47 protein-coding genes, 2 tRNA genes, 2 other RNA genes, 2 pseudogenes and 1 other annotated feature (1 of these 54 running past the window's edge) are annotated in these 57,671 nt (G+C 56.0%); of the genes and pseudogenes, 27 read left to right on the forward strand and 26 right to left on the reverse strand.

Annotation, left to right across the window (positions count from 1 at the left end):
• The 6 genes and pseudogenes from KW828_RS15035 to KW828_RS15060 form a co-directional block, all read left to right on the forward strand.
• Positions 1-195 (forward strand): annotated as a pseudogene (locus KW828_RS15035) (IS4 family transposase); the annotation flags it as partial.
• A 293-nt stretch (positions 196-488) separates the two neighbouring features.
• Positions 489-1,748 carry a CmpA/NrtA family ABC transporter substrate-binding protein gene (locus KW828_RS15040; RefSeq protein WP_218337085.1) on the forward strand — a complete coding sequence of 420 codons (1,260 nt, stop codon included), beginning with the start codon at positions 489-491 and terminating at the stop codon, positions 1,746-1,748.
• 1 nt (position 1,749) lies between these two features.
• On the forward strand, positions 1,750-2,631 hold the full coding sequence (ntrB, locus tag KW828_RS15045; protein WP_218337086.1) for a nitrate ABC transporter permease: 882 nt from the start codon (positions 1,750-1,752) through the stop codon (positions 2,629-2,631).
• Between the two features lie 10 nt (positions 2,632-2,641).
• Positions 2,642-3,430, forward strand: a complete 789-nt coding sequence (locus KW828_RS15050; RefSeq protein ID WP_218337087.1) for an ABC transporter ATP-binding protein — start codon at positions 2,642-2,644, stop codon at positions 3,428-3,430.
• A gap of 9 nt (positions 3,431-3,439) precedes the next feature.
• Complete coding sequence (gene nirB, locus KW828_RS15055) at positions 3,440-7,432, forward strand: nitrite reductase large subunit NirB (protein WP_218337088.1); 3,993 nt, start codon at positions 3,440-3,442, stop codon at positions 7,430-7,432.
• Positions 7,429-10,023 (forward strand): nitrate reductase, encoded by a 2,595-nt coding sequence (locus tag KW828_RS15060; RefSeq protein WP_218337089.1) that lies wholly within the window; start codon positions 7,429-7,431, stop codon positions 10,021-10,023. The genes nirB and KW828_RS15060 overlap by 4 nt, the downstream gene beginning before the upstream one ends.
• Here the strand turns inward: KW828_RS15060 and KW828_RS15065 are convergent.
• Positions 10,000-10,551, reverse strand: a complete 552-nt coding sequence (locus KW828_RS15065) for a YbhB/YbcL family Raf kinase inhibitor-like protein (protein ID WP_218337090.1) — start codon at positions 10,549-10,551, stop codon at positions 10,000-10,002. The genes KW828_RS15060 and KW828_RS15065 overlap by 24 nt on opposite strands.
• 177 nt (positions 10,552-10,728) lie before the next feature.
• Between KW828_RS15065 and KW828_RS15070 the strand changes: the two genes are divergently transcribed.
• Positions 10,729-12,135, forward strand: a complete 1,407-nt coding sequence (locus KW828_RS15070; RefSeq protein ID WP_218337091.1) for a YchO/YchP family invasin — start codon at positions 10,729-10,731, stop codon at positions 12,133-12,135.
• Here KW828_RS15070 and narL read toward each other — a convergent pair whose 3' ends face one another.
• A complete protein-coding gene (gene narL / locus KW828_RS15075) occupies positions 12,136-12,786 on the reverse strand; it encodes a two-component system response regulator NarL (protein WP_218337092.1) in 651 nt (216 codons plus the stop codon).
• Positions 12,779-14,575 (reverse strand): nitrate/nitrite two-component system sensor histidine kinase NarX, encoded by a 1,797-nt coding sequence (gene narX / locus KW828_RS15080; protein WP_218337093.1) that lies wholly within the window; start codon positions 14,573-14,575, stop codon positions 12,779-12,781. Before narX ends, narL begins: the two co-directional genes overlap by 8 nt.
• Positions 14,576-14,884: 309 nt before the next feature.
• Between narX and KW828_RS15085 the strand changes: the two genes are divergently transcribed.
• From KW828_RS15085 to narI, 5 genes are all read left to right on the forward strand, one after another.
• Positions 14,885-16,279, forward strand: coding sequence for a NarK family nitrate/nitrite MFS transporter (locus tag KW828_RS15085; protein WP_218337094.1), 1,395 nt, complete (start codon positions 14,885-14,887; stop codon positions 16,277-16,279).
• 387 nt (positions 16,280-16,666) lie between these two features.
• Complete coding sequence (locus KW828_RS15090; RefSeq protein ID WP_218337095.1) at positions 16,667-20,410, forward strand: nitrate reductase subunit alpha; 3,744 nt, start codon at positions 16,667-16,669, stop codon at positions 20,408-20,410.
• Entirely contained in the window at positions 20,407-21,942 is a 1,536-nt protein-coding gene (gene narH / locus KW828_RS15095; RefSeq protein WP_218337096.1) for a nitrate reductase subunit beta, read from the forward strand. The genes KW828_RS15090 and narH overlap by 4 nt, the downstream gene beginning before the upstream one ends.
• Positions 21,939-22,649: a nitrate reductase molybdenum cofactor assembly chaperone gene (narJ, locus tag KW828_RS15100; RefSeq protein WP_218337097.1), complete on the forward strand. Its 711-nt coding sequence runs from the start codon at positions 21,939-21,941 to the stop codon at positions 22,647-22,649. The genes narH and narJ overlap by 4 nt, the downstream gene beginning before the upstream one ends.
• Positions 22,649-23,326: a respiratory nitrate reductase subunit gamma gene (gene narI / locus KW828_RS15105; protein ID WP_218337098.1), complete on the forward strand. Its 678-nt coding sequence runs from the start codon at positions 22,649-22,651 to the stop codon at positions 23,324-23,326. The genes narJ and narI overlap by 1 nt, the downstream gene beginning before the upstream one ends.
• 186 nt (positions 23,327-23,512) lie before the next feature.
• Here narI and KW828_RS15110 read toward each other — a convergent pair.
• From KW828_RS15110 to KW828_RS15135, 6 genes are all read right to left on the reverse strand, one after another.
• A non-coding RNA gene (locus KW828_RS15110) (RtT sRNA) lies at positions 23,513-23,647 on the reverse strand.
• Between the two features lie 43 nt (positions 23,648-23,690).
• Positions 23,691-23,823, reverse strand: a non-coding RNA gene (locus tag KW828_RS15115) — RtT sRNA.
• Positions 23,824-23,866: 43 nt separating this feature from the next.
• Positions 23,867-23,951, reverse strand: a tRNA-Tyr gene (locus KW828_RS15120).
• Positions 23,952-23,988: 37 nt separating this feature from the next.
• Positions 23,989-24,073 (reverse strand) — tRNA-Tyr (locus KW828_RS15125).
• Positions 24,074-24,230: 157 nt separating this feature from the next.
• Positions 24,231-25,073 (reverse strand): formyltetrahydrofolate deformylase, encoded by an 843-nt coding sequence (purU, locus tag KW828_RS15130; protein ID WP_218337100.1) that lies wholly within the window; start codon positions 25,071-25,073, stop codon positions 24,231-24,233.
• 44 nt (positions 25,074-25,117) lie between these two features.
• Entirely contained in the window at positions 25,118-25,576 is a 459-nt protein-coding gene (locus tag KW828_RS15135; RefSeq protein ID WP_218337101.1) for a YchJ family protein, read from the reverse strand.
• 530 nt (positions 25,577-26,106) lie between these two features.
• Here KW828_RS15135 and rssB point away from each other — a divergent pair.
• Together rssB and galU are read left to right on the forward strand one after the other, a co-directional pair.
• Positions 26,107-27,120 carry a two-component system response regulator RssB gene (rssB, locus tag KW828_RS15140; RefSeq protein ID WP_218337103.1) on the forward strand — a complete coding sequence of 338 codons (1,014 nt, stop codon included), beginning with the start codon at positions 26,107-26,109 and terminating at the stop codon, positions 27,118-27,120.
• Positions 27,121-27,320: 200 nt separating this feature from the next.
• A complete protein-coding gene (gene galU / locus KW828_RS15145) occupies positions 27,321-28,229 on the forward strand; it encodes a UTP--glucose-1-phosphate uridylyltransferase GalU (RefSeq protein ID WP_218337105.1) in 909 nt (302 codons plus the stop codon).
• 280 nt (positions 28,230-28,509) lie between these two features.
• On the opposite strand, the gene hns is transcribed toward galU, so the two are convergent.
• Positions 28,510-28,923, reverse strand: coding sequence for a histone-like nucleoid-structuring protein H-NS (gene hns / locus KW828_RS15150; protein WP_072568647.1), 414 nt, complete (start codon positions 28,921-28,923; stop codon positions 28,510-28,512).
• Between the two features lie 547 nt (positions 28,924-29,470).
• On the opposite strand from hns, the gene tdk reads away from it, so the two are divergent.
• The gene (tdk, locus tag KW828_RS15155) at positions 29,471-30,085 is read left to right on the forward strand and encodes a thymidine kinase (RefSeq protein WP_218337107.1); all 615 of its coding nucleotides are present in this window, start codon (positions 29,471-29,473) and stop codon (positions 30,083-30,085) included.
• 88 nt (positions 30,086-30,173) lie between these two features.
• Here tdk and adhE read toward each other — a convergent pair whose 3' ends face one another.
• The gene (gene adhE / locus KW828_RS15160) at positions 30,174-32,852 is read right to left on the reverse strand and encodes a bifunctional acetaldehyde-CoA/alcohol dehydrogenase (protein WP_218337108.1); all 2,679 of its coding nucleotides are present in this window, start codon (positions 32,850-32,852) and stop codon (positions 30,174-30,176) included.
• A 470-nt stretch (positions 32,853-33,322) separates the two neighbouring features.
• On the opposite strand from adhE, the gene KW828_RS15165 reads away from it, so the two are divergent.
• The 6 genes from KW828_RS15165 to oppF all read left to right on the forward strand — a co-directional run bounded on the left by KW828_RS15165 (position 33,323) and on the right by oppF (position 40,342).
• The gene (locus tag KW828_RS15165) at positions 33,323-33,970 is read left to right on the forward strand and encodes a YchE family NAAT transporter (RefSeq protein WP_218337110.1); all 648 of its coding nucleotides are present in this window, start codon (positions 33,323-33,325) and stop codon (positions 33,968-33,970) included.
• 761 nt (positions 33,971-34,731) lie between these two features.
• Positions 34,732-36,366, forward strand: a complete 1,635-nt coding sequence (oppA, locus tag KW828_RS15170; protein ID WP_218337111.1) for an oligopeptide ABC transporter substrate-binding protein OppA — start codon at positions 34,732-34,734, stop codon at positions 36,364-36,366.
• A gap of 106 nt (positions 36,367-36,472) precedes the next feature.
• Positions 36,473-37,393 carry an oligopeptide ABC transporter permease OppB gene (gene oppB / locus KW828_RS15175; RefSeq protein WP_218337113.1) on the forward strand — a complete coding sequence of 307 codons (921 nt, stop codon included), beginning with the start codon at positions 36,473-36,475 and terminating at the stop codon, positions 37,391-37,393.
• Positions 37,394-37,407: 14 nt separating this feature from the next.
• Positions 37,408-38,316, forward strand: coding sequence for an oligopeptide ABC transporter permease OppC (gene oppC, locus KW828_RS15180; protein WP_072568642.1), 909 nt, complete (start codon positions 37,408-37,410; stop codon positions 38,314-38,316).
• 11 nt (positions 38,317-38,327) lie between these two features.
• Entirely contained in the window at positions 38,328-39,341 is a 1,014-nt protein-coding gene (locus KW828_RS15185; RefSeq protein ID WP_218337114.1) for an ABC transporter ATP-binding protein, read from the forward strand.
• Positions 39,338-40,342 (forward strand): murein tripeptide/oligopeptide ABC transporter ATP-binding protein OppF, encoded by a 1,005-nt coding sequence (gene oppF / locus KW828_RS15190; RefSeq protein ID WP_088218646.1) that lies wholly within the window; start codon positions 39,338-39,340, stop codon positions 40,340-40,342. Before KW828_RS15185 ends, oppF begins: the two co-directional genes overlap by 4 nt.
• 115 nt (positions 40,343-40,457) lie before the next feature.
• On the opposite strand, the gene KW828_RS15195 is transcribed toward oppF, so the two are convergent.
• Together KW828_RS15195 and cls are read right to left on the reverse strand one after the other, a co-directional pair.
• Positions 40,458-40,787 (reverse strand): HI1450 family dsDNA-mimic protein, encoded by a 330-nt coding sequence (locus KW828_RS15195; protein ID WP_072568639.1) that lies wholly within the window; start codon positions 40,785-40,787, stop codon positions 40,458-40,460.
• A 34-nt stretch (positions 40,788-40,821) separates the two neighbouring features.
• Complete coding sequence (gene cls, locus KW828_RS15200) at positions 40,822-42,282, reverse strand: cardiolipin synthase (protein WP_218337115.1); 1,461 nt, start codon at positions 42,280-42,282, stop codon at positions 40,822-40,824.
• Positions 42,283-42,421: 139 nt separating this feature from the next.
• Here cls and KW828_RS15205 point away from each other — a divergent pair, with 139 nt between their 5' ends.
• A complete protein-coding gene (locus KW828_RS15205) occupies positions 42,422-42,595 on the forward strand; it encodes a YciY family protein (RefSeq protein ID WP_218337117.1) in 174 nt (57 codons plus the stop codon).
• A gap of 42 nt (positions 42,596-42,637) precedes the next feature.
• Here KW828_RS15205 and KW828_RS15210 read toward each other — a convergent pair whose 3' ends face one another.
• Positions 42,638-42,934, reverse strand: coding sequence for a YciI family protein (locus KW828_RS15210; protein WP_218337119.1), 297 nt, complete (start codon positions 42,932-42,934; stop codon positions 42,638-42,640).
• Between the two features lie 222 nt (positions 42,935-43,156).
• Between KW828_RS15210 and tonB the strand changes: the two genes are divergently transcribed.
• On the forward strand, positions 43,157-43,876 hold the full coding sequence (gene tonB / locus KW828_RS15215; RefSeq protein WP_218337234.1) for a TonB system transport protein TonB: 720 nt from the start codon (positions 43,157-43,159) through the stop codon (positions 43,874-43,876).
• Positions 43,877-43,937: 61 nt separating this feature from the next.
• On the opposite strand, the gene yciA is transcribed toward tonB, so the two are convergent.
• The 4 genes and pseudogenes from yciA to KW828_RS22150 form a co-directional block, all read right to left on the reverse strand.
• Positions 43,938-44,339 (reverse strand): acyl-CoA thioester hydrolase YciA, encoded by a 402-nt coding sequence (gene yciA, locus KW828_RS15220; protein WP_218337120.1) that lies wholly within the window; start codon positions 44,337-44,339, stop codon positions 43,938-43,940.
• Positions 44,340-44,360: 21 nt separating this feature from the next.
• Positions 44,361-44,900 (reverse strand): septation protein A, encoded by a 540-nt coding sequence (locus KW828_RS15225; protein WP_218337121.1) that lies wholly within the window; start codon positions 44,898-44,900, stop codon positions 44,361-44,363.
• Positions 44,901-44,951: 51 nt separating this feature from the next.
• A complete protein-coding gene (locus tag KW828_RS15230; RefSeq protein ID WP_218337122.1) occupies positions 44,952-45,695 on the reverse strand; it encodes a YciC family protein in 744 nt (247 codons plus the stop codon).
• A 30-nt stretch (positions 45,696-45,725) separates the two neighbouring features.
• Positions 45,726-45,827, reverse strand: a pseudogene (locus KW828_RS22150) (YkgJ family cysteine cluster protein); the annotation flags it as partial.
• A gap of 178 nt (positions 45,828-46,005) precedes the next feature.
• Here KW828_RS22150 and ompW point away from each other — a divergent pair.
• Positions 46,006-46,641, forward strand: a complete 636-nt coding sequence (ompW, locus tag KW828_RS15235) for an outer membrane protein OmpW (RefSeq protein WP_218337123.1) — start codon at positions 46,006-46,008, stop codon at positions 46,639-46,641.
• Positions 46,642-46,684: 43 nt separating this feature from the next.
• Here the strand turns inward: ompW and trpA are convergent, their stop codons facing one another.
• From trpA to KW828_RS15260, 5 genes are read right to left on the reverse strand one after another with little or no spacing between them, the layout of a single operon-like run.
• A complete protein-coding gene (gene trpA / locus KW828_RS15240) occupies positions 46,685-47,494 on the reverse strand; it encodes a tryptophan synthase subunit alpha (protein ID WP_218337124.1) in 810 nt (269 codons plus the stop codon).
• Positions 47,494-48,687, reverse strand: a complete 1,194-nt coding sequence (trpB, locus tag KW828_RS15245) for a tryptophan synthase subunit beta (protein ID WP_218337125.1) — start codon at positions 48,685-48,687, stop codon at positions 47,494-47,496. The genes trpA and trpB overlap by 1 nt, the downstream gene beginning before the upstream one ends.
• A 10-nt stretch (positions 48,688-48,697) precedes the next feature.
• A complete protein-coding gene (trpCF, locus tag KW828_RS15250; protein ID WP_218337126.1) occupies positions 48,698-50,062 on the reverse strand; it encodes a bifunctional indole-3-glycerol-phosphate synthase TrpC/phosphoribosylanthranilate isomerase TrpF in 1,365 nt (454 codons plus the stop codon).
• A complete protein-coding gene (gene trpD, locus KW828_RS15255) occupies positions 50,063-51,658 on the reverse strand; it encodes a bifunctional anthranilate synthase glutamate amidotransferase component TrpG/anthranilate phosphoribosyltransferase TrpD (RefSeq protein WP_218337128.1) in 1,596 nt (531 codons plus the stop codon).
• Positions 51,658-53,220 (reverse strand): anthranilate synthase component 1, encoded by a 1,563-nt coding sequence (locus KW828_RS15260; RefSeq protein WP_218337130.1) that lies wholly within the window; start codon positions 53,218-53,220, stop codon positions 51,658-51,660. Before KW828_RS15260 ends, trpD begins: the two co-directional genes overlap by 1 nt.
• 22 nt (positions 53,221-53,242) lie before the next feature.
• Positions 53,243-53,338, reverse strand: a sequence feature (Trp leader region).
• A gap of 159 nt (positions 53,339-53,497) precedes the next feature.
• Between KW828_RS15260 and rnm the strand changes: the two genes are divergently transcribed.
• Both rnm and KW828_RS15270 read left to right on the forward strand, forming a co-directional pair.
• Positions 53,498-54,379, forward strand: coding sequence for an RNase AM (gene rnm / locus KW828_RS15265; RefSeq protein WP_218337131.1), 882 nt, complete (start codon positions 53,498-53,500; stop codon positions 54,377-54,379).
• Positions 54,376-54,996, forward strand: a complete 621-nt coding sequence (locus tag KW828_RS15270) for an L-threonylcarbamoyladenylate synthase (RefSeq protein WP_218337133.1) — start codon at positions 54,376-54,378, stop codon at positions 54,994-54,996. The genes rnm and KW828_RS15270 overlap by 4 nt, the downstream gene beginning before the upstream one ends.
• A gap of 32 nt (positions 54,997-55,028) precedes the next feature.
• Here the strand turns inward: KW828_RS15270 and KW828_RS15275 are convergent, their stop codons facing one another.
• A complete protein-coding gene (locus tag KW828_RS15275; RefSeq protein ID WP_218337134.1) occupies positions 55,029-55,784 on the reverse strand; it encodes an alpha/beta fold hydrolase in 756 nt (251 codons plus the stop codon).
• A 207-nt stretch (positions 55,785-55,991) separates the two neighbouring features.
• Here KW828_RS15275 and rluB point away from each other — a divergent pair, with 207 nt between their 5' ends.
• Entirely contained in the window at positions 55,992-56,888 is an 897-nt protein-coding gene (rluB, locus tag KW828_RS15280; protein WP_218337136.1) for a 23S rRNA pseudouridine(2605) synthase RluB, read from the forward strand.
• A 93-nt stretch (positions 56,889-56,981) separates the two neighbouring features.
• Here the strand turns inward: rluB and cobO are convergent, their stop codons facing one another.
• A complete protein-coding gene (gene cobO / locus KW828_RS15285) occupies positions 56,982-57,572 on the reverse strand; it encodes a cob(I)yrinic acid a,c-diamide adenosyltransferase (protein ID WP_218337137.1) in 591 nt (196 codons plus the stop codon).
• Positions 57,569-57,671: the end of a YciK family oxidoreductase gene (locus tag KW828_RS15290; protein ID WP_218337139.1), read on the reverse strand. It continues 659 nt past the right edge of the window; only the last 103 of its 762 coding nucleotides appear in the window; its start codon lies beyond the right edge, outside the window; it ends in the stop codon at positions 57,569-57,571. Before KW828_RS15290 ends, cobO begins: the two co-directional genes overlap by 4 nt.

Raw genomic sequence — 57,671 nt, forward strand, 5'->3', positions numbered from 1 at the left:
GGATACATGGCAGAAAAGCGGTGTCTGCACTGGCATTATCAGGCAAGCAGCGTCAGGGTCAGGCGTGTGCTGTCTTACCTGAGGCTGGCAGAGGAAGTCATCCGGCATGAACCGGGGAAAGTGAGGCAGCTGAATATAGGTAACGAGATGAAAAGGCTGGGAAAAGAGTACAGTAATATGGTCATGGCAGCATGACCATATTACCGGGGATCCCTCAGCCCCAAGGGAGAGGGAACAGATCGAGCGCGGGCTGGCCTTTCCCTCTTCTCCCAGGGGTTAGGGGACATATTGAGTGCGGGCTGGCCTTTCTCCCTCTCCCTGGGGAGAGGGCCGGGGTGAGGGGATTAAAACCTGGCATCCCCCTTGCATTACTCTTACCACAACTTATTAAACCGGCCCGCCAATGGCGGCAGGCGGGTTTAGCGGATAAAGGCGTCCTGCGGTGCGAAAGCACTGCCGGGCGCTTTTTTTTTGATTCAGGAGTGGTAATGGCTGATCCGACCGTTTCTCTTTCCCGCCGACGCTTATTACAGGCCACCGCCGTGATGGGCGGCAGCCTGCTACTGCCGGGCATCATGCAGGCCGCGTTCGCGGCAGGCTCCGACAAGCCGGAGCAGCAGACCGTGCGCGTGGGCTTTATTCCGCTCACCGACTGTGCACCGCTGGTGATCGCCGCCCTTAAAGGTTTCGATAAAAAATACGGCATTACGATTGTGCCGACCAAAGAGGCGAGCTGGGCGGCGGTGCGTGACAAACTCACCTCCGGCGAGCTGGACGCAGCACACGTGCTGTACGGGTTGCTCTACGGGCTGGAGATGGGCATCGGCCCCAAACCGCAGGCGATGGCGAACCTGATGACGCTGAACCAGAACGGCCAGGCGATCACCCTGTCGGCGGATTTACAGGAGAAGGGCATCCGCGATGCCGCCGGACTGAAAACCCTGATCGCTCAGAGCGCGCCGGGCAGCTACACCTTCGCCCACACCTTTCCGACCGGCACCCATGCCATGTGGCTCTACTACTGGCTGGCCAACGCCGGGATCAACCCCTTTGACGACATCCGCACCGTCGTAGTCCCGCCGCCGCAGATGGTGATGAACATGCGCATCGGCAACATGGTCGGATTTTGCGTCGGCGAGCCGTGGAACACCCGCGCCATTAACGATCGCATCGGCTTTACCGCCGCCACCTCGCAGGAGATCTGGCCCGATCACCCGGAGAAAATTCTCGGAACCCGTCGCGCCTGGGTGGAGCAGAATCCGCACACTGCGCGGGCGCTGGTCGCGGCAGTGCTGGAGGCTGCCCGCTGGATCGACGCCTCACCGGAGAACAAACGCGAAACCGCGCGCATCCTCGCCCGTCGCGCCTGGCTTAATACCAAAGAACAATTCCTCACTGGCCGCCTGCTGGGAGAGTACGACAACGGCGCGGGCCGCCGCTGGCAGGACGCCCATGCCATCCGCTTCTTTAACGAGGGCCTGGTTAACTACCCCTGGCACTCCGACGGCATGTGGTTTTTAACCCAGTTCAAGCGCTGGGGATTGTTAAAAACCGCGCCGGATTACACCGCTGTCGCGGCACGCATCAACCGCACCGACGTCTTCCGCGATGCCGCCGCCCAGGTCGGCGGTATTTCACTGCCGTCCTCACCGCTGCGCACCAGCACGCTTATCGACGGCACCGTCTGGAACGGCACGGATCCGCAAGGGTACGCCAGCCAGTTTGCCATTCAACGTAAAGGGGCATGACATGACACTCCCGCAGAAAAAAACCATCGTTAACCCGGAAGTCCCTCAGGGGGAAGTGATCCTCCTGCCGCCAGTGCAGGTTCGCCGCCGCCCGTCGCGCTTCAGTCGCCAGCTGCGCGACGTCGTGCAGCGCGTGGTCCCCGCTATCCTCGGGCTGGGGCTGCTGGTGATAGCCTGGCAACTGGCCGCCATCAACAGCAAAGGCTTCCCGACGCCGCTCTCGACGCTGGACTCCGCCCTGACGCTCTTTGCCGATCCGTTTTACAACGACGGGCCGAACGACATGGGTATCGGCTGGAACGTGCTGGCCTCCCTGCAACGCGTGGCGATTGGCTTTGGGCTGGCGGCGCTGGTCGGCATCCCGCTTGGTTTTTTAATTGGCCGCTTTGTCTTTATCTCGCGCATGTTCACGCCGCTGATCGCGCTACTGCGCCCGGTCAGCCCGCTCGCCTGGCTGCCGATTGGCCTGCTGCTGTTTCAGAAAGCAGAACCGGCTTCAAGCTGGACCATTTTTATCTGCTCCATCTGGCCGATGGTGATTAACACCGCCGAAGGGGTGAAGCGTATTCCTGCGGACTATCTCAACGTCGCCCGCGTGTTACAGCTCTCTGAATGGACGGTGATGCGCCGCATCCTGTTCCCGGCGGTATTGCCCGCGGTGCTGACCGGCGTGCGGCTCTCCATTGGCATTGCGTGGCTGGTGATCGTCGCTGCCGAAATGCTCACCGGCGGCGTGGGCATCGGCTTCTGGATCTGGAACGAGTGGAACAACCTCAATGTAGAAAACATTCTCATCGCCATCGTCATCATCGGCGTCGTTGGCCTGCTGCTGGAGCAGGGCCTGATGCTCATCGCCCGCCGTTTCAGCTGGCAGGATAAATAAGGAGTCGCGTATGAAACCCATTATTCAGGTGCAGGCCGTCAGTCAGCGTTTCTCCACCGCCAGCGGGGAGTTCCTCGCGCTGCAAAACGTCTCGTTTGATATTCATGAAGGGGAAACCGTCAGTCTGATCGGCCATTCCGGCTGCGGCAAATCGACGCTGCTTAATTTGATTGCCGGCATCACGCTGCCCACCGAAGGCGGGCTGATCTGTGATAACCGGGAGATCGCCGGCCCCGGCCCGGAGCGCGCGGTGGTGTTCCAGAACCATTCGCTGCTGCCGTGGCTGAGCTGCTTTGACAACGTGGCGCTGGCGGTGGATCAGGTGTTTCGCCGCACCATGACGAAAGCGGAGCGCAAAGAATGGATTGAGCACAACCTGGCGCGCGTGCAGATGGGCCACGCGCTGCACAAACGCCCGGACGAGGTGTCCGGGGGCATGAAGCAGCGTGTCGGCATTGCCCGCGCGCTGGCGATGAAGCCGAAAGTGCTGCTGATGGATGAACCTTTTGGCGCGCTGGATGCGCTGACCCGCGCCCATTTGCAGGATACGGTGATGCAGATCCAGCAGTCGCTGAATACCACCATCGTGCTGATCACCCACGATGTGGATGAAGCGGTGCTGCTCTCGGATCGCGTGATGATGATGACCAACGGCCCGGCGGCAACGGTGGGAGAAGTGCTGGCGGTAAACCTGCCGCGTCCCCGTAACCGCGTGGCGCTGGCCGAAGAGAGCCGTTATCACCATCTGCGTCAGCAGATCCTGCATTTCCTCTATGAAAAGCAGCCGAAAGCGGCGTAAGGGGCAGCGATGACGCGGCGACTGATCATCATTGGTAACGGCATGGCGGCGACCCGGCTGGCGCAGGCGCTTATCAGCCGCGCTGCGGCGCGCTTTGCCATCACAATAATTGGCGACGAACCATGCGCGGCTTATAACCGCATTCAGCTTTCCCCGGTGCTGAGCGGGGAAAAGCCCTTCGCCGATACGCGGCTGCTGCCTGCGGACTGGTACGACGCAAACCGCATTACCGTGCTCTGCGGCGAACGGGTGCTGGCGGTGGACCCTCAGGCGCGCAAGCTGCACACCAGCCAGCGGCAGCTTTCCTGGGACGAACTGGTGTTCGCCACCGGCTCGCAACCCTTTGTGCCGCCCATCCCCGGACACCACCTGCCGCACGTTTTCACCTTTCGCACGCTGGCGGATGTCAACGCCATGCTGGCAACGCGCGGGCCGGTGGTGGTGCTCGGCGGCGGCGTGCTGGGCGTCGAAGCCGCCGCGGCATTCGCCCGGCGTGGTGACAGTGTCACGTTAGCGCACCGCGCGGATCGCCTGATGGAACAACAACTGGATCGTCAGGCGGGCGAGCTGCTGGCAGCGCACCTGCGGGCGCGGGGTATCGTCTGCGAGCTGAACAGCGGCATCACCAGCATTAACGCCGCGTCGGTGACGCTGACTGACGGGCGCACTGTTCCGGCGTCTCGCGTGGTCATCGCCACCGGCGTGAAACCCAACACGTCGCTGGCGCAGGCCAGCGGCATTGCGTGCCAGCGCGGCATTGTGGTCGATCGCCAGCTACGCACGGCGCTGCCCGGTATCAGCGCCCTCGGCGAATGCTGCGAAATCGACGGCCAGACCTGGGGGCTGGTGGCCCCCTGTCTGCAACAGGCTGACGTGCTGGCCGCCCGACTGTGCGGCGAGCCGGGCGACGATTTTGCCTGGCACGACAGCGGCACGCGCTTAAAAGTCACCGGCATCGATCTGTTCAGCGCCGGTGTGGTGACTGCCGGAGCAGAGGATCAGAGCTGGCACAGCTTCGATCCGCTGTCCGGGCATTACCGTCGTCTGCTGATCCGCGACGGCCGCCTCGCGGGGGTGCTGCTGATGGGCGACTGCCGGAGCGCGGCAACCCTTACCGAACGTCTTGCCACCTCACAACCTGCCAGCCCTGACTGGCTCTTTGACCGCTTCACAACCCGGCCCCAGGCTGAAGGACAACAGACAATGACGAAACCAACGCTGGTAGTGGCAGGACATGGCATGGTCGGCCACCATTTTCTTGAACAGTGCGTGAGCCGCGATCTGCACCTGAAGTATCAGATCGTGGTGCTGTGCGAAGAGCGCTATGCCGCCTACGACCGCGTGCATTTATCGGAGTATTTTGCCGGGCGCAGCGCCGGATCCCTGTCGATGGTGACGGAGGATTTCTTTGCCCGTCACGGCATTGAATTACGGCTTGCCTGTCGGGTGGCGGAAATCGACCGTGAGCTGCGGGTGGTACGCGACGCCGCCGGGCATGAAACCCATTTCGACAAGCTGGTGCTGGCGACTGGCTCGTATCCTTTTGTGCCGCCGGTGCCAGGGCGCGATCTGCCGGGCTGCTTTGTCTATCGCACGCTTGACGATCTGGACCGCATTCGCGCCAAAGCCGCCACCGCCACGCGCGGTGTGGTGATCGGCGGTGGCCTGCTGGGGCTGGAAGCGGCAAACGCCCTGAAACAGCTCGGTCTGGAAACCCACGTGGTGGAATTTGCGCCGGGACTGATGGCGGTGCAACTGGATGCGCCGGGGGCGGAACTGCTGCGCAAGAAAATCACCGCGCTGGGCGTCGGCGTGCACACCAGTAAATCCACTACCGCGATTGTCGAAACCGCGGAGGGCATGGCGTTACAGTTCGCCGACGGCGGGACGCTGGACACCGACATGGTGGTGTTCTCGGCGGGGATCCGTCCCCAGGATGCGCTGGCGCGCGGCTGCGATCTTCTGATCGGCGAGCGCGGCGGTATTTGCATCAATGATGCCTGCCAGACCAGTGACAGTGACATCTTCGCCATCGGGGAATGCGCGCTGTGGGAGGGGAAAATCTTCGGGCTGGTGGCCCCTGGCTATCAGATGGCGCGGGTGACTGCCGCACAGCTGGCGGGGGAGAACGCGGTTTTTACCGGCGCAGACATGAGCACCAAACTCAAGCTGCTGGGGGTGGACGTGGCGTCCTTTGGCGATGCGCAAGGCCGCACGCCGGAATGCCTCAGCTATCAATGGAACGACGGCGTTAACCAGACCTATAAAAAGATTGTCGTCAGCCACGACTGCAAAAGGCTGCTCGGCGGCGTGCTGGTGGGGGATGCCAGCGATTACGCCACCCTGTTACAGATGATGCAAAACGATCTGCCGCTGCCCGTGCAGCCGGAAAGCCTGATCTTACCGTCGCTCGCGGGCAGCCCGGCGAAAGCCCTCGGCGTCGCGGCGCTGCCGGAGCACGCGCAGATCTGCTCCTGCCATAACGTCAGCAAGGCGGATATTTGCCAGGCGGTCAGCGCCGGGGCGTCTGACATGGGGGCGATTAAACGCTGCACCAAAGCGGCGACCGGCTGCGGCGGCTGTAGCGCGCTGGTGAAACAGGTGATGGAATTTCAGCTCGCCGCCCAGGGCGTGGAGGTTAAAAAAGACATCTGCGAGCACTTCGCGTATTCGCGTCAGGAGATCTACCACCTGGTGCGCGTTAACCATATTCATACCTTTGATCAACTGATTTCCCGCTACGGTCAGGGGCAGGGGTGCGAGATCTGCAAACCGCTGGTCGGCTCGGTGCTGGCGTCCTGCTGGAATGACTATTTGCGCAAGCCCGCCCATCTGCCGTTGCAGGATACCAATGACCGCTTCTTTGCCAATATCCAGAAAGACGGCACCTATTCGGTGGTGCCGCGGATGCCCGCCGGGGAAGTGACCGCCGACGGACTGATCGCCGTCGGGCTGATCGCCAAAAAATACCAGCTCTACAGCAAAGTCACCGGCGGGCAGCGTATCGATCTGTTTGGCGCGCAACTCGATCAACTGCCCGCCATCTGGCGGGAACTGGCAGACGCCGGTTTTGAAACCGGGCACGCCTACGGCAAATCCCTGCGCACCGTGAAATCCTGCGTCGGCTCGACCTGGTGTCGTTATGGCGTACAGGATTCCACCGGGCTGGCGGTGAGGCTTGAGCACCGCTACAAGGGCCTGCGTGCGCCGCACAAAATCAAAATGGCGGTATCAGGCTGCACCCGCGAATGCGCCGAAGCGCAGAGTAAAGACATCGGCGTTATCGCCACCGAAAACGGCTGGAATCTGTATGTCTGCGGTAACGGCGGCATGAAACCGCGCCACGCGGATCTCTTTGCCAGCGATATGGATGACGCCGCGCTGATCCGCACCGTTGATCGCCTGCTGATGTTCTACATCCGCACCGCCGACCGCTTACAGCGCACCAGCGTGTGGATGGATAACCTGGAGGGCGGCATCGACTATCTGCGGGCGGTGATCCTTGAGGATTCGCTAGGGCTGGGGGCAGAACTGGAGCTGGAGATGGCGCGTATCGTCGAGACGTACCAGTGCGAATGGCAGACGACGCTTAACGATCCGCAGCAGCTGGCACAGTTTACCACCTCCATTAATGGCCATGCCCCTTCCAGCGACAAACCCTGGCAGGCGATTTGCGGCGTCGAGGAGATCCCGGAGCAGGCGGGCATCGGCGCGCGTATCGGCGAGCGGCAGATCGCGCTGTTCCGCTGCGGGCAGGCGGTGTATGCGCTGGACGATGTGGAGCCGGGCTGCGAGGCGAACGTGCTGTCACGCGGCCTGATCGGTGATGCGGCGGGCGAGCCGATTGTGATTTCGCCGCTCTATAAACAGCGCATCCGCCTGCGGGACGGGCGTGCGCCGGACAACGGCGAGCCGCTGGTTCGCGCCTGGCCGGTCAAAATCGAAGGCGGCAAAGTGTGGGTGGGCAATCAGGCCCTGCTGCTGCGCGCGGAGGCATCATGACGGAAACCAGAACCACTTGCCCGTACTGCGGCGTCGGCTGTGGCGTTATCGCCCGCGTGGAGCAGGGTGACGTACAGGTACGCGGCGATGAAACCCATCCGGCAAATTTCGGGCGGTTGTGCGTCAAGGGCGCGGCGCTGGGGGAAACCACCGGGCTGACGGGACGCCTGCTGCATCCGCAGGTGGACGGCGAGCGCTGCGACTGGGATCGGGCGCTGGCCACTGCGGGCGAGCGCCTGCGCAACATCATTGATGAATTCGGTCCACAGGCCGTGGCGTTTTACGCCTCCGGCCAGCTGCTGACCGAGGACTACTATGCCGCCAACAAGCTGATGAAAGGTTTTATCGGCGCGGCGAACATCGACACCAATTCGCGGCTCTGTATGTCCTCGGCGGTGACCGGCTATAAACGCGCGTTTGGCGCAGACGTGGTGCCGTGCAGTTATCAGGATGTGGAGCAAAGCGATCTGGTGGTGCTGGTGGGATCGAACGCGGCCTGGGCGCATCCGGTGCTCTATCAGCGGCTGGCGCAGGCGAAACGGGAACGGCCGCAGATGAAAATCGTGGTGATCGATCCGCGCCGCACCGCCACCTGCGACATCGCCGATCTGCACTTATCGCTGGCACCGGGCAGTGATGCCGGGCTGTTTGTTGGTCTGCAGCATGCCATTATGCAGCGCGGCGGGGAGGTAAACGGCTTTGATGACGGGGAGCAGGCAACAGCCATTGCCGCAGACTGGCCCCTGGCGCGCGTGGCGCAGTTTTGCGATCTGCCGCTGGCGCAGGTCAGCACCTTTTTTGACTGGTTTGTGGCGGCCCCGCGCGCCATTACGCTCTACACCATGGGTATTAATCAGTCTGCCAGCGGCAGCGACAAATGTAATGCCATCATTAATGTGCATCTGGCGAGTGGCAAAATTAACCGCCCCGGCTGCGGGCCGTTTTCGCTGACCGGTCAGCCAAATGCCATGGGCGGGCGCGAAGTGGGTGGCCTGGCGACACAACTGGCGGCGCACATGAATTTTGAAGCGGCGGATCTGGCGCGCGTGGCGCGCTTCTGGGGCGCAGAAAGACTGGCGCAGACGCCGGGACTGATGGCGGTTGAACTGTTTGAGGCCATCGGACGCGGTGAGGTGAAAGCGGTGTGGATCATGGGCACCAATCCGGCGGTATCGCTGCCGGACAGCCATGCCGTCTGCCAGGCGCTGGCGATATGCCCGCTGGTGATCGTCTCAGAGGTGATGGCGGATACCGAAACCAGCCGCTACGCGCATATTCAGTTTCCGGCGCAGGCGTGGGGCGAGAAATCCGGCAGCGTGACCAACTCCGAGCGACGTATTTCGCGCCAGCGCGCCTTTTTACCGTCACCGGGCGACGCACGCCCCGACTGGTGGATAGTCGCGCACGTCGCCCGCGAACTGGGCTATGGCGAGGCCTTTGCCTGGCAGCACGCGCATGACGTATTCCGTGAGCACGCATTACTCTCCGGCTATGAAAATAACGGCACGCGGGCGTTTGATATTAGCGCGCTGGCTCACCTCAGCCGTGCCGAATGGGACGATCTGACGCCGGTGCAGTGGCCGGTGGGAAACGCGCTCGATCTGGCCCGTGGCTGGCGCGACAGCGGAAGACTGCGGCTGCTGCCGGTATCACCAGAATCCTCCCGAGCGCGGCCCGATGCGCTCTATCCGTTCATTCTTAACAGCGGACGCCTTCGCGATCAGTGGCACACCATGACCCGCACCGGCACGGTGGTGCGGCTGATGCAGCACATTGACGAGCCGCAAGCAGAACTGGCCCCGACAGACGCCGCGCGTTTAGGCCTTCGCCATGGCGATGTCGTGCGTATCAGCTCCCCCCGCGGCCTGATGGTGGCGCGGGCGACGGTCAGCGCGGCGCAGCGGCCCGGATCGCTGTTCGTACCGATGCACTGGAACGCGCTGTTCGCCCGACAGGGCAAGGTGAACGCGCTGGTAGCCCCGGTCTGCTGCCCACATTCCGGGCAGCCGGAAAGCAAACAGACCGCGGTGCGGATCAGTGCGTGGCAACCCGCGTGGCAGGGGGAGTTGTTCTGCCGTGACAACGTCACACTTCCCGCGTCGGTGCACTGGTCGCGCAAGGCGGCGGCGGTGACGCATTACACGCTGGCAGGTGAGATCCCGGCGCAGGAATGGCTGCTGCCATGGTGCGAGACGCGGGGCTGGCAGTTGCAACAGGCGCAGGCCGGCACGGCGTGGTATCTGCTGGCCTGGCACAAGGATGAACTGATGCTGGGCTTCTGGAGTGACCGGCGTTTGCCGGAGATTGAACGCGCTGTCGTGGAAGCAGCGTTTGCCTGTGCGCCGCAGACCGCCTTCGAACGCCAGGCGCTGTTAGGCGGGCAGACGGCGGATGCGCAGGCGGTACCGGGGCGTATTGTGTGCAGTTGTTATGGCGTGGGTGAAAATGCCATTAATGCGGCGATCGGCAACGGTTGTCATTCTGCCGCCGCGCTGGGGACAACCCTGCGCTGCGGCACCAACTGCGGATCCTGCATTCCTGAACTCAACGCGCTGCTGGCGCAGGCGTTATTGCCCGAAGCGACCAATTAATCCGGCGGCAGCCAGCGCTTTGCCTTTCAGCTTCGCCAGCAATTCTTCGCGGGTTAAGCCGGCGGGCAAATCGGGGGCCTGGTCGGTGGCAATCAACGTAAAGGTGTAATGGTGCGCACCGGTACCCGGTGGCGGGCAGGGGCCATACCATTTATCGGTACCGGGCGTGTTTTTACCGCCGGTGAAGTTTTTACCGTCGCGCAGATCGTTGGCCCCTATGCCGGTGGCAGACGGCGAAATGTTATAGGCCACCAGATGGGTGACGCCAAGGCCTTTCGCGCCTTCCGGATCGTGGACGATCAGCGCAAAGCTTTTGGTGTTAACCGGCGGATTACTCCAGATCAGCGCCGGGGATTCATTTTCGCCGGTGCAGTTAGGGTTGTTGTCGTTGTTCCCGGCGAAGCGTTTTTCCAGCATCGCGTTATCACCAAAGGCCGGGGATTGCAGCATAAAGAGTTCGTTGGCGCTGGCCGTGGCACCATAAAACATCAACGAACTCCATAAAGCCCATTTCAGCGTCTTATTCATGAACAGATCTCGTACGTAAGCGGTTCTATAACTGTAGTCCTGACGAAGCGGGAACGATTAAGGATTTTCCTGGAATGCGTCAGAAAGCTGAAAGGCCCGGCAAAAAACGTTAGCATTAGCCTTTATACCGCCCCACAACCCGAATCCCTGGCAGGTGAGACGTCGCTGAAGATATTGATGCGTAATGCTTTAAGATCCTTTCCGCTATTCCTGGTATTTCTGCTGCTGACAGGCGGCACCCATGCGGCACCACAAAGCTGGATGCAGCAGGCACAAAATCCCTTTGATAACGACGCCGATGGCCTGCCCGATCTGGGGATGACGCCCGCCAGCGATACGGGCGAAAAGCATCTGGCAGAGATGGCGAAAGCCTTTGGCGAAGCCAGCCAGAGCGACAGCAGTTTAAGCGCCGGGGAGCAGGCGCGGCAGTTTGCGCTGGGTAAAGTGCGCGACGCCCTGAGCGGGGAAGTGAATGAACAGGTCGAGTCCTGGCTCTCGCCGTGGGGCAATGCCAGCGTCAATGTGCAGGTAAATAATGAAGGGCGCTTCACCGGCAGCTCCGGCAACTGGTTTGTGCCCTGGCAGGATAACAACCGCTATTTAAGCTGGAGCCAGTTGGGGCTGACGCAGCAGGACGATGGTCTGGTGAGCAATGCCGGGATCGGTCAGCGTTGGGTGGCCGGCAACTGGCTGCTGGGTTACAACACCTTTTACGACAACCAGATGGAGACGCATCTGCAACGCGCCGGCGTTGGTGCGGAAGCCTGGGGGGAATACCTGCGGCTGTCGGCCAACTACTATCAACCGCTTTCCGGCTGGCAGGACGACGGCGTAACGCTGCAACAGCGTATGGCGCGCGGCTACGACATTACCGCCCAGGCGCGCATGCCGTTTTATCAGCATCTCAATACCAGCCTCAGCCTTGAGCAGTATTTCGGCGACAGCGTTGATCTGTTTGACTCCGGTACGGGCTATCACAATCCGCTCGCGGTAAAAGTGGGTCTGAACTATACCCCGGTGCCGCTGGTGACGTTAACCGCGCAGCATAAGCAGGGAGAGAGCGGCGAAAGCCAGAACGATCTCGGCCTTAAGCTCAATTACCGTTTTGGCGTGCCGCTGAAAAAACAGCTCTCCGCCAGCGAAGTGGCAAAAACCAGCTCACTGCGCGGCAGTCGCTACGACAGCCCGACACGTAACAATTTGCCGGTCGTTGAGCAGCGCCAGCGCAAAACCCTGTCCGTGTTTCTCGCCACGCCGCCGTGGGATCTGTCACCCAATGAGACGGTGGAGCTGAAAGTGCAGGTCCACAGCACCCACGGTATTCGTAATGTGGTGTGGCAGGGTGATACCCAGGCGCTGAGCCTGACGCCGCCGGTCAACGCGAAAGATCCGACAGGCTGGAGCATTATTATGCCTGCCTGGGACGCGAGTGAAGGTGCCAGCAACCGCTGGGTTCTGTCGCTAACGGTGGAAGATGAGAAGGGGCAGCGCGTTTCATCCAATGAAATCACGCTGGTACTGACGCAACCGCTGACCAGTGAGCCTGTCAACGATCCGCGCTGGGAACTGCTGCCCGCGCAATAATCAGAAAATCCGGTCCTGATGCACCCATACCGCGGCTTCGACACGGGATTTTAGCTTCATTTTTTTCAGCATATGCTTCACGTGGACTTTGACGGTGCTTTCGGTGATGTCCAGCCGACGGGCGATCATTTTGTTCGGCAGCCCCTGGGCAATAAGCTTCAGAATGTCGCGCTCGCGCGGCGTTAACTGATTGACATCCCGGTCAGAGGTGGCGCGGTTGGCGCGCAGGCTGGCAGCCAGTACCGGCGTCAGTGCTTCACTAAGTACCATTTCGCCTGCCGCGGCCTGTTGCAGCGCTTTCAGCAGATCTTCCGGCTCCATATCTTTTAACAGATAACCGTCCGCGCCGCGTTTTAATGCCGTTACCACGTCTTCTTCATGGTTCGATACGCTGAACACCACGATGCGCCCGGAGAGGGTTTTCTCGCGCAGTTTATCCAGCGTTTCCAGCCCGTTCATGCCCGGCATATTCAGATCCAGCAAAATCAGATCCGGATCTAACGCCTCGGCCAGTTCTATGCCCTGTTCGCCATTACTGGCTTCGCCAGCTACCGTGATGTCATTTGCCATGCTGATGAGCTGTTTAACGCCGGTGCGCAGCATCGGATGATCGTCAATCAGCAGGATGGTGGCGGGTTCCGGATTAGTCATCGTTATCTCCTGGTCGTGATGAGAGAAGCTTTTCAGGTATAAAGGTGATTATCACTTCAGTTCCACCGGCCTCCCGGCGGCGGATCACGCAGTCACCGCGCAGACTCTGGGCGCGGTCACGCATGATAATCAGGCCATAGTGGTTGGTACGTTCGGCATGTTCCGGGATGCCGCACCCGTTGTCGGTGATGCACAACGTCACCCGCTGCGCCTGCTGGGTTACCGAGACGGTCACTTCCGTAGCCCTGGCGTGTTTAAGGGCATTGCTCAGGGCTTCGCGGGCAATTTGCAGCAGATGGATCGCCTGGTGCGACGGCACAAAGCGCGGCGGCAACTGGTAATCCAGTTTCACCGGGAAACCAAAACGCGCGCTGTATTCCTCACAGCTGGCGTGCAGCGCCGGGCGCAGACCCGCTTCAGTCAGCTGTAGGCGGAAGGTGGTTAACAGCTCCCGCAGCTGCGCCCATGAGGTATTGAGTTCATTGCGTATCTGCCCCAGCAGTTGCTGGCTGCTTTCCGGTAGCGTGTCGCCCTGCATTTGCAGACAGCTGACCTGCATCTTCATGCAGGAGAGCGACTGGGCGATGGAGTCATGCAGTTCGCGCGCGATGGTGGCGCGTTCTTCCATCACCATCAACTGCTGCTGGCGCTCCTGATGCCGCTCCAGCGCCAGCGTGGCGGTGAGCTGTTCCACCAGCGTGTCCACCAGTTGTTGCTGATCGTGGCTAAGATGGCGGCCCGGCGGCAGCTGTGCCAGCAGCAGACCGTACTGCAAATGGGCATCCGCCAGCCGCCACTTGAGGGTTATACCCCCAGGTGGGGACGCCTGCTGGCTGCGTGGGCAGAGACTGCAGCCGATATTGTCGCAGCTGACATCGGACTGGCAGGTGAATTCCTGATGGTTGGCTTCATCTTCCATGTCGTAAATACGCAGTTCGATGTCGTGCAAGAGCGTCAGGCTTTGCAGGCCGTTAAGTACCGGCGAGATGCGCTCGCACATCGGGATCTGCGAATGCAGGCGGCGGTTGGCCTGCCACAGAAACGACAGGATCTGATTTTTTTGCTCCAGACCGGCAGTTTTCTCCTGCACCCGCTGCTCCAGTACCGCATAGCTTTCTGCCAGTTCAGCAGACATGTTGTTCAGCGCCATGCCGAGCGTCGCCATTTCGTTGCGGCCACTGATATTCGCCCGGCGCGTGAAGTCCCGCTGACTCACGGCGCGCGCCATGCGCAGCAACTGATGCCAGGGCCGCAGCAAACGCGCGCGTAACCAGAGAATAGTAAATACCAGCAGGCAGCCCATCACCGCCGCCATCGCCCACTGTAAAATGACCACGCGCTCAATGCGCTGTTCGGTGCTGTGGTCGAAAGCGGTGACCAGCGTATCAATGCGCGCCACAAAGGTGGCAATTTCCGCCGAGACTTCCTGCGGTTCACGGGCGCGTTTCAGACCTGGCTCGACATCGCTGTGCCAGAAGTTTTGCAGGGCAATGAGCTGGGCTTTTTGATCGTCCCGCGCGGCAGCCTGCGCCAGCTCCGGGCTGAACGCCGTCTTCGCCATTTCGTCAAGCAGCGGCTGATCGTCGGCGGTCAGCGGGATCGCCGCCAGCAGGCGATAGCTCTGCATACGCAGCGAACCGGCCTTATTAATGGCATGCGCACTGCCCTGAACGCCCTGCGCCAGCGAGCCAGAAATCGCCATGCCGGTCACGCCGATAACGGTGGACAGCAGCATGATCAACGCCAGTTGATTTACCAGCGTCAGGGGAGAAAACAGGCGTTTAAACATTGTCAGGGCAGCTCCAGACCTGTGGCAGGTGCGAGTGAGGCGGTATTGTCGGACATCCCCTGGAGTATACCCATACCTAAAAAGAGTTACCTCTTTATTGCCCGTTATAAATGCCGTCCATCCATGCATGTGCCGAATACCTTCAGCGCTGTGAAAAACCACACTATTTTTAGCGGTTTTACGTGCCTATTAGGGAGTAGGGCGATTTTTAGCGCCGCAGACCGCCGACTTTTCCTTTGATTTATATCAACTTAAGCGCCGCTGCAAACCCTAAGGTGGCAGACGTTGAATCTATTATCAGAGGTGTCTATGAGTCACTCTTCCGTTCCTGAAAGGACGACCGGGTCCGTCATTACCGAATGGCGTCCGGAAGATCCTGCTTTCTGGCAACAAAAAGGTCATCGTGTGGCGAGCCGCAATTTGTGGATCTCCGTACCTTGCCTGTTGCTGGCGTTTTGCGTGTGGATGTTGTTTAGTGCGGTCGCGGTAAACCTGAATAAAGTGGGTTTTAATTTTACGACCGATCAGCTGTTTATGTTAACCGCGCTGCCGTCCGTCTCCGGGGCGTTGCTGCGTGTGCCTTATGCGTTTATGGTGCCGATCTTTGGTGGCCGCCGCTGGACGGCGTTCAGCACCGGCATCATGATCGTGCCCTGCGTCTGGTTAGGGTTTGCGGTGCAGGATCCGACCACGCCGTTCAGTATCTTCATCATCATTGCGCTGCTGTGCGGTTTTGCCGGGGCAAACTTTGCGTCCAGCATGGCGAACATCAGCTTCTTCTATCCAAAAGCGAAGCAGGGCGGTGCGCTGGGTATTAACGGCGGTATGGGCAACCTTGGCGTGAGCGTGATGCAGCTGGTGGCACCGCTGGCGATCTCCATGTCCATTTTCGCGGTGTTCGGCGGCACGGGTGTTGAGCAGGCTGACGGCTCGCATATCTATCTGGAAAACGCCGCGTGGATTTGGGTGCCGTTCCTGGTGGTCTTCACCCTCGCAGCCTGGTTCGGTATGAACGAACTGGCGACCTCAAAAGCCTCGCTGCGCGCCCAGTTACCGGTGCTAAAACGTGCGCATCTGTGGATCCTCGGCTTCCTCTATCTGGCGACCTTTGGCTCGTTTATCGGCTTCTCTGCCGGTTTTGCGATGCTGGCAAAAACCCAGTTCCCGGACGTTAACGTGCTGCATTATGCCTTCTTTGGCCCGCTGATCGGCGCCATTGCCCGTTCCTGCGGCGGCGCGCTGTCTGACCGTCTGGGCGGAACCCGTGTGACGCTGGTGAACTTTATTATGATGGCAATTTTCAGCGCCTTGCTGTTCCTGACCTTGCCGACCGCCACCAGCGCCGGTCATTTTGGAGCCTTCTTCGGCGTGTTTATGGCCCTGTTCCTCACCGCCGGGCTGGGCAGTGGTTCCAGCTTCCAGATGATTTCGGTGATTTTCCGTAAGATGACCGCCGAGCGCGTGAAAGCGCAGGGCGGGGATGATGCGCAGGCGCTGCGCGAAGCGGCAACTGACACTGCTGCCGCGTTAGGCTTTATTTCGGCGATTGGCGCGATCGGCGGCTTTTTTATTCCGAAGGCGTTTGGTACCTCGCTGGCGCTGACCGGCTCGCCTGCCGACGCCATGAAAGTGTTCCTCGTGTTCTATGTCGCCTGTGTGATCATCACCTGGGCGGTGTATGGCCGTAATTCTAATAAAAAGTAAGTACTGTTGATTATCCTTGCGCGGCCTCGCCGCGCTTTTTTTTGCCCGCTCTATAGTTACAACATACTCTGTGCTGATACCCCCTGGCACCGTGCGCAAACGTTGCGCGGCGTCACAGTGTGAAATCGTCTACCCCCTAATACCCCGCAGGGCTGAATAATCACGGTAAAGACAGGGTTAATTGATAAAAAACCTTTTCATACAATAAGTTAGTGAAATTTCAATTATTCCACTTTGGTGGTATGCGGCTTTTTAACCCCTGAGCCTAAGCCGGTATGCCTTGATCATCATCAATTCCCGCCCTCATTCAGCGCGTTACCTTCGCCGCAACTTGCAGCAATGTCGATTTACCAGAGAGCCGCACAGGCTCCTTACAGGAGAAACCCGATGAGTAAATTCCTGGACCGGTTTCGCTACTTCAAACAGAAGGGCGAAACCTTTGCCGATGGGCATGGCCAGATTCATGAATCAAACCGGGACTGGGAGGACGGATACCGTAACCGCTGGTCGCATGACAAAGTGGTGCGCTCCACGCACGGTGTAAACTGTACCGGTTCTTGCAGCTGGAAGATTTTCGTTAAGAACGGCCTGGTCACCTGGGAAACCCAGCAGACTGACTATCCGCGTACCCGTCCGGATATGCCGAACCACGAACCGCGCGGCTGCCCGCGTGGGGCGAGCTACTCCTGGTATCTCTACAGCGCGAACCGTCTGAAATACCCGCTGATGCGTAAGCGTCTGATGAAACTGTGGCGTGAAGCGAAAACCCGTCACAGCGATCCGGTGAATGCCTGGGCGTCAATCATCGAAGACGCGGAGAAAGCCAAAAGCTTTAAACAGGCGCGTGGACGCGGCGGCTTTGTGCGCTCCTCCTGGCAGGAAGTGAACGAGCTGATCGCCGCCTCTAACGTTTATACCGTCAAAACCTATGGCCCTGACCGTGTGGCGGGCTTCTCGCCGATCCCGGCAATGTCGATGGTGTCTTACGCCTCGGGTGCGCGTTATCTGTCGCTGATTGGCGGCACCTGCCTGAGCTTCTATGACTGGTACTGCGACCTGCCGCCGGCGTCCCCGCAGACCTGGGGCGAGCAGACCGACGTGCCGGAATCCGCCGACTGGTATAACTCCAGCTATATCATTGCCTGGGGCTCTAACGTGCCGCAGACCCGTACCCCGGACGCGCACTTCTTTACCGAAGTTCGTTATAAAGGCACCAAGACCGTAGCCATTACGCCCGACTACGCGGAAATCGCCAAGCTGTGCGATCTGTGGCTGGCCCCGAAACAGGGTACCGATGCCGCGATGGCGCTGGCGATGGGCCACGTGATGCTGCGTGAATTCCATCTTGATAACCCAAGCCAGTATTTCACCGACTACGTGCGTCGTTACACCGACATGCCGATGCTGGTGATGCTGGAAGCGCGTGAAGGCTACTACGCCGCAGGCCGTATGCTGCGCGCCGCCGATCTGGTAGACGCGCTCGGTCAGGAAAATAACCCGGAATGGAAAACCGTTGCCGTTAACGACAACGACGAACTGATCGCGCCGAACGGCTCCATCGGTTACCGCTGGGGCGAGAAAGGCAAGTGGAACCTTGAACAGCGTGATGGCACGACCGGCGAAGAAGCGCATCTGCGCCTGAGCATGCTCGGCAATCACGATGAGATCGCCGAGGTTGGCTTCCCGTACTTTGGCGGCGACGGCACCGAGCATTTCAACAGCGTGGCGCTGGATAACGTACTGACCCACAAACTGCCGGTCAAACGACTGCAACTGGCCGACGGCACCACCGCGCTGGTGACCACCGTTTACGATCTGACGCTGGCGAACTATGGTCTGGATCGCGGTCTGGACGATGCCAATTGCGCCACCAGTTACGACGAGGTGAAAGCCTATACTCCGGCGTGGGCCGAGCAGATCACCGGCGTGCCGCGTGCGCAGATCATTCGTACCGCCCGTGAGTTTGCCGATAACGCTGATAAAACCCATGGCCGTTCGATGATTATCGTCGGTGCGGGTCTGAACCACTGGTATCACCTCGATATGAACTATCGCGGCCTGATCAACATGCTGATCTTCTGTGGCTGTGTCGGTCAGAGCGGCGGCGGCTGGGCACACTATGTCGGCCAGGAAAAACTGCGTCCACAGACCGGCTGGCAGCCGCTGGCGTTTGCCCTCGACTGGCAGCGTCCGGCGCGTCATATGAACAGCACCTCGTACTTCTATAACCACTCCAGCCAGTGGCGCTACGAGTCGCTGACCGCGCAGGAGCTGCTCTCCCCGCTTGCAGACAAATCCCGCTACAGCGGTAACCTGATCGACTTTAACGTTCGTGCCGAGCGTATGGGCTGGCTGCCGTCTGCGCCACAGTTAGGCACTAACCCGCTGCGCATCGCTGCTGACGCGGAAAAAGCCGGGATGAGTCCGGTGGATTACACCGTGAAAGCCCTGAAAGAAGGCACCATTCGTTTCGCGGCAGAACAGCCGGAAAACGGTAAAAACCATCCGCGCAACCTGTTCGTCTGGCGTTCCAACCTGCTGGGTTCTTCCGGTAAAGGCCATGAATACATGCTGAAGTACCTGCTGGGTACCGAGCACGGTATTCAGGGGCTGGATCTCGGTCAGCAGGGCAGCGTGAAGCCAGAAGAAGTGGAGTGGGTGGATAACGGACTTGACGGCAAGCTGGATCTGGTGGTGACGCTGGACTTCCGTCTGTCGAGCACCTGCCTCTATTCCGACATCGTGCTGCCAACCGCCACCTGGTACGAAAAAGACGACATGAATACCTCGGATATGCATCCGTTTATTCATCCGCTGTCTGCGGCCGTCGATCCGGCGTGGGAGTCTAAAAGCGACTGGGAAATTTACAAAGACATCGCAAAATCCTTCTCTGAGGTGTGCGTTGGCCATCTCGGGAAAGAAACGGATGTCGTGACGTTACCGATCCAGCATGACTCTGCCGCTGAACTGGCGCAGCCGCTGGACGTGAAAGACTGGAAAAAAGGCGAATGTGACCTGATCCCAGGGGAAACCGCGCCGCACATTATTCCGGTTGAACGTGACTACCCGGCCACCTGGGAGCGCTTCACCTCCATCGGTCCGTTGATGGAGAAAATCGGTAACGGCGGCAAAGGTATCGCCTGGAATACCCAGAGCGAAATGGATCTGCTGCGTAAGCTCAATTACACCAAAGCAGACGGCCCGGCTAAAGGCCAGCCGATGCTCAACACGGCGATTGACGCGGCGGAAATGATCCTCACCCTGGCCCCGGAAACCAACGGCCATGTGGCGGTAAAAGCCTGGGCAGCGCTGAGCGAATTTACCGGTCGTGATCATACGCATCTGGCGACCAATAAAGAGGAAGAGAAAATCCGCTTCCGCGATATTCAGGCTCAGCCGCGCAAAATTATCTCAAGCCCCACCTGGTCGGGCCTGGAAGATGAACATGTGTCTTATAACGCGGGTTACACCAACGTGCATGAGCTGATCCCGTGGCGTACCTTGTCCGGCCGTCAGCAGCTGTATCAGGATCATCAGTGGATGCGTGACTTCGGCGAAAGCCTGCTGGTGTACCGTCCGCCGATCGATACCCGTTCGGTAAAAGCGGTGATGGGCAAGAAATCCAACGGTAATCCGGAGAAGGCGCTGAACTTCCTGACGCCGCACCAGAAATGGGGCATTCACTCTACTTACAGCGACAACCTGCTGATGCTGACCCTGTCACGCGGCGGCCCGATTGTCTGGATGAGTGAGAGCGACGCCAAAGACCTGGGCATCGAGGATAACGACTGGATCGAAGTCTTCAACAGCAACGGCGCGCTGACGGCGCGTGCGGTGGTGAGCCAGCGTGTACCGTCCGGCATGACCATGATGTATCACGCGCAGGAACGTATTGTGAACCTGCCAGGCTCGGAAATTACCGGTCAGCGCGGCGGCATTCATAACTCTGTCACCCGCATCAGCCCGAAACCGACCCATATGATCGGCGGCTATGCGCAGCTGGCCTACGGCTTTAACTATTACGGGACGGTTGGCTCTAACCGCGATGAATTTGTCGTCGTACGTAAGATGAAAAACATTAACTGGCTGGATGGCGAAGGCAACGACCAGGTACAGGAGAGCGTAAAATGAAAATTCGTTCACAAGTCGGCATGGTGCTGAATCTTGATAAATGCATCGGCTGCCACACCTGTTCAGTCACCTGTAAAAACGTCTGGACCAGCCGTGAGGGGATGGAGTACGCGTGGTTTAACAACGTGGAAACCAAACCTGGCATCGGCTATCCCAATGACTGGGAAAACCAGGAAAAATGGAAGGGTGGCTGGATCCGTAAAATCAATGGCAAAATTCAGCCGCGCATGGGTAACCGTGCGACACTGTTAGGTAAAATCTTCGCCAACCCGCATCTGCCGGGGATCGACGATTACTACGAGCCGTTTGATTACGACTATCAGCACCTGCATACCGCACCGGAAAGTAAACACCAGCCGATCGCCCGCCCGCGCTCGCTGATTTCCGGCGAGCGCATGAACAAAATCGAGCATGGTCCGAACTGGGAAGAGATCCTCGGCGGTGAGTTTGAAAAACGCGCCAAAGATCAGAACTTCGAGAACATGCAGAAGGCGATGTACGGCCAGTTCGAAAACACCTTCATGATGTACCTGCCGCGTCTGTGCGAGCACTGCCTGAACCCGGCGTGCGTCGCGACCTGCCCGAGCGGGGCGATCTACAAGCGTGAAGAAGATGGCATCGTGCTGATCGACCAGGACAAATGCCGCGGCTGGCGCATGTGCATCACTGGCTGCCCGTACAAGAAGATCTACTTCAACTGGAAGAGCGGTAAATCCGAGAAGTGCATTTTCTGCTATCCGCGTATTGAAGCGGGTATGCCGACCGTGTGCTCTGAAACCTGTGTGGGCCGTATCCGTTATCTGGGCGTGTTGCTGTATGACGCGGATGCCATTGAACAGGCGGCGAGCACCGAGAACGAGAAAGATCTCTACCAGCGTCAACTGGACGTGTTCCTCGATCCGAACGATCCGGCGGTGATCGCTCAGGCGCTGAAAGACGGCGTGCCGCAGAGTGTTATCGACGCGGCGCAAAACTCGCCGGTGTATAAAATGGCGATGGACTGGAAGCTGGCGCTGCCGCTGCATCCAGAGTACCGCACGCTGCCGATGGTCTGGTATGTGCCGCCGTTGTCACCGATCCAGTCTGCTGCCGATGCGGGCGAGCTGAGCAGCAACGGTATTCTGCCGGATGTTGACAGTCTGCGTATCCCGGTGCAGTACCTGGCGAACCTGCTGACCGCTGGCGACACCCAGCCAGTATTGCTGGCGCTGAAACGTATGCTGGCTATGCGTCACTTCAAACGTGCTGAAACCGTGGACGGCGTGCTGGACACCCGTGCCCTGGAAGAGGTAGGGCTGACCGAAGCGCAGGCCCAGGAGATGTACCGTTATCTGGCCATCGCCAACTACGAAGATCGTTTCGTGGTGCCGTCCAGCCATCGTGAGCTGGCGCGTGATGCCTTCCCGGAAAAAAGCGGCTGTGGTTTTACCTTTGGCGATGGCTGCCACGGGTCTGACAGCGCCTTTAACCTGTTCAACAGCCGTCGCATCGATGCTGTCGATGTGACCAGCAAAACGGAGCCGCATCCATGATCGAACTGGTGATGATTTCCCGCCTGCTGGAGTACCCGGATGCTGCCCTGTGGCAGCATCAGCAGGAGTTATTTGATGGCTTTGCCTCCTCGGAACATCTGGAGAAAAGCGACGCTGAAGCGCTGAGCAGTTTTCTGCGTGAACTGACGCAGCAGGATCTGCTGGACGTGCAGTCCCGCTACAGCGAACTCTTTGATCGTGGCCGCGCCACCTCGCTAATGCTGTTCGAGCATGTGCACGGTGAATCCCGCGATCGGGGCCAGGCGATGGTGGATTTGATGGCGCAGTATGAGCGCCATGGTCTGCAACTCGACAGCCGCGAGCTGCCGGATCATCTGCCGCTGTATCTGGAGTATCTGGCGCAGTTGCCGAAAGAAGAGGCGCTGGGCGGCTTGCAGGACATCGCCCCGATCCTCGCGCTGTTAAGTGCGCGTCTGCAACAGCGTGAAAGTCCGTACGCGGTGCTGTTTGGGGTACTGCTGAATCTGGCAAATACCACTATCGACAGCAACAAAGTGGCCGAGAAAATCGCTGGCGAAGCGCGCGACGATACACCGCAGGCGCTGGACGCCGTGTGGGAAGAAGAGCAGGTGAAATTCTTTGCTGAACAGAGCTGTGGCGAGTCAGAAATCAGCGCCCATCAGCGTCGTTTTGCGGGGGCTGTCGCTCCGCAGTATCTGAATATTTCTAACGGGGGGCAGCAATAATGCATTTCCTGAATATGTTCTTCTTTGACATCTACCCGTATATCGCGGGGACCGTGTTCCTGGTCGGCAGCTGGCTGCGCTATGACTACGGGCAATACACCTGGCGGGCAGGCTCCAGCCAGATGCTGGATCGTAAGGGCATGACGCTGGCGTCTAACCTGTTCCATATCGGTATTCTCGGCATTTTTGCCGGGCATCTGCTGGGGATGCTGACGCCGCACTGGATGTATGAGTCCTTCCTGCCGATTGACGTGAAGCAGAAGATGGCGATGATCGCCGGCGGTGCTTGTGGCGTGCTGACGCTGGTGGGCGGCCTGCTGCTGCTCAAACGCCGTCTGTTCAGCCCGCGTATTCGCGCCACCACCACCGGAGCGGATATTCTGATCCTCTCCCTGTTGATGGTGCAGTGCACGCTGGGTCTGCTGACTATTCCGTTCTCCGCGCAGCATATGGACGGCAGCGAAATGATGAAGCTGGTGGGCTGGGCGCAATCCGTGGTGACGTTCCACGGCGGGGCGTCTGCGCATCTGGACGGCGTGGCGTTTATTTTCCGTCTGCATCTGGTGCTGGGCATGACGCTGTTTGTCCTGTTCCCGTTCTCGCGGCTGGTACACATCTGGAGTGCGCCGGTCGAGTATTTAACGCGGAAGTATCAGGTGGTGCGCGCGCGTCGCTAAGACCGCGTTCGCGCTATTTAAACCCCGCTTCGGCGGGGTTTTTTGTTTTTGCCGGATGGCGGCTACGCCTTATCCGGCCTACAGGCAAAATTTATGGGGGATACTCGCAGGCCCGGTAAGCGCAGCGCCACCGGGCAAAAAGCATACTGTCGGTGTTTGGTTTTTTTGAATGAGAGGAGAGAGAGATGGTGGTGGGGGAAGGATTACTCGGCGCTAAAGCGCCTCGCCCTTCGGGTCGTTGCCTGCGGCAATGCGTTCTCGCTGGCGCTCGAATCGAACACCTTAGTCGAAGCTTCTCATCCTTCCCTGTAAGGAGATCAGATGATAATCGTGCTGTCGTTGGAATTGGTCGCGAAGGAGAAGATGGTGGTGGGGGAAGGATTACTCGGCGCTAAAGCGCCTCGCCCTTCGGGTCGTTGCCTGCGGCAACGCGTTCTCGCTGGCGCTCGAATCGAACCTTAGTCGAAGCTTCTCATCCTTCCCTGTAAGGAGATCAGATGATAATCGTGCTGTCGTTGGGATTGGTCACTAAGGAGAAGATGGTGGTGGGGGAAGGATTCGAACCTTCGAAGTCGATGACGGCAGATTTACAGTCTGCTCCCTTTGGCCGCTCGGGAACCCCACCACGGGGTAATGCTGATACTTGAGATTACTTGAAGATATGGTGGTGGGGGAAGGATTCGAACCTTCGAAGTCGATGACGGCAGATTTACAGTCTGCTCCCTTTGGCCGCTCGGGAACCCCACCACGGGGTAATGCTGGTACTGGCCTGCCTCCGCTGGGGAAGCGGGGCGCATCATATCAAATGACGCGCCGCTGTAAAGCTTTCCTTTCGTGAAACTGAATCGTTTGCCTGCTTTTTATGCGTAGTGCAGCAATGCTAAGCAATTCATTTCATTACGGCTTACAGAATAATGGTGCGGTTGCCGTAAACGAACACGCGCTGCGCCAGCACCTGATACAGTGCACGGCTCAGTACGTTCTTCTCGACATCGCGACCGGCACGCATCATATCTTCAGCCGTATAGGTGTGATCGACGTGGATCACGTCCTGCATGATGATCGGGCCTTCGTCCAGATTGTCATTCACGTAGTGTGCCGTTGCGCCAATAATCTTCACGCCACGCTCGTAGGCCTGATGGTATGGACGGGCGCCAATAAAGGCAGGCAGGAACGAGTGGTGAATGTTAATGATCTTGTTCGGGAAGCGCGATACGAAGGTTGGCGTCAGAACGCGCATGTACTTCGCCAGCACCACGTAATCCGGCTGATGGGCTTCGATCGCTGCGGCCATGAGTTCGTCGTGGGCTTCGCGGGTATGACCTTCATGACTTACCAGCTCAAAAGGAATATCAAAGCGCTCAACCAGCGTGCGCAAGGTATCGTGGTTACCGATAACCGCCGCAATTTCAACATCCAGCCCGCCGTAATTGGCCTTCATTAATAGATCGCCCAGGCAGTGCGCTTCTTTGGTCACGAGGATCACCACACGACGACGGCCAGCGGGCGTCAGTTCACGGACTGAGCCTTCCGGCAGCGCGCTGTCGAGATCCGCAAGCAGGGTGGCATCATTGAAGATGCCTTCCAGCTCGGTGCGCATAAAGAAGCGACCGGTGCGGTGGTCAACAAACTCGTTGTTTTGCACGATGTTCAGTTCGTGCTTGTAACAAATATTGGTGATGCGCGCGATGAGACCTTTCTGGTCGGGACAAATAGTGCGCAGTACTTTACGTTGTAATGAGTGCATTGCCGCGAAAATCCTGTTGAGTTTGCATAAGGGTGATGCTGGGTTTATATCCCGCAACACTTTTTGAATTTTTTTCCTGACCCGCATGGGCAGGGATCGTTACGGCCAAAGAGTGGGCGCGTGCCGTCGATATAATACCACTGACCGTTTTCCTTCAGAAAACGTGAACGTTCAATGATAGCGCCGGGTTTGCCCTGTTCGCTAAAGCGCGCCACAAAGCTGACAAAGCCCTCGTCCGGGGTGGCGCCTGCCTCCTGCGCATAAATCGTCAGCCCATGCCATTCCGTTTGCGCAAATCCATTCTCAATGTCCTGGCGAAACGCAGCGGCGTGGCATGACGGGTGCCAGGTTTTGATCAGGTAATCGGCGTTTTTTAACACAAATGCGGTGTAGCGAGAGCGCATAAGGTGTGACGGATCCGGTGCAACCTGCTCACCAGACACATAACGTGCGCAACATGCGCTATACTCCTGAGCGCAACCGCAGGGACAAGGTTGAGACAAAATCGTTATCCTGGAATAATAAAGGCGCAACGGCGCATGGGTACTTCTATGTTAACCGAGCGATAGCCTTGATGCTATGGCTGGACGCCGGGGATGTAAACAAACGTCATGAGTAAAGGTGAAGCTGGACTGGCGATACCCAACAGGGTCGTCAGAGGTTTAATCAACGATTTAGGGCGTAAAAGGTTTAGTCGCGAGGCATTAAGGTGTACTTTGTTGCCCCTGGCGGCGTCGCAAAGCTGTGCAATCCTCTTTCAGGTCTTCCTGCATCGGTTTACACGCAACGGCATTCCCGACAACGTATCCGACGTTTTGCTAACCCTATGAGGTTCACTTGTCTCCGCCAGTTGTGTTATGCGGCGCGGTGAGCTTTTGTGTAAGGCAGCCGGAACTAAACGGGCTTCGCACTGAAAGCGCTTACTTTTTGTGCGGTTAAGCGAAAAATATATTCGATGACTTCAGGAAAATCTGACAGGCGGGAGTTGCAATAGCATGCCACTATTGAACTACGGCAAAGCAGGGGAGAGAACATGACGCAGCCTTTGACTGGAAAACATATTTTGATTGTTGAGGACGAACCCGTTTTCCGTTCACTGTTGGATTCATGGCTCACTTCTTTAGGCGCGACCACCTCACTGGCACTGGATGGCGTCGATGCGCTTGAAACCATGAAGACGGTAAGTCCAGATTTAATGATTTGCGATCTCGCCATGCCACGAATGAACGGTCTGCAACTCGTGGAACATTTGCGCAATCAGCGCGATCAAATTCCGATACTGGTTATTTCTGCTACAGAAAATATGGCAGACATTGCCCGTGCATTACGCCTTGGCGTACAGGATGTATTACTTAAACCGGTAAAAGATCTTAATCGTTTACGTGAAACGGTATATGCCTGCCTCTACCCCAATATGTTTAATTCGAGGGTTGAGGAAGAAGAACGCCTCTTTCAGGACTGGGATGCGCTGGTTAGCGATCCACAGGCCGCGGCGAAATTACTGCAAGAGTTGCAGCCGCCGGTTCAGCAACATATCTCAAATTGCCGCATTAATTATCGCCAGTTGGTTTCCGCCGATCAGCCGGGTCTGGTGTTGGATATTGCAGCACTCTCTGAAAAAGACCTCGCTTTTTATTGTCTTGATGTCACCCGTGCCGGGGATAACGGCGTGTTAGCCGCATTATTACTGCGGGCATTGTTTAATGGTTTATTACAGGAACAACTCTCCCATCAGCGTCAGCGGTTACCTGAGTTGGGAAGTTTGTTAAAGCAAGTAAATCAATTACTCCGCCAGGCTAATTTACCCGGTCAGTTCCCGCTGCTGGTTGGCTATTATCATCATGAGCTAAAAAACCTCATTCTGGTGTCGGCAGGCCTTAATGCCACATTGAATACGGGTGAGCATCAAATTCAGATCAGCAATGGTGTCCCCCTCGGCACGTTAGGAAATACCTATTTGAACCAGGTTAGCCATCGCAGCGAAGCGTGGCAGTGTCAGGTCTGGGGCGCGGGTGGACGGTTACGATTAATGCTGACTGCGGAATGAGCAAACGCAGCGGCGGGTTGATTTACCTTTACCCGCCGTTCTCCCCCTGGTGTTACTATCTGCGCAGTATTATAAGTAATTGTCTTAATTAAGCCTGAATGCGTTCATTTCAGACCCGGCTCACAGCAGGGTACTGATATACTCTTACGCGTGATTCATTATGTACATGTTCCCAGTGTGAACATTCCAGGAGATTTTCAATGGCTGCCCTTAATTCAAAAGTAACGAAAGCAGTTATCCCGGTTGCGGGATTAGGAACCAGGATGTTGCCAGCAACTAAGGCCATCCCAAAAGAGATGTTGCCGCTGGTTGACAAGCCATTAATTCAGTATGTCGTCAATGAATGTATCGCTGCGGGTATTACTGAGATTGTGCTGGTAACTCACTCCTCTAAAAACTCTATTGAAAACCACTTCGATACCAGTTTTGAACTTGAAGCTATGCTGGAAAAACGCGTTAAGCGTCAGCTACTTGAAGAAGTTCAGTCTATTTGTCCGCCGCACGTAACGATTATGCAGGTGCGTCAGGGGCTGGCGAAAGGTCTGGGTCACGCTGTGCTGTGTGCCCATCCGGTTGTCGGCAATGAGCCGGTAGCGGTGATCCTGCCAGACGTTATTCTGGATGAATTCGAATCCGATCTTTCTCAGGATAACCTGGCCGAAATGATCCAGCGCTTTGATGAAACGGGCTGCAGCCAGATTATGGTGGAGCCGGTAGAAGACGTGACCGCGTATGGCGTTGTGGACTGCAAAGGCGCACAGCTGAAGCCAGGCGAGAGCGTGCCGATGGTAGGCGTGGTAGAGAAGCCTAAAGCTAACGTAGCACCGTCTAATCTCGCGGTAGTGGGACGTTATGTCCTCAGCGCAGAGATCTGGCCACTGCTGGCGAAAACGCCTCCAGGAGCCGGTGACGAAATTCAGCTGACCGACGCCATTGATATGCTGATCGAGAAAGAAACCGTTGAAGCGTACCACATGAAAGGCAAGAGCCATGACTGCGGTAATAAGCTTGGATATATGCAGGCTTTCGTTGAATACGGTATCCGTCATAAAGCACATGGCGAAGAATTTAAAACCTGGCTGGAAGAGTCCATGGGTTTTAAGAAGTAAAGCTGTAATACGCAGGCTTTACCACGGCCGGAGATTACGTCGCACCCTGCGGAGTATCTCCGGCTTTTTTATTGCTGGTTGTTACGGTCCATCCTATTTACGATTGCGCAACGCCACGGCAGTGGATAATAGTCGGCTGGTGTTGGGTTATAGAAGAAGGGGATGCCTGGTTTTTAGCCAGTCTGGTGTCCGGTGCAATAACAATAAACAGTATTGTTCGTGTGATCCGCAGGCAAAAAAAATCCCGCCAGCGGCGGGATTTCAGTATAGGAGCGGAGATTTAGCCCTTGATAAGGAAATCTTCCAGTTTTTTACCTTGCTCGTCCATGGCTTTCTTAATAACAGCCGGAGTACGACCCTGGCCGGTCCAGGTTTTTTCTTCGCCGTTCTCGTCGATGTAGCTATATTTAGCCGGACGTGCAGCGCGCTTAGCTTTAGTACCGACTTTAGCGGCAGCCATGCTATTCAGCAGTTCGTTCGGATCAATACCGTCAGCAATCAGCATTTCACGATATTGCTGCAGCTTACGCGTACGTTCTTCGATTTCTGCTGCCTGAGCGTTTTCTTCTTCACGACGCTCATTTACAACAACTTCTAATTTTTCCAGCATTTCTTCCAGCGTCTCAAGAGTGCATTCTCTTGCCTGTGCACGAAGAGTACGGATGTTGTTCAGAATTTTAAGTGCTTCGCTCATTGTAGTAATCTCAAACTTATAATGGGGTGGTTTGTTGAGCTAATAATAGAGCGTTAATTTGCGTTGTGCAATAGCTGGCAATGTAAGGAATTCAAAATGAGCTGTTATTTATTCGCTTTATTAATTGCGCTATCTTAAATTTCTTACGAGATGTCAGGCAAAAAAAGCTTATCCACAAGCACTATCATACCGCCTCGCTGCCCCCTTGCAGGGCAATTTTCCGATTAATCGACAAAGCGTTATAGATACTGTGGATAAATATCAACCTTTCCTATTAGTCACCCTCCGGCAACGTAAGCGCAAATCATTAATATTCCCTGGCCCCATGCCGAAATCATGGATTTTAAAAGCATAAAATGTGACTTATTGTGAATAGCGCTGACGTTTCTTTGGCAGGAACAGCAACAAACGAAGAGCAGGTTGTATATCCAGGATAACGCCTGGCATCGCCACCACAGAGTTTGCGCACAGACGCAGCGATGACCCGATAAAATATGGTACTATCGCGCCCTGAAATATTTTTACTTAGATCGGGGTCTGGCGGCCAATGGCACAGCTTTATTTCTATTATTCAGCAATGAATGCGGGGAAATCTACCGCATTGTTACAGTCATCCTACAATTATCAGGAACGCGGAATGCGGGCGGTGGTTTACACGGCGGAAATTGATAACCGTTTCGGCTCTGGTAAAGTGAGTTCGCGTATTGGCCTCTCATCGCCCGCTAAGTTGTTCAATCAGCAATCGGTGCTGTTCGAGGAAATTAGCGCTGAGCATGCGCGTGAGCCGGTACATTGCGTGCTGGTGGATGAAAGTCAGTTCTTAACCCGCCAGCAGGTGCATGAGTTATCAGAAGTGGTAGATCAGCTCGATATTCCTGTGCTTTGTTATGGTCTGCGTACCGATTTCCGTGGCGAGTTGTTTACCGGCAGCCAGTATTTGCTGGCCTGGTCTGACAAACTGGTGGAATTAAAAACCATCTGTTTCTGTGGTCGCAAAGCCAGCATGGTTTTACGCCTTGACGAGTCAGGTCGTCCTTATAACGAGGGTGAGCAGGTGGTTATTGGGGGTAATGAGCGTTATGTCTCGGTGTGTCGCAAGCATTACAAGGATGCGCTCGCTGAGGGCTCGCTGACGGAGATCCAGCAGCGGGTGCGGGGGTAAACCTGTCTCAGGCGAGAAATCGTCTTACAGCGCTTCTCAGGCCATAAAAAAACCCGCCATCAGGCGGGTTTTTCATTAGAGCAGCAGGTTAAGCGGTTTTCTTCGCTTTTTTGTCTGCTTTGATCTGAACAGCTTCTGCCGGAGCAGTGGCGGTATCACCTTCTTTGAACTCACGTCCGTAGTAGGTATCCAGCAGGATCTGTTTCAGTTCAGCAATCAGCGGGTAACGCGGGTTAGCACCAGTACACTGGTCATCAAACGCATCTTCGGACAGTTTGTCCACATGCGCCAGGAAGTCAGCTTCCTGAACACCGGCTTCGCGGATTGATTTTGGAATGCCCAGTTCAGCTTTGATGCTTTCCAGCCATGCCAGCAGTTTCTCGATCTTCGCCGCGGTGCGGTCGCCCGGTGCGCTCAGACCCAGGTGGTCAGCGATCTCTGCGTAACGACGACGAGCTTGCGGACGGTCATACTGGCTGAACGCAGTCTGTTTAGTCGGGTTATCGTTCGCGTTGTAACGGATAACGTTAGAGATCAGCAGGGCGTTCGCCAGACCGTGAGGAATGTGGAACTGTGAACCCAGTTTGTGTGCCATAGAGTGGCATACGCCCAGGAAGGCGTTAGCAAACGCGATACCCGCGATGGTGGCAGCATTGTGTACACGTTCACGCGCGACCGGGTTTTTAGCACCGTCGTTATAGGACGCTGGCAGGTTCTCTTTGAGCAGTTTCAGTGCCTGCAGAGCCTGACCGTCAGAGAATTCGCTCGCCAGCACGGAAACGTAGGCTTCCAGTGCGTGGGTCACGGCATCCAGACCACCGAAAGCACAGAGTGACTTCGGCATATCCATGACCAGGTTGGCATCAACAATCGCCATATCCGGGGTCAGGGCGTAGTCAGCCAGCGGGTATTTCTGACCGGTAGCATCATCGGTAACTACAGCAAACGGTGTGACTTCAGAACCGGTACCGGAAGTGGTGGTGACCGCGATCATTTTCGCTTTCACGCCCATTTTCGGGAACTTGTAAATACGTTTACGGATGTCCATAAAGCGCAGCGCCAGTTCTTCGAAGTGGGTTTCCGGATGTTCGTACATCACCCACATGATTTTCGCGGCGTCCATCGGGGAACCACCGCCCAGCGCGATGATCACATCTGGTTTGAAGGAGTTCGCAAGCTCAGCACCTTTACGTACTACAGACAGCGTTGGGTCAGCTTCAACTTCAAAGAACACTTCAGTTTCCACACCAGCTGCTTTCAGTACAGAGGTGATCTGGTCAGCGTAACCGTTGTTAAACAGGAAGCGGTCAGTGACGATCATCGCACGTTTGTGACCATCAGTAATCACTTCGTCCAGCGCGATTGGCAGTGAGCCACGGCGGAAGTAGATAGATTTCGGAAGTTTATGCCACAACATGTTTTCAGCTCGCTTAGCAACGGTTTTCTTGTTGATCAGGTGCTTAGGACCAACGTTTTCAGAGATGGAGTTACCACCCCATGAACCACAACCTAGAGTCAGGGAAGGCGCGAGTTTGAAGTTGTACAGGTCGCCGATACCACCCTGAGAAGCAGGGGTGTTGATCAGAATACGTGCGGTCTTCATTTTGTCGCCGAAGAATTTCACACGTTCTGGCTGGTTATCCTGGTCGGTGTACAGGCAAGAGGTGTGGCCGATGCCGCCCATCTCAACCAGTTTTTCCGCTTTAACTACGGCGTCTTCGAAATCTTTCGCGCGGTACATGGCCAGTGTCGGGGACAGTTTTTCGTGAGCAAACGGCTCGCTGTCATCAACAATGGAAACTTCGCCGATGAGGATTTTGGTATCAGCCGGTACAGTGAAGCCTGCCAGCTCAGCGATTTTGGTCGCCGGTTGGCCAACGATTGCAGCGTTCAGTGCGCCATTTTTCAGGATGATGTCCTGAACAGCTTTCAGTTCCTGGCCCTGCAGCATGTAGCCGCCGTGGCTGGCGAAACGTGCACGCACAGCGTCATACGCTGAATCCACAACGATGACCGACTGCTCGGAGGCACAAATTACGCCGTTATCGAAGGTTTTGGACATCAGGATAGAAGCCACGACACGTTTAATGTCGGCAGTTTCGTCCACAACGACAGGGGTATTACCGGCACCTACGCCGATCGCCGGTTTACCGGAGCTGTACGCTGCTTTAACCATGCCCGGGCCGCCGGTCGCCAGGATCATATTAATATCCGGGTGATGCATCAGGGCGTTAGATAGTTCAACAGACGGTTGGTCAATCCAGCCAATCAGATCTTTCGGCGCACCCGCAGCGATTGCTGCCTGCAGGACAATGTCAGCCGCTTTGTTAGTGGCGTCTTTTGCACGTGGGTGTGGGGAGAAGATAATACCGTTACGGGTCTTCAGGCTGATCAGAGATTTGAAGATCGCAGTAGAGGTTGGGTTGGTGGTCGGTACGATACCGCAGATGAGGCCGATAGGTTCAGCGATAGTGATAGTCCCGAAAGTGTCGTCTTCAGACAGCACACCGCAGGTCTTCTCATCTTTATAGGCGTTGTAGATATATTCAGAAGCGAAGTGGTTTTTGATCACTTTATCTTCAACAATGCCCATGCCGGATTCGGCAACCGCCAGTTTGGCCAGCGGGATACGAGCATCAGCAGCGGCCAGAGCGGCAGCGCGGAAGATCTTATCGACTTGTTCTTGAGTAAAGTTGGCATATTCACGCTGGGCTTTTTTCACGCGTTCGACGAGTGCGTTAAGTTCAGCGACATTAGTAACGGCCATAATGCTCTCCTGATAATGTTAAACTCTTTTAGTAAATCAACTGCTAACACGTCAGTATAGTCAAGACCAACAAAAGACTGATGGGGCCTTGAGATTCAATTAGTTAACTACGATGTTGCACCCCTGATTTACTAAAAGAGCCTGACCTAAGCATCGAACTCGCTTGACGCTGTTCTCCCTGGCGGCGTAAGCAAGGTTACTCACTTCTGAGTAGCGAAATCATGATCCAGATCAAGATTCATCCAAGCTGACACCTTTCAGCAGGGTGTTTTTGGTCATATGCAGTAATTGTTACTGCTTCAGGGGTAATAGTGCTTAGAGATTATCATATTCAATACAATTTTATAACATAGTGGGATGGTGACGTTTTAAATGATTTTCCTGGTGAACTATGCTGGTAAAAAGCGTATCTTCAGCACGGATTTTTCAGGGATTTATGCCTTCAGCCTTGCTACCATGCGGAGCCGACCGTGATTCAGACGTTGTTTGACTTTCCAACCTATTCAAAATTTTTTATTGGATTATTTGCTCTGGTAAACCCGGTGGGCATTATTCCCGTCTTTATTAGCATGACCAGTTACCAGACGGCGGCAGCACGAAACAAAACCAACCTGACGGCGAACTTGTCTGTTGCCATTATCTTGCTGACGTCGCTCTTTCTTGGTAACGGTATTCTGCAACTTTTTGGCATCTCCATAGATTCCTTCCGCATCGCTGGCGGTATCCTGGTCGTCACCATTGCGATGTCGATGATCAGCGGCAAGCTAGGTGAAGATAAACAGAATAAGCAGGAGAAGTCGGAGACGGCGATCCGCGAAAGCATTGGCGTCGTTCCGCTGGCGCTACCGCTGATGGCCGGTCCTGGGGCTATCAGCTCCACTATTGTCTGGGGCACGCGATACCACAACTGGATGCACTTGTTGTGCTTTTCTATTGCCATCGCCTTGTTTGCGCTGTGCTGCTGGGGCGTTTTTCGTATCGCGCCCTGGCTGGTTCGTTTGTTAGGGCAGACCGGAATAAACGTTATTACCCGCATTATGGGGCTGCTGCTGATGGCCTTGGGGATAGAATTTATCGTAACCGGTATTAAGGCTTTGTTCCCAGGATTGCTGACGTAAGATTAACCTTGCAAGGGGCAGCGCGATTTTTATTCATTATCAGTAAAACTTATAACTAAAGTTGAAAATTACTTCAAATATAATAAATTGCGTTGTCGTTCATTACTTCATATTTTTCATTTAGTTATCTCTCACCGCCGCCGGGCGGTGGTCATAATAAACGCACTCGTCGTGTTATTTCTCTCACATGATACTCTTGGGCTTGCTGTCAGATAATCGAAATGATATTAGTAATTTCATCACGCAGGCAGATGAATGTGCTAATTAGTCGCCAATTGTTACTTTTTTGTGTAAAAAATAATCAGCTTCACAAAAAAGCAAACCTGACGACCCGGCAACGCGATAAGCGACTGAACTCAATAAGTTTATTGATGAACTGGTGATCTCAACGCCTGTCTTCACACGCTTTTTGTCTGCCATAAAAGAGAATTGCTTAACAAATTTGCAAAATGTATTGGCGACGGATTGGTGCTTTTGGTACTTTCCGGCCTTATATTTCGTGGACAAATAATATAGATGAGAATCATTTTCATATGACTCTTGTCAGGACAGAACAGACGCATCTCAGTACAGGGGAGGTGCGCAGTGATCGACAGAAGGATGCCGTTCGAGTATCCGGTAATAATAAAAGTCGGTGATAGCAAAAAGTAAAAAAAAACGCCTGGCGGTAGCAAAAGCTCCTGCACTGCACAGGAACCCGAAAAGGGTAAGAACAGGCTGGCGCTCGCGCCAGTAATTATAATGATCGGAGTCACAACACAATGTCCATCATCACAAAGAAAAGCCTAATCGCGGCAGGGATCCTGACTGCACTCATCGCCGGCAATGTTGCTATGGCGGCAGACGTACCAGCGGGCGTTCAGCTGGCAGAAAAACAAGTATTAGTACGTAACAACGGCGCTGAGCCACAATCCCTTGATCCAAACAAAATCGAAGGCGTGCCTGAATCAAACGTCAGCCGCGATTTATTTGAAGGTCTGCTGATCACCTCTCCAGTGGACGGACATCCGATCCCGGGTGTAGCTGAAAAATGGGAAAACAAAGATTTCAAAGTCTGGACTTTCCATCTGCGAAAAGATGCGAAATGGTCCAACGGCGAGCCTGTCACCGCACAGGATTTCGTATACAGCTGGCAGCGTCTGGTGGATCCAAACACCGCATCGCCATACGCAAGCTACCCGCAGTACGGTCACATTCTTAACGTTGATGCGATCATCGACGGTAAAATGAAGCCGAGTGAGCTGGGTGTTAAAGCCATTGATGATAAAACGCTGGAAGTGACGCTGAGCGAGCCAGTGCCTTACTTCTATAAACTGCTGGTTAACCCGGCTATGTCGCCGGTGAACAAAACCGCGATTGAGAAATTTGGCGAAAAATGGACGCAGCCAGCCAATATCGTTTCCAACGGTGCGTTTAAATTACAGGATTGGGTGGTTAACGAACGTATCGTAATGGTGCGTAACACCAACTACTGGGACAACGCGAAAACCGTTCTTGACCAGATCACTTTCCTGCCAATCTCCTCGGAAGTCACCGACGTCAACCGCTACCGCAGCGGTGAGATTGACATGACCTATAACAACCTGCCGATCGAACTGTTCCAGAAGCTGAAAAAAGAGATCCCGCAGGAAGTTCACGTTGATCCGTATCTGTGCACCTACTACTACGAAATCAACAACCAGAAAGCCCCGTTCAACGATGTGCGTGTACGTACCGCACTGAAGCTGGGTCTGGATCGTGACATCATCACCAATAAAGTGAAAGCGCAGGGTGACCTGCCGGCCTTCGGTTACACGCCGCCTTATGCTGACGGCGCGAAATTCACTAAACCAGAGTGGTTCACCTGGACCCAGGAAAAACGTAACGAAGAAGCGAAAAAACTGCTGGCGGAAGCGGGCTATACCAAAGATAAGCCGCTGTCTTTCAACCTGCTGTACAACACCTCCGATCTGCATAAGAAACTGGCTATCGCCGCCTCGTCTATCTGGCAGAAAAACCTCGGTGTTAACGTTAAGCTGGTAAACCAGGAGTGGAAAACCTTCCTCGATACCCGTCACCAGGGTAACTACGACGTCGCTCGTGCAGGCTGGTGTGCGGATTATAACGAACCGACTTCCTTCCTGAATACCATGCTCTCTGGCAGCTCGATGAACACCGCGCACTATAAGAGTCCGGCGTTCGACAGCATTATGGCTGAATCTGTAAAAGCCAGCGATGAAGCGCAGCGCAGCGCGCTGTACGACAAAGCAGAGCAGCAGCTTGGCAAAGACTCTGCCATCGTTCCGGTGTATTACTACGTGAACGCCCGCCTGGTGAAACCTTGGGTAGGCGGTTATTCTGGTAAAGACCCGATGGATAACGTGTACGCTAAAGATCTGTACGTTATCAAACATTAATGGCAATTCGTGGGGCAGGGCGTCACCGTAATTTATCGCGGTAACGCTTTGCCCCATCGTGTCTTATTTCATCGCACACCAAGGCACAGGCCAGAAGGTACGGGCAATGTTGAAATTTATTCTACGTCGTTGTCTGGAAGCAATTCCGACACTCTTAATCCTTATCACTATTTCCTTCTTTATGATGCGTCTTGCGCCGGGTAGTCCGTTTACCAGCGAGCGCGCACTGCCACCGGAAGTAATGGCGAATATCGAAGCGAAATACCATTTAAACGATCCCATCATGACGCAGTATTTCAGTTATCTGAAACAGCTGGCGCAGGGGGATTTCGGTCCGTCTTTCAAATATAAAGACTATTCCGTTAACGATCTGGTAGCTTCAAGCTTCCCGGTGTCTGCGAAATTAGGGGCAGCAGCCTTCCTTCTCGCCGTCATTTTTGGCGTCACGGCGGGGGTTATCGCGGCACTCAAACAAAATACCAAATGGGACTACACGGTAATGGGCTTTGCCATGACCGGGGTGGTTATTCCGAGCTTTGTGGTGGCCCCGTTGCTGGTATTAATATTCGCGATCACGCTGAAATGGTTACCCGCTGGCGGCTGGAACGGTGGCGCGCCGAAATTCATGATCCTGCCGATGGTGGCATTATCACTGGCGTATATCGCCAGCATTGCGCGTATCACCCGCGGCTCAATGATTGAAGTGCTGCATTCAAACTTCATTCGCACCGCGCGCGCGAAAGGGTTACCGATGCGTCGCATTATTTTGCGTCACGCCCTGAAACCGGCGTTATTACCCGTGCTCTCATATATGGGACCGGCTTTTGTCGGCATCATTACCGGCTCAATGGTTATCGAAACCATTTACGGTCTGCCGGGTATCGGCCAGCTGTTCGTTAACGGTGCGCTCAACCGCGATTATTCGCTGGTGCTGAGCCTGACGATCCTGGTAGGGACGTTAACTATTCTGTTCAACGCGATTGTTGACGTGCTGTACGCCGTTATCGATCCGAAAATCCGTTATTAACGCTGGAGTACGCCATGATGTTAAGTAAGAAAAACAGCGAGGCGCTGGAAAACTTCAGTGAGAAACTCGAAGTCGAAGGGCGTAGTTTATGGCAGGATGCGCGCCGTCGCTTTATGCATAACCGCGCCGCCGTTACCAGTCTGATCGTACTGGTATTAATTGCGCTGTTTGTGGCGCTGGCCCCTGCGTTATCCCAGTTCAGCTATTTCGATACTGACTGGGGCATGATGTCCAGCGCGCCGGACATGGAATCGGGTCACTACTTTGGTACTGACTCGTCCGGACGCGATCTGCTGGTCCGTGTGGCTATCGGCGGGCGTATCTCCCTGATGGTGGGGATTGCTGCGGCGCTGGTGGCCGTGGTGCTTGGCACGTTATACGGTTCGCTTTCCGGCTATCTCGGCGGCAAAGTGGACTCCGTGATGATGCGCCTGCTGGAGATCCTCAACTCCTTCCCGTTCATGTTCTTCGTTATTCTGCTGGTGACCTTCTTCGGGCAAAACATTTTGCTGATCTTTGTCGCTATCGGCATGGTGTCCTGGCTGGATATGGCGCGTATCGTTCGTGGCCAGACCCTGAGCCTGAAACGCAAAGAGTTTATCGAAGCCGCCCAGGTTGGCGGGGTTTCCACCTTTAATATCGTCGTACGTCATATTGTGCCAAACGTGCTGGGCGTGGTGGTGGTTTACGCCTCGCTGCTGGTACCGAGCATGATACTGTTTGAATCCTTCCTGAGCTTCCTCGGCCTCGGTACGCAAGAGCCGCTGAGCAGCTGGGGCGCGCTGCTGAGTGATGGCGCGAACTCCATGGAAGTTTCACCCTGGTTGCTGCTGTTCCCGGCGGTATTCCTGGTCGTGACCCTGTTCTGTTTCAACTTTATCGGCGATGGCCTGCGTGATGCCCTCGACCCGAAAGATCGTTAAGGAGCGCTGTAATGAGCATGACTGAAATCGCATCGACGTCTCAGGCGCAGCACACTGCCGACATCCTGCTGGATGTCAAAGATCTGCGGGTGACGTTTAAAACCCCGGACGGCGACGTCACGGCGGTGAACGACCTTAACTTCAGCCTGAAAGCCGGTGAAACCCTGGGTATTGTGGGTGAGTCGGGTTCAGGTAAGTCGCAGACCGCGTTTGCGCTGATGGGCCTGCTGGCGTCTAACGGCGTGATCGGCGGATCGGCGAAATTTAATGGCCGTGAGATCCTCAATCTGCCAGAGCACGCGCTTAACAAATTGCGCGCTGAGCAGATTTCGATGATTTTCCAGGATCCCATGACCTCGCTGAACCCCTATATGCGGGTTGGCGAGCAGTTAATGGAAGTGCTGATGCTGCACAAAAACCTCGGCAAAGCCGCGGCTTTTGAAGAGTCAGTACGCATGCTGGATGCTGTGAAAATGCCGGAAGCGCGTAAGCGTATGCGGATGTACCCGCATGAGTTTTCTGGCGGTATGCGTCAGCGCGTGATGATCGCCATGGCACTGCTGTGCCGGCCAAAACTGCTGATTGCCGACGAACCGACCACCGCGCTGGACGTTACCGTTCAGGCGCAGATCATGACGTTGCTCAATGAGCTGAAACGCGAATTTAACACCGCGATTATCATGATCACCCACGACCTCGGTGTGGTCGCCGGTATCTGCGATAAAGTGCTGGTGATGTACGCCGGGCGCACCATGGAGTACGGTTCGGCGCGAAATGTGTTTTATCAGCCGGCGCACCCGTACTCCATTGGTCTGCTCAACGCCGTGCCGCGTCTGAACGCCGAAGGCGAAGCACTGCTGACCATTCCGGGCAACCCGCCAAACCTGCTGCGTCTGCCGAAAGGCTGCCCGTTCCAGCCGCGCTGCCCGCACGCAATGGAAATTTGTCACACCGCGCCGCCGCTGGAAGAATTCGCCCCAGGCCGCCTGCGCGCCTGCTTTAAGCCGGTGGAGGAACTGGTATGAATGCGCTGACCGAAGAAAGAAAAGTCCTGCTGGAAATTGCCGATCTTAAAGTACATTTCGACATCAAAGACGGCAAACAGTGGTTCTGGCAGCCATCCAAAACCCTGAAAGCCGTCGATGGCGTGACGCTGCGTCTGTATGAGGGCGAAACCCTGGGCGTGGTGGGCGAATCCGGCTGCGGTAAATCGACCTTTGCCCGTGCCATTATTGGCCTGGTGAAAGCCACCGACGGTAAAGTGGCGTGGCTGGGGAAAGATTTGCTGGGCATGAAGCAGGAAGAGTGGCGCGACGTGCGCAGCGATATTCAGATGATTTTCCAGGATCCGCTGGCGTCGCTGAACCCGCGTATGACGATCGGGGAAATCATCGCTGAGCCACTGCGCACCTATCAGCCGAAAATTTCCCGCCAGGAAGTGCGCGAGCGTGTGAAGGCGATGATGCTGAAAGTCGGCCTTTTGCCGAACCTCATCAACCGCTACCCGCACGAGTTTTCCGGCGGTCAGTGCCAGCGTATCGGCATCGCCCGTGCGCTGATCCTTGAGCCGAAGCTGATTATTTGTGATGAACCGGTGTCGGCGCTGGACGTGTCTATCCAGGCGCAGGTGGTGAACCTGCTGCAAAAATTACAGCGTGAAATGGGGCTGTCGTTGATCTTTATCGCCCATGACCTGGCGGTAGTGAAACACATCTCCGACCGTGTGCTGGTGATGTATCTCGGTCATGCGGTAGAGCTGGGCACCTACGATCAGGTGTACCACAATCCGCTGCACCCCTACACCAAAGCATTGATGTCGGCGGTACCGGTGCCGGATCCGGATCTGGAAAGAAACAAGCAGATCCAGTTGCTGGAAGGGGAACTGCCGTCGCCTATCAATCCGCCATCGGGCTGTGTGTTCCGCACCCGCTGTCCGATTGCCGGTCCGGAATGCGCGAAAACCCGTCCGTTACTGGAAGGGAGTTTCCAGCACGCGGTGTCCTGTCTGAAGGTAGATCCGCTGTAATCGGACTAAAGCGAGCCCGGCGGCTTAGCGCAGGCCGGGTAAGCGCAGCGCCACCCGGCAAAGAAGCAATAAAAAGGGCTGACAGTTGTCAGCCCTTTTCACATTAAGACGCAGATTATTCACGCCACAGAATATGGCACAGCTTATGATCTTTTTCGCGGCACAGCAGCACGCGGGCGAAAATATCGTTCAGCTCGCCGCCATCGGTATCCGCCAGACCAATCACCACTTCCGAGAAGAAATCCGGGTTCAGGTCATAATCGACATGTTCCTGCCAGTCTTCCGCCGGATCGAACAGTTCGGCACCGCCGCGCTCTTCAAACTGCAAGTTAAAAAGGATCACATCTGCCGGATCGAGGTTATCAACCGCCAGTTCGAGAAAAATGTCGTAAGCCTGCTCAAGCGTTTCGTCTTCAGTCAGACGATTGTTCAGATCCATTTCCATGATGACTACCTGGTTAACCACTGTTGGGCACGTTTTACAGCAACGGGCTGAAGAAGTAAAACAGTCGCTCAGTGATCCGTTGCCACAACGGGCGTTTAACCCACAGTCTGGCATCCAGCATCCGTGAACGCGAAATATAATCGTCCTGTACCGACGCCAGATCGGCGCCAAATCCGGCATCATCGATCACCAGCGTGATCTCAAAATTAAGCCACAGGCTGCGCATATCAAGATTCACGGTGCCTATCAGGCTCAGTTCGCCGTCCACCAGCACGCTCTTGGTATGCAGCAATCCGCCTTCAAACTGATAGATTTTCACCCCGGCCGCCAGCAGTTCGGCGAAGAACGCACGGCTGGCCCAGCCCACCAGCACCGAGTCATTTTTACGCGGCAGAATAATACTCACGTCCACCCCACGATGCGCCGCCGTGCAGATAGCATGCAGCAGGTCGTCGCTCGGTACGAAATAGGGGGTGGTCATGATCAAATATTCACGCGCAGAATAGACAGCGGTCAACAACGCCTGATGGATCAAATCCTCCGGGAAGCCGGGGCCGGAGGCGATGGTATGGATGGTGTGCCCGCTGGCCTGCTCGAACGGCATGATGTTGGCATCCGGCGGCGGCGGAAGAATACGTTTACCGGTTTCGATTTCCCAGTCGCAGGAATAAACAATGCCCATCGCTGTGGACACCGGGCCTTCCATGCGCGCCATCAAATCGACCCACTGGCCGACGCCTGCATCCTGTTTAAAGAAACGTGGATCGACCATGTTCATGCTGCCGGTGTAGGCAATATAGTTGTCGATCATCACCATTTTGCGGTGCTGGCGTAAATCCATGCGGCGCAGGAACACACGCATCAGATTCACTTTCAGCGATTCCACCACCTCGATGCCTGCATTGCGCATCATATTGACCCATGGGCTGCGGAAATAATTCACGCTGCCCGCGGAATCCAGCATCAGTCGACAATGCACACCGCGACGGGCAGCGGCCATCAGCGATTCTGCAACCTGATCGGCCATCCCTCCGGGCTGCCAGATATAAAACACCATCTCAATGTTATGGCGTGCCAGCTGGATGTCGCGGATCAACGCCTGCATCACGTCATCGGTACTGGTCAGCAGCTGCAGCTGGTTGCCTTTTACGCCACCAATTCCCTGGCGGCGCTCGCAGAGTTTAAACAGCGAAGCGGCAACGTCGCTGTTTTCTTCAGCGAAAATATGCTTGCAGGCTTTCAGATCGTTTAACCATTTGGCGGTGGAGGGCCACATCGCACGCGCGCGCTCAGCGCGTCGCTTACCCAGATGCAGTTCGCCAAAGGAGAGATAGGCAATAATACCCACCAGCGGCAGGATATAGATAACCAGAAGCCAGGCCATGGCGGAGGTCACAACGCGCCGTTTCATCAGGATGCGTAACGTTACACCTGCAATCAGGAGCCAGTATCCCAAAATGACCAGCCAACTCACCAGCGTGTAGAAGGTTGTCATAAAAAATCCTTTTGAATGCGTGATGCCATGAGTTTACGCATAAGCATTCAACAGGCAAATAAAAACCGCTGACAAAAGCGCTGGTATGCCCCGGTCAAGGGTCTATAATGCGGGCTTCATTATTGTAAGAGTTACCATCATGAAGCGTAGTAGACCAGAAGTAGGGCGCTGGCGTATGGTCCGCCAGGCGAGCCGCCGTAAAGCGCGCTGGCTGGAAGGGCAGTCACGTCGAAATATGCGCATTCACTCGATCAGAAAATGCTTACTCAACCATCATCGTAATTCGTTGTTGTTTGCGTTCAGGGAAGTCTGATCCCAAGGGCACCGCCAGCCGGTGCCCCCTGTTTTCAGCGTCTTAAAATACTTTGCGGAACGGCTTCACCGACACCTTCTGATAGACTCCCGCCGCCACATACGGATCGGCATCCGCCCAGGCGGTGGCTTCTTCCAGCGATGCGAATTCTGCGATCACCGTTGAGCCGGTAAAGCCTGCCGCGCCCGGTTCGTTGCTGTCCACCGCTGGCATCGGCCCGGCAGTCAGCAGACGACCTTCATCACGCAGCAATTGCAGACGGGCAAGGTGCGCCGGACGTACTGACGAGCGTTTTTCCAGCGAATCAGCGTTATCTTCAGCGTAAATCACATAAAGCACGGGCAAGCTCCTTAGTTTATAAAGTCGCGAGTTACGTTAAGTGAAAGTATTCATGACTGCAACGCAAAGTTAGCGAAGGTGTTAACAACCTTGATTTACATGCGCTAATTATCTGGATTAAACCCACTAAATGCACGATCGAGGTGATGGCTTGTTGAATATGATTGCTATTTGCATTTAAAATCGGAGCCTGGTTTTTTAACTGATACGATTATGACCTCAATGACCTTTGATACACCTCGCCGCATTGCCTGGCCGACGCTGCTGTCCATTGGTGTTCACGCCGCTGTGGTGGCAGTGGTGCTCTATAGTTCCGTAAAACAGGTTATTGAACTGCCTGCGCCTTCGCAGCCTATCTCTGTCACCATGGTTTCGCCTGCTGAACTGGAGCCGCCACAGGTGGCACCGCCACCGGAACCGGTGGTTGAGCCGGAACCTGAGCCTGAGCCAGAACCTGTTCCGGAGCCGCCCAAAGAAGCGCCGGTGGTGATCGAAAAACCGAAGCCAAAACCGAAACCTAAACCGAAGCCAAAACCAGAGAAACGTGTTGAGCAGCCGAAGCGTGACGTGCGACCAGCTGAGCCACGCCCGAGCGCGCCGGTACAGAGTTTAGCCCCGCGTCCGACGACCACGCCGGCTCCGGCACAAAGCCGACCGGTCAATAACGCCCCGGCCGGACCGCGCGCCATCAGCCGTAGCGATCCGCAGTATCCGACACGCGCACAGACGCTGCGTATTGAAGGTCGTGTAAGGGTTAAGTTTGACGTCACATCCGCTGGCCGTGTGGAAAATGTGCAGATAATCGACGCCACGCCGCGCAATATGTTTGAGCGCGCAGTAAAAGATGCAATGCGTAAATGGCGCTATGAGCCGGGCAAACCGGGCAACGGCATTACCGTTAACATCGTGTTCCGTATGAACGGCGGCACGTCGATGGAATAACCGGCCTGCGGGCAAAAAAAAGCCTCCCCTTCAACAGGGAGGCTTTTTTAATGGCTGCGATTCAGGACAATGTCGGCAGGGCGCGAGGTTTTCCTTCGCTGTCCACGGCCACATAGATAAACAGCGCTTCAGTGGCTTTGTAGCGCTGACCAATCGGCTCTGAGGAGACTTTCTTCACCCATACTTCTACATTGATGGTCACGGAGGTGTTGCCGCGTTTAACGCAGCGGGCATAACAGCACACCACATCACCGACGGCGACCGGGCGCAGAAAAGTCATGCCATCGACGCGCACCGTCACCACACGACCCTGGGCGATCTCTTTTGCCATGATCGCGCCGCCCATGTCCATCTGCGACATCAACCAGCCACCAAAAATATCACCATTCGCGTTGGTATCCGCAGGCATGGCCAGCGTGCGTAAAACCAGTTCTCCCTGCGGAGCATCGTTTGTTGTGGTCATTATTTTCTCACTGTATACGCGTCAGGATTTATCTTCAGTCGGCATGTGGCGGTAAATATAAATTCCGCTCAGCAAGGTGAAAATCAGCGTTAAGGCCGACAGGCCAAACACTTTAAAGTTAACCCAGATATTTTGCGGCAACCAGAACGCGATATAAATATTCGCCAGTCCGCACAGAATAAAGAACACCGCCCAGGCGATATTCAGTTTCGACCAGACGTGCTGCGGCAGGGTGAGTTCTTTACCCAGCATGCGCTGGATCAGCGGCTTTTTCATTACCCACTGGCTGAATAACAGCGCGCCGGCGAACAGCGCATAAATCACCGTCACCTTCCATTTAATAAATTCATCGTTATGGAAGAACAGCGTTAAGCCGCCAAATACCGCCACCAGTACAAAGGTAATCAGCGCCATTTTTTCCACTTTGCGATAACGCACCCAGCTGTAGATTAACACTACTGCGGTGGCGACGATCAGCGCGGCGGTTCCGGCATAAATGTCGTACAGCTTATAAAACGCGAAAAAGACAATCAGCGGCAGAAAATCAAGAAACTGCTTCATTCTTTAATTCCGATAGTAATACCCGTCGACGTGAAGGCCGACGGGTGAATGTTAAGGACGGATCAGCATATAGAGGCGGAAAAGATAAATCAGCAGCACGGCAGAGATTAAGTTACTCACCGTGTTCGCCACTACGGCGCCAACGGTTGGCGTCAGGGCGGCAAAGCTTGAGGCAACCATCAGCAGCACGGTTTTTGCCAATAGCCAGCCGACAATCGCCGGTGCGACCAGACGCATATTCGCCCAGGCCAGGCGCATGCTGGTACGCAACGCGGCGAAGACACCCATTTTCTCCTGCACCAGCATGATCGGCGCAAACGACAATACGATGGCCAGCAGCACGCCCGGCACGACAATCATCATAATGCCCACCTGCACCAGCAGGGTGGTGATGAAAATCAGCGCGAACAGCTTCGGCAGCACCGGAGCGCTGGCGCCAATGGCCCGCAGGGCGCTGACGCGCTGTCCGGCAGAAATCAGCTGGATCATCAGCAGTACACCACCCGCCAAAATGGCGTTACCGATAAGCCCGGAGAACGTTGAGGCCGCCGACGCGCGCAGCAGAACCTGTTGCTGCTCAGGGGTCATATTTTGCACCAGTTCCATCAGGCCGACGCTACCGGACAGATTATCGCCCTCGCTCAAAATCGACAGTTGTTCCTCACTGGGCGAAAAAACATGACCAAGCATCACCGTGATAAATGCACATAACAACGCGATCAGCAGAATAGTAACGAACTGATTACGAAAAAAATTTCCCGTGTCACGGTAAACGGACTTCGCCGTGATAGACATGCCCTCTCCTTGAGTTAAGCAGGTGTTTATTCAGGGGGGCGATTGTACCCTGGTTGACCCGCAAGTGGCAGCATCAAGGGACGTATGGAAAAGCATATCTTTGTAAAGCGGGAGTAAGGGTTGCCGGATACGCACAAAAGGTAAAAATTGATCCAGACCGGTAAAAGCCGTTTTGCAGGAATGAGCCATAAAATTAATCCAGATCAACAAAGGTTAAATTATTGGTTTAAATGTGATCTGTGACAGATCACTTTCTACTTCGATGTGGGTATATTCACCGCGCAAATAAAACCACATCAAAGGAGTGGAGATGAAAAAGTTAGCTTTGGCAGCGCTGGTAATGGCAGGTTTTTCCGCAAACGTTTATGCCCACGAAGCGGGTGAATTCTTTATCCGCGCCGGTTCCGCTACCGTGCGCCCGACCGAAGGCTCGGATAATGTGCTGGGCAGCCTGGGCGGTTTTAACGTTGATAACAATACCCAACTGGGCCTGACCTTTACGTATATGGCGACCGATAACGTTGGCGTCGAGCTGCTCGCTGCCACGCCGTTCCGTCACAAAGTGGGTACCGGGCCGACCGGCGATCTGGCGACCGTTCACCATTTACCGCCGACATTAATGGCGCAATGGTATTTTGGTGACGCCAACAGCAAAGCACGTCCTTATATCGGCGCGGGCGTCAACTACACCACGTTCTTTGATGAAAAATTCAACGACACTGGCAAAGCGGCGGGCTTGTCAGATCTGAGCCTGAAAGATTCCTGGGGTCTGGCGGGTCAGGTAGGGCTGGATTATCTGGTCAACCGCGACTGGCTGTTGAACATGTCGGTCTGGTATATGGACATCGATACCGATGTTCGTTTCAAAGCGGGCGGTCAACAGCAGAGCGTGAATACCCGTCTTGATCCATGGGTATTTATGTTTGGCGCAGGTTATCGATTCTGACAGGGAACAGGCCGCCTGATAATTCCTCAGGCGGCGTATGATTTTAGTGCGGTAAGGTTGCGGCTTTCAGACCCTGAACAAAGGCTTTCAGCTCCGCCAGCATGGCGCTGGAATTATCGAGATTTTTCTCGATAATTTTCACAATGGCCGAGCCGGAGATCGCCCCGGCAGCACCGGCGTCCAGCGCAGCCGTCACCTGCGCCGGGGACGAAATACCAAATCCCTGTAATGCCGGCGCGGCATTATATTCACGCAGTTTATCCACCAGATGATTCAGCGGCAGCGCGGTGCCATTCTCTGATCCAGTCACCCCGGCACGGGACAGCAGGTAGGTATAGCCGCGACCATAAGAGGCGATCTGGCGCAGCAGGTCATCATCAGCATTCGGCGGGCAGATAAAAATCGGTGCCACGTTGTGGCGCAGCGCCGCCTGACGGAACGGGGCAGACTCCTCCACCGGCACATCCGCCACCAGCACAGAATCCACACCGGCTTTTTCACACTGTGCGTAAAACTCGTCAACGCCACGGCTGAATACCAGATTGGCATACATCAGCAGGCCAATCGGCATATCCGGGTATTTCTGGCGCACGGTGGTCAGAATTTCAAAGCACTGCGCCGGAGTAACGCCTGCGGCAAAAGCGCGCAGCGTGGCGTTTTGGATCGTCGGGCCGTCCGCCAGCGGATCGGAGAACGGAATACCCAGCTCAAGCGCATCTGCGCCTGCTTCGATCAGCGTGTCGATAATTTTCAGCGACTGCTCAGGAGAAGGATCACCCAGCGTCACGAAGGGAACAAACGCGCCTTCCTTGCGATCCTTCAGGCGTTTAAACAGGTTTTCATAGCGTTCCATTACATTTCCCCTCGCGCTTTCAGAATATCGTGAACCGTAAAGATGTCTTTATCACCACGCCCGGACAGGTTAACCACCAGCAGCTGCTCTTTTTCCGGGTTTTCGCGGATCATTTTCAGTGCATGCGCCAGTGCGTGAGAAGATTCCAGCGCCGGAATAATCCCTTCGCTGCGGCACAACAGTTTAAAGGCATCCAGCGCTTCATCATCAGTAATCGACACATAATCCGCACGTCCGATGCTGTTAAGATGGGCATGCTGCGGGCCAACGGACGGGAAATCCAGCCCGGCAGAGATCGAATAGGATTCTTCAATCTGGCCGTCTTCCGTCTGCATCATCGGCGATTTCATACCAAAGTAGATGCCGACACGACCATGCTTGAGCGGCGCGCCGTGCTCGCCAGATTCGATACCGTGTCCGGCAGGTTCAACGCCGATAAGCCCGACGCTGGTGTCGTCAATAAAGTCAGCAAACATGCCGATAGCGTTAGAGCCGCCGCCAACACAGGCGATCACCGCATCCGGCAGACGACCCTCTTTTTCGAGGATCTGCGCTTTGGTTTCTTCGCCGATCATGCGCTGGAATTCACGCACAATGGTCGGGAAAGGGTGCGGACCCGCGGCGGTACCCAGCATATAGTGCGCGGTATCGTAGCTGCCGGACCAGTCGCGCAGCGCCTCGTTACAGGCATCTTTCAGCGTGGCGGAACCGCTGTGTACCGGGATCACTTCCGCGCCCATCAGACGCATACGGAAGACGTTCGGCGACTGGCGCTCCACATCTTTTGCGCCCATATAGATACGGCATTTCAGGCCGAGCAGGGCGGACGCCAGCGCTGACGCCACTCCGTGCTGTCCGGCGCCGGTTTCGGCGATGATTTCCGTTTTGCCCATTTTCTTCGCCAGCAACGCCTGACCCAACACCTGGTTAGTCTTATGCGCGCCGCCGTGCAGCAAATCTTCACGCTTGAGGTACAGCGTGGTTTTGGTGCCTGCCGTCAGGTTCTGGCATTTAGTCAGCGCCGTCGGGCGACCCGCATAGTTTTTCAGCAGGTCAGTAAACTGCGCCTGGAATTCAGGATCTTTTTGCGCGTTAACAAAAGCTTCTTCAAGCTGACGCAGGGCGGGCATCAGGATCTGCGGCACGTACATACCGCCAAACTCGCCGAAATAGGGATTCAGTAATGTTGTCATGCTTGTTTCCTTAATATGCTCTGAGCGTGCGAAAAACCGAGGCCAGTTTGCTGGCGTCTTTAATACCCGGTTCACGCTCTACGCCTGAATTAAAATCGAGGCCGGCACAACCGGCTCTGGCGGCTTCCACGCAGTTGTCGGCACCGAGGCCACCTGCGAGCAGTACATTGTCGAGGCGTTGTCCTGCCAGCAGCGACCAGTCAAATCGCTCCCCGCTGCCACCCTGACCGTTATCGAAAAGGTATTTGTCCACTTGCTGATAATCCCGCGCGGGCAGGGTACTGGTGACGCTGAGCGCTTTCCAGATCTGCACATCGGCGGGCAGCGCGGCGCGTAACGCATTCACATACTGCTGATCTTCTGATCCGTGCAGTTGCACCGCGGCAAGTCCCAGCCGTTGCGCCCGGCTGACCACATCCTCTACCGGCGCGTTGCGGAACACGCCGACATAGCGCAGGCCCGGCGCGGCCCTTATCACCGCCTGCGCCTGTTCATCGCTGACTGCGCGTGGCGAGGTGTCGACAAAAATCAGCCCGCCGTACATCGCCCCCGCCTCATAAGCGGCCTGTGCATCTTCCGCGCGGGTTAACCCACAGACTTTGTTTTCGCCGAGCAGCACACGCTGCACGGCGGCGTTCAGATCGGGATACTCCATCAATGCCGAGCCAATCAGAAAACCGTTGGTGAAATGACTGAGTTCACGCACCTGCGCATAGGTGTTAATGCCGGACTCACTGATCACCGTCACCCCCGCACCGAGACGCGGTGCCAGCTGACGGGTGCGGTTCAAATCGATGGAGAGATCGCGCAGGTCACGGTTATTAATACCGACCACTTTCGCCTCAAGAGCGATGGCGCGTTCCAGCTCTTCTTCATTACTGACTTCCGTCAGCACGCCCATCTCCAGACTATGCGCGACGGCGGCAAGCTGGCGATACTGCTCATCATCCAGCACGGACAGCATCAGCAGGCAGGCATCCGCCTGGTAGAAACGCGCCAGGTAAATCTGGTAAGGATCGATAATGAAGTCCTTACAGAGGATCGGCTGCGGCGCGATGGCGCTGACTACCGGCAGAAAATCGAAGCTGCCGTGGAAATATTTCTCATCCGTCAGCACCGAAATGGCTGACGCATGGTTTTTGTAGATCGCGGCGATCTGCGCCGGATCGAAGTCTTCGCGGATCACGCCTTTGGACGGCGAGGCTTTTTTGCACTCCAGAATAAAGGCCGTCCGCGCGCCCTGCAGGGCAGAATAGAAACGGCGCGTACTCGGTACCACTTCATTTTGAAAACTGGCCAGCGGCTGTTGCGCTTTGCGGGCCTCAACCCAAATCGCCTTATCTGCGACGATTTTCGCTAAAACGGTTTCCATCATTTACCCTCTTGCCGCAAGTGCGGTGACTTTGTCATACGCCGCACCGCTGTGCAGCACATCCAGAACTTTTTGCGCATTGGCCTGTAAATCTTCTTCACCGTGCAGACGCATCAGCATGGCGACGTTGGCGGCCACGGCGGCTTCATGCGCAGCCTCGCCTTTACCTTGTAATAAGCGCGTCAGAATGTCACGGTTTTCTTCCGGCGTGCCGCCTGCCAGTTGCTCCTGATGATAAGGCGTCAGGCCGAAATCAGCGGCGGTCAGTTGATAGCTTTTGATTTCACCTTCGTGCAGCTCGGCTACTACCGTCGGCGCATGCAATGACACTTCATCCATGCCGCCGCTGTGTACCACTGCTGCGCGCTGATAACCAAGCACGCGCAGGGTTTCGGCAATCGGCAGTACCAGTTCCGGGCTATAGACGCCGATCAGCGCCAGCGGCGGATGCGCCGGGTTGATCAGCGGCCCCAGCACGTTAAACAGCGTGCGGGTTTTCAGCTGCTGGCGTACCGGCATCGCATGGCGGAAACCGATGTGATATTTCGGCGCAAACAGGAAACAGACGCCCAGCTCATCCAGCGCGGTGCGGGATTTTTCCGCCTGCATATCCAGATTAATGCCAAAGGCCGCCAGCAGATCCGACGAACCCGATTTACTGGAGACGCTGCGATTGCCGTGCTTGGCGACTTTCAGCCCGCAGGCCGCTGCCACAAAGGCGCTGGCGGTGGAAATATTAATGCTGTTACTGCCGTCGCCGCCGGTACCGACAATATCGGCAAAGGCATAATCCGGGCGCGGGAAGGGCGCGGCATTTTCCAGCAGGGCGGTGGCGGCCCCGGCGATTTCATTCGGGTGTTCGCCACGAATTTTCATGCTCACCAGCGCCGCTGCCAGTTGCTCTGGCTTCAGCTCGCCGCGGACCACCGCAGAAAATAGCTGGTGACTCTCCTGCTGGCTCAGCGTTTGCGCCTGGTAAAGTTTTTCAAGGATCGGTTGCAGGGTATTGGTCTGCTCCAGTTTCTGCATCGCCCATGCCAGCGTTTGCTCCAGTAAACGTGCGCCCTGGGTGGTGAGGATCGATTCCGGATGGAACTGGAAGCCACAGACGCGATCCGTATCGTGGCGTACGGCCATCACCATGCCGTTGAAATGGGCATTGATGGTCAGACCCGCCGGAACATTGCTGCCCACCAGCGAATGGTAACGGGCGACCGGCAGGGGGTTACTCAGCCCGGCAAACATCGCCTGGCCGTCATGTTCAATACTGGAGGCTTTACCGTGCAGGATCTCACCGGCCTGGCCCACGTAGCCGCCGTAGGCTTCGACAATCGCCTGATGGCCCAGACAGATGCCGATGATCGGCAGCTTACCGCGCAGGCGGGTTAACAACTCTGGCATACAGCCTGCTTCTGAAGGCGCGCCCGGGCCTGGGGAGAGCATCAGTACCGGGTTATCCATGGTGGTCAGGCGGTCAATGAGCGTCTGCGCCGGGACATGGTTACGATAAATCACCACGTTGTGCCCGCTGGCACGCAGCTGATCGGCGAGGTTGTAAGTAAACGAGTCGATATTATCGAGCAGCAGAATATCAGCCATCAGAACGTCTCCTGTGCGTGATGTGCAGTGGCAATGGCGCGCAGGACGGCGCGGGCTTTATTACGGGTTTCATCGGCTTCGGACTGCGGGACAGAATCCAGTACCACGCCGGCACCCGCCTGAACGGTGGCGATGCCGTTTTCCACGTAGGCAGAACGGATAACGATACAGGTGTCGAGATCGCCGTGGGCGGTAAAATATCCCACCGCGCCGCCGTAGCTGCCACGCCGGGTACCTTCGGCACCGGCAATCAGCTGCATGGCGCGAACTTTTGGCGCGCCGCTCAGGGTGCCCATATTCATACAGGCGCGATAGGCGTGCAGCGCATCCAGGTCATGGCGCAGTTCACCCACCACGCGGGACACCAGGTGCATGACAAACGAATAGCGGTCAACTTTGGTCAGGTCAGCCACGTAGCGGCTGCCCGGCGTACAGATGCGCGCCAGGTCGTTACGCGCCAGATCCACCAACATCAGGTGCTCTGACAGCTCTTTGTGATCGGTGCGCATTTCAAGCTCAATACGGCTGTCGAGATCGCGATCCAGCGAGCCGTCGGCGCGACGACCGCGCGGGCGTGTGCCGGCAATCGGGTAGATCTCAATCTGGCGGGAGGTGGAGTCATATTTCAGCGAGCTTTCCGGCGAGGCACCGAACAGGGTGAAATCAGCATCCTGCATAAAGAACATGTACGGGCTGGGATTGCTTTTCTTCAGCACATCATAGGCCGCCAGCGGCGAGGGGCAGGGGAGCGAGAAGCGGCGGGACGGCACCACCTGGAAAATCTCCCCGGCGCGGATCGCTTTCTGCATTTCGCGTACTACCGCACCGTACTCTTCATCGCTCTGGTTACAGTCGCAGCGCATGGAGGCAATGGATTCAACCGGCAGGGCAACCGGCACATCGTGCAGCTGCTGGCGCAGGGTCGCCATCCGTTGTGTCAGGCGATCGCGCTCGGCAGCCTGTGGCGTAAAGAGGCTTGCCTGAATACGGGTATGCTGTTTCTGGTGATCAATGACCAGCAGCGTTTCCGCCAGATAAAAACAGTAATCCGGGCAGTTATTGTCCTGAGTCAGTGCCGGTAAATCTTCAAAACCTGCCACCAGGTCATAGGCAAACAGACCGCCGAAAAACATCGCTTCGCGCTCATCGGCTGGCAGGGTGACCAGTGTTTGTAACAGACGGAAGGCATCGAATACTGATAAGGAGCATAGACGGGCGTCTTCATCCAGCAGCGTGCTCACCGGCGGAAAGCGCAGCACGCGGCTGGTGGCGGTTTTACTGTTGTCTACGCCAGACGGCAGCGCCGCATCCAGCAGCGGTAGCAGGGACGCGCCGTTATCGGTAAATGCATTGATAGTGACAGTGTCACCAAGTGCGGTAATGCGCATGGCGGCATCCACCAGCAACAGGCTTTTTAAATCATTTTTGCTGTCGATGTCGGCGGATTCGAGCAGCAGCGTCGCCGGACGCGCGCCGCAGATCTGATGAAACAGCGCCGTGGGATTTTCACGGTACACGGCGTCATCGGTAAGAAGTTCGAGTGCTGGTTTTTGCGTTTGCATAATCGTTCTCGTTATTTTGTTCATAAAAAAGCCCGCGCAGGTGGCGGGCCGGGGTATCTGTTTGCGTGACGCAGACGTGACCTCACTGCCCGTTATCAGGAGTGCGCCACCAGCGATTACGTGTTGTGAGTGCAGTCATTTTCAGATACCTCGTCGTGTGAACTTGCGTACTAGTTAACTGGTTCGGCGAAATAAAGTCAACCCCTGATTTCGCAAAAAACATCCGCAGCCGTTATGATGGGGCGGTTACTTTCTTTACATCCCCATGGGAGCCGCTTTGAGCGACACGAATTACGCAGTGATTTACGATCTTCATTCCCATACGCTCGCTTCAGACGGATTGCTTTCACCCGAACAACTGGTGCATCGCGCGGTTGAGATGCGCGTCGGTACGCTGGCGATCACCGATCATGACACCACCGACGCGATTGCCGCAGCCCAGGCCGAAATCGAACGCGCCGGTCTGGCATTAACGCTCATACCCGGCGTGGAAATCTCTACGCTGTGGGAAAATCATGAGATTCATATTGTCGGGCTGAATATTGATACCACTCATCCGGCAATGTGTGAACTGCTGGACGAACAAAAGGCGCGACGCCAGCAGCGGGCGCAGTTAATCGCGGAACGCCTTGAAAAGGCGCATATCCCTGGTGCGCTGGAAGGCGCGCAAGCGCTGGCGCAGGGTGGTGCGGTAACGCGTGGGCACTTTGCGCGTTTTCTGGTGGCGAATGGCAAAGCAAATAATGTGGCGGATGTGTTTAAAAAATACCTCGCGCGCGGGAAAACCGGCTACGTTCCGCCACAGTGGTGTACAATAAAACAAGCTATTGATGTCATTCATCATTCTGGCGGCAAAGCGGTGATCGCCCATCCGGGGCGGTATGATTTGAGCGCTAAATGGCTGAAAAGACTGCTGGCACACTTCGCCGAACAGGGTGGCGACGCGATGGAAGTATCGCAATGTCAGCAGGCACCTAACGAGCGCACCCAGCTTGCTGCTTATGCGCAACAGTTTGGTTTACTGGCGTCGCAGGGCTCTGATTTCCATCAGCCCTGCCCGTGGATCGAACTGGGCCGTAAGCTCTGGTTACCGGCAGGCGTGGAAGGGGTGTGGCAGTCATGGGAGCAGCCACAGAACACCATTGAGAGGGCAGTATGAGTCAGTTTTTCTATATTCATCCGGACAACCCGCAGGCACGGCTGATTAATCAGGCCGTGGAGATCGTGCGCAAAGGCGGGGTGATCGTTTATCCCACCGATTCCGGTTATGCGCTGGGCTGTAAAATCGAAGACAAAGGTGCCATGGAGCGCATTTGTCGTATTCGCCAGTTGCCGGACGGCCACAACTTCACCCTGATGTGCCGTGATCTGTCGGAGCTGTCTACCTACGCCTTTGTGGATAACGTGGCGTTTCGTCTGATTAAAAACAACACGCCCGGCAATTACACCTTCATCCTGAAGGGTACGAAAGAGGTGCCGCGCCGCCTGTTGCAGGAAAAGCGTAAAACCATCGGCCTGCGTGTACCGTCAAACCCTATCGCGCTGGCGCTACTGGAAACGCTGGGCGAGCCGATGCTTTCCACCTCGCTGATGCTGCCGGGTAGCGACTTCACCGAGTCCGACCCGGAAGAGATCAAAGATCGTCTGGAAAAACATGTCGATCTGGTGATCCACGGTGGTTACCTCGGTCAGCAGCCGACCACCGTTATTGATCTCACCGACCATTCGCCGGTGATCCTGCGCGAAGGCGTGGGTGATGTGAAACCTTTCCTGTAAATGACGTGCCGGGCCACGTACTATGGCCCGGGTTATTGCGTACAAAACTCACTTAATGCCTGCGCCAGTCCTGTCGGGTTTTCCCACGACATAGCGTGGCCAGCTGCATCAATGACCCGGCACGCGATCTCCTGTGTGTTAACCGCCTCAAAATCAGGATCGGGTAACGACCACTCCCCGAACAGCAATTGCTTGCGAACCGGCAGGGCGGTAAAGAGCGAAAACCATTCAGGTTCGATACCCGTCACCAGAGATGTTGCTGCGCGCCAGACGGCGACCGGCAGGGTACTCTGTAATGAACCTTTCCACGGACTCGCTTCTTTATCAATTAAGTCCTGGTAGCCTTTAGCAACAAATTCCTCTTGCGAAAAGGCGGCTATCCCGCTGCTGAATTGACCGCCGCCTTTATAAAAGTTTGGCTCGGATACAATGAGTCCCAAAAGGGATGCCTGCATGGCGTTAGCCACTTCAATGGCAATGCTCCCGCCCATGCTGTGCCCGTATAACCAGAACCGCGTTAAGCCAATGGCCGTCAGCAATTCTGTGACCGCGTGAGCCTGATCGGTGGTGGTGTAGGCGTAATGTTCAGGTTTATCACTGTAACCGCTACCCGGTAAATCAATCAGGATCACCCGCCGCGGTGAAAAAGCCGGGTCCATGACGACACGCGGATATTCAAAGGACGAAGTGCAGCCTAGTCCGTGTATAAAAACCAGCGGTTCGCCAGGTCCAGGCAGATCGTGATAGCGGATCTGACATCCTGCAACAGAAGAGGTAAAGCTGTTCATTGTGCCTCCCGTTTGGACGCCGAAGTGCTGTTCGCGAGCAGCGTTGCAGCATTCGTGCATAAATTCATGTAATATGTGCGGCCATATGAAATTCGGCGCGTTTCCTGACGCCAGCGATTTTACATAGCAGCGAGGGGTGAATTTTATAACTCGTTGTTTTTGAAAGTATACCAGACGCCTGTGAAGGCGACACCTGAAGGATGCTCCATGAGCGAGAAACTACAGAAAGTGCTGGCGCGTGCCGGCCACGGCTCACGCCGTGAAATTGAAACCATTATTGAAGCGGGTCGCGTCAGCGTTGACGGCAAAATTGCCACGTTGGGCGACCGCGTTGAAGTCCAGCCGGGCCTGAAAATCCGCATCGACGGCCACCTGATCTCCGTAAAAGAATCCGTTGAACAAATTTGTCGCGTACTGGCCTACTACAAGCCGGAAGGCGAGCTGTGTACGCGTAACGATCCGGAAGGCCGTCCGACCGTGTTCGACCGTCTGCCGAAACTGCGCGGCGCGCGCTGGATCGCGGTGGGGCGTCTTGACGTTAATACCTGCGGTCTGCTGCTGTTTACCACGGATGGTGAACTGGCGAACCGTCTGATGCACCCCAGCCGCGAAGTGGAGCGTGAATATGCCGTGCGGGTGTTTGGTCAGGTCGACGATAACAAGCTGCGTGAACTGGCCCGTGGCGTTCAGCTGGAAGATGGCCCGGCCGCCTTTAAAACCATCAAGTTCAGCGGCGGCGAAGGCATTAACCAGTGGTACAACGTGACCTTAACCGAAGGGCGCAACCGTGAAGTGCGTCGTTTGTGGGAAGCGGTGGGTGTGCAGGTCAGCCGCCTGATCCGCGTTCGCTACGGCGATATTCCGCTGCCGAAAGGCCTGCCGCGTGGCGGTTATACCGAACTGGACCTCGCCCAGACCAACTACCTGCGTGAGCTGGTGGAGCTGAAACCGGAAACCGAATCGAAAGTGGCTGTCGAAAAAGATCGCCGCCGGGTGAAAGCGAATCAGATCCGCCGTGCGGTAAAACGTCACAGCCAGACGTCAAGCCCGCGTCCGGCATCGACCGGTCGCCGCTCCAGCACGCGCAATAAAACCAACGGTTAATCTGTACACCAGCCCGGCGGCGCTTCGCTTACACGGGCCTACAGCGCGTTGATGTGTAGGCCAGGTAAGCGTAGCGCCACTTGGCAACATCCCTCAATAATCTATTCCCATCTGCGCTTTAACCCCGGCATCAAACGCATGCTTCACCGGTCGCAGTTCGCTGACCGTATCCGCCAGCTCAAGAATATCCCGATGACAACCGCGCCCGGTGATAATCACCGTCTGATGCGCAGGGCGATTTTGCAGGGCGCTAAGCACCTCTTCCAGTGGCAAGTAATCGTAGGCCACCATATAAGTCAGCTCATCGAGGATCACCAGATCCAGCGAGGCATCCGCCAGCATCCGGCGACCATGCTCCCAAACGGCGGTACAGGCGGCGGTATCCGCTTCGCGGTTTTGCGTGTCCCAGGTAAAACCGGTGGCCATCACCTGAAACTCTACGCCGTGAGGCTCCAGCAGATTGCGCTCGCCATTAGGCCAGGTGCCTTTGATAAACTGGATCACGCCGACTTTTTTACCATGTCCTACGGCGCGCGTGGCAGTGCCAAAGGCCGCGGTGGTTTTGCCTTTGCCGTTGCCGGTAAAGACGATGATAATGCCGCGTTCGTCCTGGGCGGCGGCAACGCGCGCATCGACTTTCTCTTTCACGCGCTGCTGACGCTGTTGATAACGATCTTCACTCATTGTGATATTCCCGGTTTGCGTCCTGGCTGAGCATCAAAGCTCAGGCCGGTTTTGCGACGGCTGTCATCGCCCATTAACCATAAATAGAGCGGCATAATT

Origin of the sequence: Enterobacter sp. ENT03, assembly GCF_019218745.1 — a bacterium.
Classification (GTDB): domain Bacteria; phylum Pseudomonadota; class Gammaproteobacteria; order Enterobacterales; family Enterobacteriaceae; genus Enterobacter_D.

Excerpts from the sequence above, each read along its gene's own strand:
- KW828_RS15040 (WP_218337085.1), top strand. The coding sequence starts at position 489 with ATGGCTGATCCGACCGTTTCTCTTTCCCGCCGACGCTTATTACAGGCC.
- ntrB (WP_218337086.1), top strand. The coding sequence starts at position 1,750 with ATGACACTCCCGCAGAAAAAAACCATCGTTAACCCGGAAGTCCCTCAG.
- KW828_RS15050 (WP_218337087.1), top strand. The coding sequence starts at position 2,642 with ATGAAACCCATTATTCAGGTGCAGGCCGTCAGTCAGCGTTTCTCCACC.
- nirB (WP_218337088.1), top strand. The coding sequence starts at position 3,440 with ATGACGCGGCGACTGATCATCATTGGTAACGGCATGGCGGCGACCCGG.
- KW828_RS15060 (WP_218337089.1), top strand. The coding sequence starts at position 7,429 with ATGACGGAAACCAGAACCACTTGCCCGTACTGCGGCGTCGGCTGTGGC.
- KW828_RS15065 (WP_218337090.1), bottom strand. The coding sequence starts at position 10,551 with ATGAATAAGACGCTGAAATGGGCTTTATGGAGTTCGTTGATGTTTTAT.
- KW828_RS15070 (WP_218337091.1), top strand. The coding sequence starts at position 10,729 with ATGCGTAATGCTTTAAGATCCTTTCCGCTATTCCTGGTATTTCTGCTG.
- narL (WP_218337092.1), bottom strand. The coding sequence starts at position 12,786 with ATGACTAATCCGGAACCCGCCACCATCCTGCTGATTGACGATCATCCG.
- narX (WP_218337093.1), bottom strand. The coding sequence starts at position 14,575 with ATGTTTAAACGCCTGTTTTCTCCCCTGACGCTGGTAAATCAACTGGCG.
- KW828_RS15085 (WP_218337094.1), top strand. The coding sequence starts at position 14,885 with ATGAGTCACTCTTCCGTTCCTGAAAGGACGACCGGGTCCGTCATTACC.
- KW828_RS15090 (WP_218337095.1), top strand. The coding sequence starts at position 16,667 with ATGAGTAAATTCCTGGACCGGTTTCGCTACTTCAAACAGAAGGGCGAA.
- narH (WP_218337096.1), top strand. The coding sequence starts at position 20,407 with ATGAAAATTCGTTCACAAGTCGGCATGGTGCTGAATCTTGATAAATGC.
- narJ (WP_218337097.1), top strand. The coding sequence starts at position 21,939 with ATGATCGAACTGGTGATGATTTCCCGCCTGCTGGAGTACCCGGATGCT.
- narI (WP_218337098.1), top strand. The coding sequence starts at position 22,649 with ATGCATTTCCTGAATATGTTCTTCTTTGACATCTACCCGTATATCGCG.
- purU (WP_218337100.1), bottom strand. The coding sequence starts at position 25,073 with ATGCACTCATTACAACGTAAAGTACTGCGCACTATTTGTCCCGACCAG.
- rssB (WP_218337103.1), top strand. The coding sequence starts at position 26,107 with ATGACGCAGCCTTTGACTGGAAAACATATTTTGATTGTTGAGGACGAA.
- galU (WP_218337105.1), top strand. The coding sequence starts at position 27,321 with ATGGCTGCCCTTAATTCAAAAGTAACGAAAGCAGTTATCCCGGTTGCG.
- hns (WP_072568647.1), bottom strand. The coding sequence starts at position 28,923 with ATGAGCGAAGCACTTAAAATTCTGAACAACATCCGTACTCTTCGTGCA.
- tdk (WP_218337107.1), top strand. The coding sequence starts at position 29,471 with ATGGCACAGCTTTATTTCTATTATTCAGCAATGAATGCGGGGAAATCT.
- adhE (WP_218337108.1), bottom strand. The coding sequence starts at position 32,852 with ATGGCCGTTACTAATGTCGCTGAACTTAACGCACTCGTCGAACGCGTG.
- oppA (WP_218337111.1), top strand. The coding sequence starts at position 34,732 with ATGTCCATCATCACAAAGAAAAGCCTAATCGCGGCAGGGATCCTGACT.
- oppB (WP_218337113.1), top strand. The coding sequence starts at position 36,473 with ATGTTGAAATTTATTCTACGTCGTTGTCTGGAAGCAATTCCGACACTC.
- oppC (WP_072568642.1), top strand. The coding sequence starts at position 37,408 with ATGATGTTAAGTAAGAAAAACAGCGAGGCGCTGGAAAACTTCAGTGAG.
- KW828_RS15185 (WP_218337114.1), top strand. The coding sequence starts at position 38,328 with ATGAGCATGACTGAAATCGCATCGACGTCTCAGGCGCAGCACACTGCC.
- oppF (WP_088218646.1), top strand. The coding sequence starts at position 39,338 with ATGAATGCGCTGACCGAAGAAAGAAAAGTCCTGCTGGAAATTGCCGAT.
- KW828_RS15195 (WP_072568639.1), bottom strand. The coding sequence starts at position 40,787 with ATGGAAATGGATCTGAACAATCGTCTGACTGAAGACGAAACGCTTGAG.
- cls (WP_218337115.1), bottom strand. The coding sequence starts at position 42,282 with ATGACAACCTTCTACACGCTGGTGAGTTGGCTGGTCATTTTGGGATAC.
- KW828_RS15205 (WP_218337117.1), top strand. The coding sequence starts at position 42,422 with ATGAAGCGTAGTAGACCAGAAGTAGGGCGCTGGCGTATGGTCCGCCAG.
- tonB (WP_218337234.1), top strand. The coding sequence starts at position 43,157 with ATGACCTTTGATACACCTCGCCGCATTGCCTGGCCGACGCTGCTGTCC.
- yciA (WP_218337120.1), bottom strand. The coding sequence starts at position 44,339 with ATGACCACAACAAACGATGCTCCGCAGGGAGAACTGGTTTTACGCACG.
- KW828_RS15225 (WP_218337121.1), bottom strand. The coding sequence starts at position 44,900 with ATGAAGCAGTTTCTTGATTTTCTGCCGCTGATTGTCTTTTTCGCGTTT.
- KW828_RS15230 (WP_218337122.1), bottom strand. The coding sequence starts at position 45,695 with ATGTCTATCACGGCGAAGTCCGTTTACCGTGACACGGGAAATTTTTTT.
- ompW (WP_218337123.1), top strand. The coding sequence starts at position 46,006 with ATGAAAAAGTTAGCTTTGGCAGCGCTGGTAATGGCAGGTTTTTCCGCA.
- trpA (WP_218337124.1), bottom strand. The coding sequence starts at position 47,494 with ATGGAACGCTATGAAAACCTGTTTAAACGCCTGAAGGATCGCAAGGAA.
- trpB (WP_218337125.1), bottom strand. The coding sequence starts at position 48,687 with ATGACAACATTACTGAATCCCTATTTCGGCGAGTTTGGCGGTATGTAC.
- trpCF (WP_218337126.1), bottom strand. The coding sequence starts at position 50,062 with ATGATGGAAACCGTTTTAGCGAAAATCGTCGCAGATAAGGCGATTTGG.
- trpD (WP_218337128.1), bottom strand. The coding sequence starts at position 51,658 with ATGGCTGATATTCTGCTGCTCGATAATATCGACTCGTTTACTTACAAC.
- KW828_RS15260 (WP_218337130.1), bottom strand. The coding sequence starts at position 53,220 with ATGCAAACGCAAAAACCAGCACTCGAACTTCTTACCGATGACGCCGTG.
- KW828_RS15270 (WP_218337133.1), top strand. The coding sequence starts at position 54,376 with ATGAGTCAGTTTTTCTATATTCATCCGGACAACCCGCAGGCACGGCTG.
- KW828_RS15275 (WP_218337134.1), bottom strand. The coding sequence starts at position 55,784 with ATGAACAGCTTTACCTCTTCTGTTGCAGGATGTCAGATCCGCTATCAC.
- rluB (WP_218337136.1), top strand. The coding sequence starts at position 55,992 with ATGAGCGAGAAACTACAGAAAGTGCTGGCGCGTGCCGGCCACGGCTCA.
- cobO (WP_218337137.1), bottom strand. The coding sequence starts at position 57,572 with ATGAGTGAAGATCGTTATCAACAGCGTCAGCAGCGCGTGAAAGAGAAA.